The following is a 56,121-nucleotide window of genomic DNA, read 5'->3' on the forward strand; positions in this document are numbered from 1 at the left end:
GCCTGCCGCTGAAGACCGTGCTGGAACAGCTCGACCTGTTCGGCGAAGAGGTCYGGTCCTGCGCAGGGAGTACGCCGCGCTCACGCCCGCCCACGTCCCGGAACCGCCGACGCACGCCGGACGGGTCGCAGCACGGCTGGCAGCCCAGGTGCAGGAGGACTCCCTCAGCAAGCCCTCGGCGCAGGACGCCTGATGACTGCGCAGCCAGGAGAGTCGCCCGTGAGGCTCGCCGCCGAGACCTGGGAATCACTGTTCCGCGCCCAGGTGGCGGTGATGCGCAGGCTCCAGTCCGGCCCCGCTTTCAAGGCGCTGGCCGTCAACGAATACGATGTCCTGTTCACGCTCTCGCGCTGCCCGTCCGGCTGGCTGCGCCTGAACGAGCTCAATGACAACGTACTGCTCAGCCAGTCCAGCCTCAGCAGGCTTGTGGAGAGGCTGGAGAAGCGCGGCCTCGTGGAGCGCATGCCAGCGCCCCAGGACGGACGCGGTGTCCTCCTGAAGCTGACGGATGCCGGCCGGGACCTGCAGAAGCAGATCGGCCGTGAACACGTGCGCGACATCTCCGCGCTGATTACCCCGGCGCTGACTGCCAGCGAACAGCGCGAACTGCTGCGGCTCACCGAAAAGCTGCGCGGGTCGGTGTCAGGGCGCTAGGGTCGCCGGCGGCGGATCCTTCCGCCCGGCACAGATGCCGTCCGGCAGTCACCTGCCGGACGGCAGCGTCAGGTAATCGCGACGAGTTTCGAGGGATCTTCCACGGGCAGCTCGCCGTCCACCACGGCGGTGACGCGGAGCTCCCGCAGGGACAGGCTTCCGCCCACCGTGGACAGGAACGCTGTGTCGGAGGAGTCCCGGCCGGCGGTGATCCTCAGCATGCTCTCCCGGGGAGCTAGCCCGGTGGGATCAATGACGTACCACGCGCCGTTGATGTAGGCCTCTGCCACGGCGTGGAAATCCATCGGGCTGAGCCCGGGCGCATAGACGGCAACCAGCCTCGCCGGCACATCCTTGGAGCGCAGCATTGAAATGGCCAGGTGGGCGAAGTCGCGGCACACGCCGCGGCGGTGCAGGAGCGTCTCCACCGCGCCGTCGGTCCCGCGGGAGGAGCCGCTGACGTAGCGGAGCTCGCTAAACACCCAGTTGCGGACGGCATGCAGGAGCTCCTCGCCCTGGAGGCCGCCGAATTCCGCATAGGCCGTGGGCAGCAGCCGGTCCGACTCGGCGTAGCGGCTGGGCCGGACGTAGCGGATGAGTTCCATGAGGTTGGGCTGGTCCGGAACCGCCACCCCGGAAACCGTGGCCGTGTAGTCGACGGTCACCTCCGTGGGTTCCGCGAACTCCATGTAGTGGAAACGGCCGCCGTGGTGGTCGGACAGTTCCGTCACGGGAACCGTGTCCTCCCCGGAGGTCACCGACAGCGTTTCCACGAGCGACGAATAGCCCGTATTCCTTGCCACGGCTACCGCCAGTGCGACTTTGGTTTCAGCTGCTGTCTTGAAGACGAGCCGGGTGGCCACGCTGCGTTCCATGTATCTCCGGGGTGTGAGGTAGTTTCAGAACAGTACCCGGAGCCGGCCGGTTGGGTTTACGGGCGGGCGGCGGGACTAACTTTTGATCTTCAGAGACATTAGCATCCGCTGGACATTCGCGAATTCCGATCCCTCATTCACGTACTTGGCCGCCTGGTCCAAAGTATCGAAGGCCTTGGCGGGGGCCACTTTCTCATCTGTGGCGAAGGCCTTGATCACGGCCAGGTCACCGAACGAGACGTCCCCCTTGCCCTCCGGACCGCGCACGACGTTTTGCAGGGCGCAGGCCCTGCCGTCGCTTCCTCCCACCACATTGGTGATGCCGTAGGAGCCGAAGTACCTGTAACCCTGGATCACGCGGAACACCACGTGCGGCGCAATCAGTCCGTCTCCTTCGCGGTGCGGCAGGTCCAGCGGAACGCTGCTGACTACCACGTACGGCTTACGGGACGCTTCCGCGCAGGCGGGCGCCGACGGCGACGGCAGGCCCGTCTGCAGCGTCGCCAGGTATCCCCCCTTGGCGTCCTTGACTTCGATCTTGATGGCTCCCGGAAGAGTCCCCTGGTCGGGTGTGACCGACTGCGCAATCCAGTCCTGCGGCAGTTCAAAACTGACGTTCCTGGTGGAATCCGAGAAGACCTTCCACGCCGCCGCCGTCGCCCCGGCGGACGCTGATTCAGTGCCTGTTGCCGAAGGTTGCGCCCCGGTGGAATCGGCCCCCGCACTGGCCCCGGGCGACGACGCTGATGAGGTGCCCGGCGGCGTCGCGCTTTCCGTCGGACGGCCGCCCGCCGTCCAGGCGGGTTCCCCCTTGCCCCCGCCAGTGCAACCGGACATCACTACAGCCGCAACGATCAACGCAGCGCCCAGCCGGGCCCCGCGGGCCACTTCCTTCCCTGTCATGACGCAAGCGTAGCCGCGCCCGCCCCGCAGCCGCCGTGTTACGGCCGGAGTGTTGGCGGCCTGGCATTCCAGTGCGCAAAGAGGGCTACGCTGGGGACATGGCGGAACAGCACTTTGACACGGAGCAGGACAGCGTAGCGGACATCTCGGCCCTGGACATCGCCGACTGGAGGGTCCGGACCTTCGCCATGTACCAGGACGTCCGAAGAATTGCCGTGGACAGCCCTGCTGAGGCGCACTCGTACTGGCGCCAGGAACGCGACCGGATGTTCGGCACCCACCCGGCCTCCGCCCTCACCACCGAAGCCAAGGCCACCTTCAGCGGCCTCCGGACAGCTGATTATGACCCCATTTACCGGTTCCACGTGCCCCTGACCAAAGAGGGCGCCGGCCGGGAAATGAATGTTGAGACCGGGACCGACGGCGTTGTCAGGTTCGTGCGCCTGGGCACCTTCGACCTGCCCGAGATGGGCCAGCTGGCCGTCTGGAAGCTGCACGGTTACGGCGGCGGCATCTTCGTGCCTTTCCAGGACGCAACCGCGGGCCAGCCGGGCGGCAGCTACGGCGCCGGACGCTACCTGGTGGACACCATCAAGGGAGCCTTCCACGGAGTGCTGGGATCAGGCCCCGACGCCGAATTCATCCTCGACTTCAACTTCGCCTACAACCCCTCCTGCGCCTACAACGAAGCCTGGGCGTGCCCGCTGGCAGGTCCGTCCAACCGGCTGGCCGTGGAGATCCCGGTCGGCGAACTGTACTGACCCGTCCTTCCCGTGAAACGGTCCCGGCGACACGCTGCGACCCTGCGTCCGGCGGCACGTAGGATTTCCTGATGACCGCAACGCCGACCCGCCGTATCGCACGAGTCCGTCCGCACCCCGCCGCCTCCGGGCTTGAACAGTTCTTCGTGGCCAACGACGCCCCGGAGTTCGGCAGCGAAGCGGGAAGGCTCTGGACCGTCATCGACAGTCCGTTCCCGGGATCACGGGCAAACGCCGCTAGTGAACCCCGGGCCGGATGGCAGCCGGGTTCCGTGGTGGGCGAGGCCTCGTTCACTTTCCTCGCACCCAGCGTTCCGGCCAATGTCCTGGGCATGGCCCACAACACGGGCCAGGCCGGACGGGCCCTTCCTCCCCAGGCCTTCCACAAGGCAGCCACCAGCGTGGTGGGACCGGGTGAGGCCATAGAACTTGCACCGGGAGTGGGGCATGTGGACCCGGAAGCCGAGCTGACCGTCGTCGTCGGGCGCAAGGCACGCGCGCTGACGCTCGGGAATGCGCGGACGGCCGTTCTGGGCTTCACCATCGGCAACGACGTCACGGCCCGGGAGCTGCAGAAGACAGATGACCTGTGGATCAGCGCCAAGAGCCAGGACACGTTCACGCCGGCTGGGCCATGGATCGTGACGGGTCTGGAACCTGCTGCACTGTCCATCGGCATCGTGCACAACAGCCGTGAACTCCGTGCTGCCAGCTCGGCGGACCTCGGCTGGGGCGTTGACGAAATCCTGGTCTACCTGACCTCGTTCATGACGCTCCACCCCGGGGACCTGGTCCTCACGGGCTTTCCCGCCGAAAGCGCACAGCTGCACCCCGGGGACACCGTGACCTGCCGCGTGGAGGGAATCGGCGAACTGACGAACCCGGTCAGGGACTCCGCCTGACCGAATCCGCCGGCATGATGTGGCAGGCTTGAGCGATGGAATCACCAGCTGCGCCCGCCGCCCCGCTGACGCAACGGTCCGGTTCCGCTACTGCCGCACGGCGGCCGCCGGCCACAAAACATTACCGCGGCATCCTCCGCTTCCCCGCCGTCCGGCAGCTCCTCCGATTCACCGGGGTGGGCATCGTGTGCACGGTGACGTCTCTGGCCCTCTACGCCCTGCTCAGGCCCTGGCTGGGGTCCCAGCCGGCCAATGCCGCGGCGCTGATCATAACCTCGGTCATGAATACGGCCCTGAACCGGCGGCATACCTTCAAGATCGCCGGGCGCGGGAAGATCGGCAGGGATCATCTGAGCGGCCTGGTGGTCATCGTGATTGCGCTGGTGATCACCGGCGGCAGCCTCGGCGTGCTGCACTGGCTCAATCCGGATGCCACCATGTCGGATGAGCTGTGGACCACCACCCTGTCCGGGTTCCTGGCAACCGCCGTGCGTTTCACCCTCCTGCGGCACTGGATCTTCCGCCGCGCACGGCACCGCTGACCCGGCACCAGCCCGTCCGGCACAGCTGACGGCGCGGTGCCGGAGGGACGCTAACGGATACCGAGCGTCAGCACACTGCCTACGGCGTTCCTGACCGCTGCAGCCGCTTCGTGCAGTTCCGCCGCCGTCACCGAGGCGTCAAAGCTGAACCGGACGGCTGTCTGGGCGACTTCGGACGGAATGCCCATCGCCAGGAGCACCGGCGAGGCGGCATCGGAGCCGGCGGCGCAGGCAGATCCGCTGGAGCACACCACGCCTTGGCGTTCCAGTTCGAGGAGCACGGATTCGCCGCTGGTTCCGGGGAAGCAGAACGAAGCCACCGACGGGAGCCGCTCCGCGGGGTGTCCGGTCAGTTGCGCGCCGGGCACACCGGCCAGGACCTCCCGGATGAAATCGTCCCGCAAGGCGGCTACATGCTCCCGGCCGGGGCGGGCGAGTCCCAGCGCGGTTGCCAGGGCCACAGCGCCGGCAACGTTCTCGGTCCCGGAGCGGCGGCCGCGTTCCTGCCCGCCGCCATGGAGCAGGGGTTCAACGCGGGTGCGGCTCCTCACATACAGGGCCCCGTTTCCTTTCGGTGCCCCCAGCTTGTGACCGGAGATGCTCATGGCGTCCACGCCCAGCATCTTCGTGTCCAGGGGCAGCCAGCCCGCAGCCTGGACAGCATCGGTGTGGAACGGAATCCCGTGTTCCCGGGCAAGCCCGGCGAGCTGCCGGATTGGCTGGACGGATCCCACCTCGTTGTTCGCGTACATCACGCTGACCAGCGCGGTCTCCGGGCGGAGCACAGCCGCCAGGGCCTCGGGCGTGACTTGCCCGAAGCCGTCCACCGGAACGGTATCAACGGTGAAACCGTGGAACCGTTCGAGGTACCGCGCCGATTCCTCCACGGCAGGATGCTCGACGGCGCTGATCACCACCCGGTTAAGGGCCGGGTCCCCAGCCTGCCGTGCCAGGGCGATGCCCTTCACGGCGAGGTTGTCCGCTTCGGTGCCGCCGGACGTGAACGTGATCTCGGCCGGGCGGCAGTTCAGCGCCCTTGCAGTGGCCGTCCGGGCGCCTGCGAGCGCCGTGGCGGCGGACTCGCCGAGCGAGTGGTGGCTCGACGGATTTCCGAATTCACCGGTGAGGTAGGGCCACATGGCTTCCAGCACCTCGCGGCGGACCGGCGTGGTGGCCGCTGCGTCCAGGAAGATCATGGCCCGTTCAGCCCGCCGTCAGTTCAACGTCCAGCAGTTCAATGTCGAGGCCAAGGTCGAGGGCAGCGACGCTGTGGGTGAGGCCGCCGATGGAGATGACGTCCACACCGGTGGCCGCAATCGCTGCCACCGTTCCGAGGTTGACGTTGCCGCTGGCTTCCACCCGCGCCCGCCCGCCCACCAGGGCCACGCCGGCGGCCAGCTCCTCGACGGTGAAGTTATCCAGCATGATGGTGTCCACGCCGGCGGCCAGCACCGGCTCCACCTGCTCCATCCGGTCCACTTCAACTTCGAAGTGGGTGGTGTGGCCGAGCCGGGCCTTGGCAGCCCTGAGCACAGCCGTGAGTTTCGCCGGGTCCCCTCCGGTGATCACCGCGAGGTGGTTGTCCTTCGCCAGCACGGCGTCGGACAGGCTGAAGCGGTGGTTGGCGCCGCCGCCGCAGCGGACGGCGTAACGCTCCAGGACCCGCAGGCCCGGCGTCGTCTTCCGTGTGTCGGTGATCCGGGCATTGGTGCCCTGGACGAGGTCCACGAATTCGGCCGTCTTCGTGGCGATGGCACTCATCCTCTGGACCAGATTCAAGGCCACGCGCTCCGCCAGCAGGACCGCCCGGGCGTTGCCCGTCACCCTGGCCAGGTGCGTGCCCGCGGCGAACGGTTCGCCGTCCGCCACCAGCAGGTCGACGACGGCGTCCGGGTCCGTGAGTTTCATGGCGGCGGCGAACACGGCTCCCCCGCTCAGGACGCCCGGCACCCGGGCGTTCAGTACCGCCGTCGCGCGTGCTCCCGCGGGGATGAGGACCTGCGAGGTGATGTCGCCGTAGGGGGCGTCCTCGGCGAGCGCGGCGCGCAGCACTTCCAGCATGGCGGCCTCGGGAAGGCTGCCGGTGAGGTCAACGCCCGTCAGGGCTGTCATTTCCTGGGCGGTGGTTGTCATGAGGAAATCCTTTGCATGGAATGGGTGGGGGCTGACGCGTGGTCGTCGTCGGCCCGGTAGTGGGCGCCCACGGAGACCGTGCGGTTCCGGGCGGCCTCCACCAGCAGCCGCGCGGCCAGCAGCAGGTTGCGGTCTTCGTGCTCACGCGGGTCCGCGGGTTCAGTGGAGCTGATTGAGTCCGCCCATTGGGCCAGCTGCACTGCCGCGGCGTCGAGTTCCGCCCCCGTGCGCAGCACCCCGGCTGCACTAGTCATCAACCGCCCCAGAGCATCACGGGAAAACGGCCCGGGATCAGGCACAGTCATAACACCTTCGGGGGCTCTGACCGGATGAAGTTCCAGCTTGGCGTCCAAAGCCGCCTTCCCGCCGTCGTGCGACGGTTCAGCACTGAGGAAAGACTCAACGGCACGCCGCCCGAAAACCAAGCCTTCGAGCAACGAGTTGCTGGCCAGCCGGTTGGCGCCCTGGGCGCCGGTGCAGGCAACTTCGCCCGCCGCGAAGAGTCCCGGGACGGTAGTCCGTCCGCCCAGGTCGGTTGACACGCCGCCCATCCAGTAGTGGGCAGCCGGAGACACTGGCAGCGGTTCCGCGGTCCAGTCGTAGCCTGCTGCTGCCGTGGCAGCACTGATGGTGGGAAAGCGCCGCGCCAGGAAGCCGGAGCCTCGGGCGGCTTCAATGCCCCGGGCATCCAGGAACACCGGACTGTCCGACGGTGCGCCCGTCCGGGCCAGATGCAGCGCGATGCTGCGGGAGACCACGTCGCGGGGAGCGAGTTCGGCGTCGGGATGATAGTCCGGCATGAAGCGGTGGCCGTCGGCATCCAGGAGCACCGCGCCTTCGCCGCGGACGGCTTCGGAGATCAGCAGGGGCGGCGGTCCGCCTGCCGTTTCCGGCATTGCCATGGTGGTGGGGTGGAACTGGAAGAATTCGAGGTCGCCCACGGCAGCGCCTGCGCGCCAGGCCAGCGCCAGTCCGTCCGCCGTGGCCACCGATGGGTTGCTGGTGCGCGCGAAGATCCGCCCCGCACCGCCGGTGGCGAGAAGAACGCCCGCCGCCGGGAGGTTCTTCAGTTCGCCGTTCTGCAGGTAGTTCACGCCCGTCACCCGGCCGTCCGCCGTCGTCAGCTCCGTGACGAAGGCTCCGGTTTCCAGACGGAGCCGGCCGGAAACCGCCCGTTCCAGGACGGCGGCGATCAGTCCGCGGGCAATGCGGGCGCCGGTGGCGTCCCCGCCGGCGTGCAGGATGCGCGGCGCGGAATGGGCGGCTTCCAGTCCCAGTGCGGTGTCCCCCTGCGCGTCGGCGTCGAAGGTGACGCCATAGCGCCGCAGCCCGGCGATGTCCCGTACGGCCTCCGTGCACAGGATCCGCACGGCCTCGATGTTGTTCAGGCCCGCCCCGGCTGCCAGCGTATCGGCGACGTGGGCCTCCACCGTGTCGCCGGGGGCGGCCTCGCCGGGTTCCAGCACAGCCGACACGCCGCCCTGGGCGTAGAAGGTGTTGCTGTGCTCCAGCTGCCCCTTGCTCAGCAGGACCACCTCCGCAGAGCCCGCTTCGGCGTCGGCCGCGAGCAGCGCTGCGTAGAGTCCGGCGATTCCGCTGCCCACCACCACCAGGCGGCGGCGCTGCGTCACATTTTCGTGTGCGCCGTTGCGGGCCGCACCGGGCGTGGTCACGGCCGCGCCGCCAGCATCCGCTCAAGGGCCACCCGCGCCGGCGCTGCAACACCGTCATCCACGGTGATGCGGTTCAGGGTTTCGCCGTTGACCAGCGCCTCCAGCACCCAGGCGAGGTAGCCCGGGTGGATCCGGTACATGGTGGAACACGGGCAAATCACCGGGTCCAGGCAGAAGATGGTGTGCTGGGGGTACTCCGCGGCGAGCCGGTTGACCATGTTGATCTCGGTGCCGATGGCAAACGTGGTCGGTTCCGTGGCCGCGGCGATGGCCTTCCGGATGAAGTCGGTGGATCCGGCGGAATCGGCGGCGTCCACAACCTCCATGGGGCACTCGGGGTGCACGATCACCTGGACCCCCGGGAACTCGGCGCGGGCCTTCTCGATCTGGCCCACGTTGAAGCGCTTGTGGACCGAGCAGAAGCCGTGCCAGAGGATGACCCGGGAATCGAGCAGGGTCTGTTCGTCATTGCCGCCGAGGTCCTTGCGCGGGTTCCACATGGGCATCTGCTCCATCGGCACGCCCATGGCCTTGGCGGTGTTGCGGCCCAGGTGCTGGTCCGGGAAGAACAGGACCCGCTGGCCGCGCTGGAAGGCCCATTCGAGAACCGTGGCCGCGTTGGAGGATGTGCAGACGATGCCGCCGTGCTCGCCGCAGAAGCCTTTGAGCGCCGCGGAGGAGTTCATATAGGTGACCGGGATGACAGGAACGCGGCCGTCGGCGTCGGGCTCGGTGCCGTAGAGCTCTTCCAGCTGCTCCCAGCACTCGGTCACGGAGTCGATGTCCGCCATGTCCGCCATGGAGCAGCCGGCGGCGAGGTTCGGCAGGATGACCGCCTGGTCCGGCTTGGAGAGGATATCCGCCGTCTCGGCCATGAAGTGGACGCCGCAGAAGATGATGGCCTCGGCGTCCGGCCTGGTGAGCGCTGCGTTGGCCAGCTGGAAGGAGTCGCCCACGAAGTCGGCGTACTCAATAACCTCGTCCCGCTGGTAAAAGTGCCCCAGGATAACGGCTTTGTCGCCGAGGGCGGCTTTGGCCGCCCGGATCCGGACGTCCAGTTCGGCGTCGCTGGCCTTCTTGTATTCCTCCGGCAACTGACCCTGGCGCGGCGTGGCGGCAGGGGCCACGTCAGCGCTGGAGGCACCCGGACCGTAGGCGGGCACACCGGCGAGGGCTTCGGCTAGGTCGTAGTCCCACGGCCCGCGGGCCAATGCCGGGCTGCACGTCGCAGCGCCTGTTGCAGTGCCTGCGGACCGCTGTTCGGCCTGTTCGCGAGTGATCAACTGGATTGCCGTGTTGACGCTGCTCATGGTGTGCTCCTGTTATCTGGGTCAAGGCCGGGGCGGCCGGTAAAGCGGTAGAGGCGGGGAGGGCGGTGTTTTCCGCCCTGCAGGTATTCGCCGGTTTCTTCGATTTCCGGTGTGGACTTGAGCTGGCGGCGGAAATTCGCCGGATCCAGCTCACGGTCCAGGACGGCTTCGTAGACTTCCCGGACCTGGGCCAGGGTGAAGTACTCCCCCAGCAGGTGGTAGGCCACCGAACCGTAGGCCAGCTTGTTCCGCAGGCGCCCGAGGGCGTAGTCCACGATCGCATTGTGGTCGAACGCCAGGTCTCCCAACCGGTCCGCCCGGAACCACCTGACGTTTTCGGACTCGTCGGCGAGCGCGGCTTCCGTGGGCTGGACCAGCGCCCAGTACACGATGGATACCACGCGCTGGGTCGGAGAGCGGTAGAGGCCGCCGAAGGCGTAGAGCTGCTCCAAATAGTTCGGGGACAGCCCTGTGGTTTCCCGCAGGTTCCGCGATGCCGCGTCCTGGAGGGATTCAGCGTGGGTCAGAGGACCGCCGGGCAGCGCCCAGAGGTCCTTGAACGGCTCACGGATGCGGCGCACCAGCGGCAGCCACAGTGTGGGACGCCCGGACGTCTCGCTGGGGCGGAGGGCGAAGATGACCGTGGAAATGGCGAGCGACGGCGGCGCGGACTGCCGCTCGGCAACGTTGGCAGAGCTTGTGTACACGGCGGTTCACCCCGCTTTCCTCGCGCCTGGCGGCGCCTCTGGGCTTCGTCCGGCGTCCCGTCCCGGGGCGCTCCGGCTAGTTATAGTCAACATGACTAGAACTAATGGTACGACTGCCGGGCGCCCAGGCAAAATGCTTCAAGTCACATTGCGGCGGCGGCTTCGAGCAGCGGCAGCGTACGGCCTTGGAAGTGGGTGTTCAGCACGATCACGGACGAGGACCTCAGCACCGTCTTTGTGGCGATCATGGCATCCAGAACCCGTTGCAGGTCAGGGTTGGACCGTGCCACGATCCGTGCCATCAGGTCCGAGCTGCCGGAAACGGTATGGATCTCCGTGAGTTCAGGAATGCGGGCCAGCGCTTCGACCACCGCGTCATGGCCCAGGTCCTGGTTGATGGTGAGCGAACAGAACGCCACCACGGGGTAGCCGAAGTGGGACGGGTCCGGCTGGGGTACCCACGAGCCGATCACCCCGCCGGCGGTCATCCGGTCCAGCCGGGACTGGACCGTGGCGCGGGCAATCTTCAGGACCCGCGCGGCTTCGAGCACGGATGCCCTGGGCGAATCCGTGAAGAATCGGACAATTTTGGCATCCATGGCGTCCACATTCATCGATTTACCTCTCAGGTCCGGCGTCACAGCTTACAAATCGCCGGAAGAGACGGCAATAGGCCTGCAAACTGCCACCATGTTCTCATGAAACCCGCGCGAAGAGGCCTGTGCGGGGCGGTAAATTCGATATGTCCCAAAAGGACCAACCACCGAGCACAAGAAGGTTCGCAAGCATGACGATGAAGTCCACCGCCGAGCGCCCATCCACATCCCTCGGCCACAGCATGAAACCCCGCCAGCTCACCATGATGGGGCTGGGAAGCGCCATCGGGGCCGGACTGTTTCTCGGCTCGGGGGCGGGCGTCCAGGCCGCCGGGCCGGCCGTACTGATCTCGTACCTCGTAGCCGGCACGCTGATCATTTTGGTCATGTGGGCTCTCGGCGAGATGGCCGCAGCGAACCCTAACAGCGGTGCGTTCTCCGTGTATGCGGAGAAAGCCATGGGCCGGACGGCCGGGGCAACCGTGGGCTGGCTCTGGTGGCTGCAGCTGGTGGTGGTCATTGCCGCCGAGGCACTTGGCGCGGCGGCCCTGCTGTTCACGGTGTGGCCGGCGGTTCCCGTCTGGGCGCTGTCCCTGGTGTTCATGGCCCTTTTCACTGCCGTCAACCTGGCGGGCGTGAACAACTTCGGGGAATTCGAGTTCTGGTTCGCGATCCTCAAGGTGGCCGCAATCCTGATCTTCCTTGGCATCGGGACAGCCCTGCTGCTGGGCCTGCTGCCCGACGCGCCCAGCCCGGGAATGAGCAACATCACCGGCAACTTCGCCCCGGCAGGCCTCGGTGGAATTGCCACCGCTCTCTTCGTGGTGATCTTCGCCTTCGGCGGCACCGAAATCGTGAGCGTCGCCGCCGCCGAGACCGAGAACCCGCGCCACAGCGTGGGCCTGGCCATCCGCACGGTGCTGTGGCGGATCCTCGTGTTCTACGTCGGATCCGTCTTTGTCATTGCTGCCGTCCTGCCCGCGACCTCCGAATCCCTGGCCTCGCCGTTCGCCGGCGTCCTCGACGCCGCACGCATCCCGGGAGCCGGCACGGCCATCACCCTCGTAGCGGTTGTCGCGCTGCTGTCAGCACTCAACGCCAACCTCTACGGCGCCTCCCGGATGATCTATTCCCTGGCCGGACGCGGCGAGGCCCCCAGGTTCCTGTCGAAGCTGAATAAGGCCAGGGTGCCGATGGTCGCCGTCGGTGTATCAGTGGCTTTCGGCTTCATTGCGGCGGTCCTGGAACTGCTTTTCCCGGACCAGATCCTGCCGGCGCTTTTCCAGCTGGTCGGCTCAACCTGCCTGATGGTCTGGGGCTCCGCCCTTGTCTCCCAGCTGATCCTGCGCCGCAGGGCGGACCGCGAAGGCATCGAGCTCCCGCTGCGGATGAAGGGCTTCCCGGGCCTGACGATCTTCGGACTGGTCCTGCTGGCACTGATCTTTGCCGTAGGCTTCAGCAGCGCGGAGAGCAGCCGCCAGCTCTTCAGCACCATCGCCCTGGTGGCCGGGATTGCCGCCGCCTGTTGGATCGGCGCCAAAGTGGCAGCGTCGCGCCAAGCCGGCGTAGCCAAGTAGGGAACCCGCCAAGCAGCCACAACTAGGTCGCAGTTAATGTCGCTATGAGCGCTCGTAGCGACATTAACTGCTACCCAGTTGGGCGGGTCGGCTGACGGACCCTAGTCTGCGCTGCTGTACAAATTGCCAGGCAGGGCGGCGGAACGCGTGGCAGCTTTCGGCAATCTGGCTAGCGAGTCATGAACTGATTGCCCAGAGTTTTGCGGGTGACTAGGGTCACAGCTATGGATACCATGCCTTCCCCGGCCACCGGCAGCGGCGCCGGTCAACTGCCGGGACCACTTTCCCGCCAGCTGTCCGGCGCGCCGGCCGAACCGCTGACCGATGACCAGCTCCGTGAACTCTATTCCCTGATGGTGGCGGTCCGGCACCTGGACACCTCGGCGATCGCCTGGCAGCGGCAGGGACTCATCCCCGGCTACGCCCCCGAGTTGGGCCAGGAGGCCGCCCAGGTGGGCAGCGGCTACGCCGTGGACACCACCCGGGACTTCGTCTTCCCCACCTACCGCGAAATGGGCGTTGCCCGCGCCATGGGAGTGGACATGGTGGCCTATATGTCCACGCACAAGGCAACGTGGCACGGCGGACTCTATAACCCCCTGGAATCCCGGCTGGCACCGATCCAGGCCGTTGTGGGCGGATCCGTGCTCCACGCCGTGGGCTGGGCCCACGGTCAGACCCTGTCCGGCATCGCCGGGACAAACACTGACGGCACCGCCGGCGTCGCGATGACGTATTTTGGCGACGGCGCCTCCTCGCAGGGTGACGTCCACGAAGCCATGAATTTCGCGGCCGTCATGAGGGCGCCTGTGGTCTTCTTTGTGCAGAACAACGGCTGGGCCATCTCGGTTCCCACCGAACGCCAGGTGGCAGGCGGCTCCGTGGCGGCCCGCGCCGCCGGGTACGGCATGCCGGCGCTGCAGATCGACGGGAACGACGTCGTAGCGGTGGTCGAAGCGACCCGGCGCGCCTTCGCGCACGCCCGGGCGGGCAACGGCCCCGTCCTCATCGAGGCAATGACCTACCGCCGCGGCCCGCACTCCACCTCCGATGATCCCGGCCGGTACCGTTCGCTCAACGACGAGCGCGACGACGCCGGCGAAGACCCGGTGGAACGGTTCCGGAAGAGGCTGCTCGCCGACGGGGTTGCGGACGAGTCGTTCTTCGCCGAAGCCCTGGCAGCCGCCAAAACCGAAGAAGAACACATCCGGGCCGGCATCCAGGCCCTCGGCCCCCGGCCCGGCATGGAAATGTTCGATCTGGTCTTCCAGGAAACCACGCCTGCACTGCAGGCCCAGGCCGCCAGCTGGCGCGAGGAGTCCGAGCATGTCTAACGCCATCCTAGAAAGCGGGGCCGCCATGGCCGACCGGGCTCCACGCCACGGAGTTGAAGAGCTTTCCATGCAGCAGGCCTTGAACCTGGCCCTTGACGAGGTGCTGGCCGAGAACCCGAAAACGCTGGTCTTCGGTGAGGACTGCGGCCGGCTGGGCGGCGTGTTCCGCATTACGGACGGCCTCCAGGCGAAATACGGCACCGGCCGGGTGTTTGACACCCCGCTTGCCGAGTCCGGCATCCTGGGCATGTCCGCGGGCCTGGCAATGGCCGGCTTCCACCCGATCCCCGAGGTCCAGTTCGACGGCTTCGCCTATCCTGCCATCAACCAGATCGTCTGCCAGATCGCACGGATGAACTACCGCAGCCGCGGCACCATGCCGATGCCCGTCACGCTGCGTGTTCCCAGCTTCGGGGGCATCCGCGCCCCCGAGCACCATGGCGAAAGCCTCGAGGCGCTCTTCGCCCACGTACCGGGCCTGAAGGTGGTTTCGCCGTCAAACCCGCACGAGGCCTACCACCTGCTCAAGTACGCGGCTACGCGGCCGGACCCGGTGATCTTCATGGAGCCGAAGTCCCGCTACTGGCAGAAGGGCGAGGTCACGTTCGACTCCGCCGACCCTGCCGGCTCCGCCGCCGGCGGGCCGCCCACCGGCGCGAAGGTCATGCGCGAAGGCCGGCACGTCACCCTCATCGCCTGGGGCGCCATGGTGGCCCGCTGCCTGCAGGTGGCCGGCCTCGCCGCCGAGGACGGAATCGACGTCGAGGTCCTGGACCTGCGCTGGCTCAAGCCGATCGACGCAGCCGCCCTGGCTGCGTCCGTGCGGAAGACGCGGCGCGCCGTCGTCGTCCATGAGGCACCGCTGACCTCCGGCTTGGGCGCCGAAGTGGCCCAATTGATCACGCAGAGCTGCTTCGACACCCTCAAGGCCCCGGTGGAGCGGATCACTGGCTTCGATGTCCCCTATCCCTCCGGGGACCTCGAAGACGAATACATCCCGAACATTGACCGGATCCTCTTTGGCATCCAGCGAGTATTGGAGTACCGCCGTGGCTGAAATTTCCTTCCCGCTTCCCGATCTCGGCGAGGGCCTGATCGAGGCGACCGTGCTGGAATGGCTGGTTTCACCCGGTGACCAGGTGGAGCGGAACCAGCCGCTCGTTGAGGTGGAGACCACCAAATCAGCTGTTGAACTGCCCAGTCCGCAGGCAGGTAAAGTGGTGCGTATCCACGGCGGGCCCGGTGACAAGATCAATGTCGGCGAGCCCCTGATTGTGTTTGAGGTGCCGGACAACACTGCCGGCATCGTGGGCACGGTCCCGAAGGAAGAGGCACCGAAGCGCCGGGTCCGCCTGAGCGCCGTACTTGATGAGGACTGACACCATGAGCGGCAGGCACACCGGCGAGCAGCACCACCACACCGTGGAAGGTACCGACCCCCAGCTTTACGTGGAGGTGCACGAGCCGGAAACCGACGCCGGGCTGCGGCCCGTCCTGCTGCTGCACGGATTTTCCTCCTCCACCAAGCTCAACTGGCAGGACACCGGCTGGCTGGCCGCGCTGCTGGAAGCCGGCCGGCGCGTCATCACCGTGGACCTCCCCGGCCACGGCCGCAGCGGCGCCCCGGAAGACATGGACTCGTACAGCCCCAGCAGGATCCGCGCGGACCTCCTGCAGGTGGCGTTCGACGCCGGCGTTCGTCCTTTGCGGGACGGCGATCCCGCCAGCGGGCTCGATGTGATCGGCTATTCCCTGGGGTCCCGCCTCGCCTGGGAATTCGGCGCTACCCAGCCGGAGCTGGTTCACCGGCTGGTGCTTGGCGGACCCAACATCGCGGACCCGTTGGCGGCCTTTGACCTGGTGGCTGCCCAGCGATACCTGGCAGACGGCACACCCATCGCGGACGAGTCCACGTCCGGCCTGCTGAAGATGGCCCTGGGGCTGCCCAGCAACAATGTCTTTGCGCTGTTGTCGCTGGTGGAAGCGATCAAGGGCGAGCCCTTCGATCCGGCCGAAGCCGTCCCGCACATGCCCATGCTGCTTGTGGCCGGAGAGAAGGACGACCGCGCCGCAACCATGCCCGAGCTCGCTGAAATGGGGGCCAAAACAGGGGCGCTCGTGGAGCAACTGCTGATTCCGGGCCGCAACCACAGCAACGTGATCACCAGCAGGGCGTTCAAGCAGGCAGCAACGGAGTTTCTGGGGGTTTAGCAGTCCCGGGGCTTTTAGTAGTCTTCGCCCGGTTCGGGCGTTCCCGCCATCTGGAAGCATGCGGACGAGGACAGGACATTGAGCGCGTTCCGGTCCGGGCTGAACTCGATGGAGTGCCGGAAACCTTCCTCGCTCAGCACGATGAGTTCCGGGTTGCCGTTGACGCTGGTCTTGTCTTGCACGGTCCAGCCGCTCTTTGCGGACCAGCCGGTCCTGATCTGCTCGAGAAGTGCCTGGCCGTCCGTGCCGTCACTCAGCACAACGTCCATATTGCCCGGCCAGTAGTAGCCTCCGGTCTCGCATTCGAACAGGGCACCCGACGTCTCGGACTGCACAGTGGACGACACGCCACCCGAGGGAACGACGGACATGAGCTCCTGCTGCTGGCTTCGCGTCGACTCTTTGGCAGTGGAAAGATCCATGGCGGGCCCCATTTTTTCCGGAACGATTGCGCAGGCGGCGAGCGCCGCGGCCAGGCTAATGATTGAAAAAGTTGCCAGCAACCCGGAGGCCGCCTTCGAAAACTCATTCTTTGCTCCCAAAGATAACTCGGGCGATGTCGTTGCGTGCCGTACGGTTCCTTGCGTCGTCCGCAGCCGCAATCAGCCCGTGATTTTCGGCCTTGGCTGCCGGATTGGCGGTGAACTTCCAGGACCCCACCTGGGCGTTGTCCGCCGGATCATCGTAGACGTGTTTGCGGAATGCAGGCTCTTCCATGGGATGGCTGTCGCCAGCGAGCCCCAGTTGCTGGGCCGTAGTCAGTGCGTCGAAGTCGTAGATGAAGTGGTGATACTCGGTGGCAGGATCCGCCGTCCAGCCGTCAGGCATCCGGGCCCCCGAAAGCGATATTTGGCGGTCGTAGTGGACGCCATAAACCTCGGAGGATGCCACTGCGGCTTCACCCCAGCTGTGTGAAACGGCCACCGTCATAGCCGCGGGCGGGGTCTGGGCGGCGAGTCCTTGCTCGAATGCAGCAAGCTTGCGGCCAGCGCTCGCGCCAAACTCCTTGTCCGCGGAGAGTCGGAACGTCGGATCCTGCGGGAACTGGCGGTTCTTGTACACAAGTGCTGCGGTACTGCGCCGGGGATCCGACCCTTGCAGGAACCTGGCCATGTTCTGCGCGCTTCCGTCGTAGAAATCCTCCGCCTTGGCACCGTCCATGGTGCGGGCCGTCCATCTGTTGGAGCAGCTCCAGGGGGAGCTCACGGCCAATGCGGACCAGCAGAGGCTCCGCTGGATTCCGCCGAGCTTCGCCGCGTACCTGCCGGCCTGGCTTGCCACGCTTCGCAACTGCGCAACATCCGCTCCAACAAAAGTTTCGGCCACCATATCCCCCAATGTCTGACCTGTGAGGCCTCGCCTGCCCCCGGCCTGCCCCCGGAAGCAACCGTAACTTTATTTATCCGCTCGTTGGATGGATTGGTCTGCCCATCGGGCTCCCTCCCGCGGCCGGCGGCCTGCCGGAAAACGCAAAGCGGGCGCGGACCATGGTGGTCCGCGCCCGCCGTCGTGCTTGCAAGGTCGCCTGGTTCAGCCAGCCGCTAGTGGTGGCTGCTGACGCCCAGCGGGCGGCCCTTGGTTTCCCCGGCCAGGAGTACACCGACTGCGGAAATGACGCACAGGATCATGATGTAGATGCCGATGGAGCCGGTCCACTTGGTGGCCTGCATCAGCGACTCCGCAATGGTGGCCGCGAACGCACCGCCCAGGATCGCACCGAAGGCGTAACCGATGGAAATGCCCGAGTAGCGGACGTTGGCCGGGAACATCTCGGCGTACATGGCGGACATCGGGCCGTAGGACAGCCCCAGGCCGACGGTCAGCACGAAGAGTGCCACGCCGTAAAGCATGATGTTCTTGGTGTCGATCAGGGCGAACATCGGGATCATCCAGGCGAACACGATGCCGTAGCCGATGAGGAACGTCTTGACCCGGCCGATCTTGTCGGAGAGCCAGCCGCCCACGAGCGTGAAGATCAACCAGCCGAAGGACGCGAGGGTGGTGGCCAGCAGGATCTCGGCGACCGGCATCTTCAGCGTCTTGGTGGCGTAGGAGATGAAGAACGCGATCAGCAGGTAGCCGGCCGCGTTATTGCCGATGAAGATCATGGTGGAGTAGAGCACGGATTTCTTGTGGAACTTGATCAGCTGTCCGAGCGGGGCCTTGGCCTTCTCCTTGCGCTCGATCATCTCCTTGAAGACCGGGCTTTCGGCCACCGCACGGCGGATGAGGTAGCCCACCACGATCAGCACGATGGACAGCAGGAACGGCACGCGCCAGCCCCACGCGCCGAAGGCTTCCTTGGACATGCTGGTGTTGAGGAAGTACAGGAGGCCCGTTGCCAGGATCATGCCGACGGGAACGCCGATCTGCGGGTAGGCTCCGAAGAGGCCCCGCTTGCTCTTGGGAGCGTGCTCCACAGCCATCAGGGCCGCACCGCCCCATTCACCGCCGGCGGAGAACCCCTGGATGATGCGGAGCAGGATCAGCAGGATCGGAGCCCAGACACCGATGTCCTTGTAGGTCGGCAGCATGCCGATCAGTGCCGTGGCGGCACCCATCATGATGAGGGTGAAGACCAGCATGGCCTTGCGGCCCAGGCGGTCGCCCAGGTGGCCGGCGATGACGGCGCCGAGCGGGCGGAACAGGAAACTGATGCCGATCAGGGCGAAGGACAGGATCTGCGCAAGGCCGGGATTCGAGGCCTGCAGCGGGGTGAGGAACAGCGGTGACAGCAGCGTCGCTGTCAGCTGGGCGAAGATGAAGAAGTCGTACCACTCGATGGTGGTGCCGACCAGCGTGCCTGCGAGGACCTTGCGTTCCTCGTGCTTGCTGCTGGGGCCCGCCTCTGAATCGACGTGTGAAGTTGCGGTCATTGGAACTCCGTGGCTGTGGGCAGTACCGAACGTGCTACTACCGAATGTGGAATGACGTCGAGCGAATTACCGATCGAACGGTCAGTTGGTATGAGGATACTCGAATGTGTGACAAAGCGCACTAATTCTTTTGGTTCCCCCTGTCGCCGGACTCTTGGACGGCGGCAGCGGGACCCCGGCAGGCGGCACGGTCAGTCCTGCCTGTTGAGGAATTCGCGGACCCTGGCCCGGACCGGCTCCCGGTCGTAGCTGTTGACGAGGGCACCGGCCATCCGGACGGGATCACCGAAGAAGAAGTACTCATAAAGGGACTGCCGGCCCGAAAAGCCGGAGATGGAGGCATCAAAGGCAAGCTTGAACAGGCGGACGCGCTCCGGGCCGGTGAGCGTTTTGCCTTGCAGGTACATGTCGATGTCCGCCCGGGCCGCGCTGTTGACGTCGGCCTCGCCGGGGAGCGCCATCAGCCCGGACGCCGAGAACTTCCGGATGATCTGCGGGAAGCGCTGGGCAATCTTGGGGTACCAGTTCCTGGCGGCGTTCAGCGTGGTCCACTTGGGCAGCATCACGCCGGCGTCGTTGAGGGCCGCGTCCGCTTCCGACGCACGGATCAGCGCCTTGCCGATCTCGACGTCGATGATCAGTTCCGCGATGTCCTCCTGGATGTGCTGGAAGCCGTCGATTCCGATGGATTCTGCCAACTCTGACGCCAGGCCGAGGAAGAACTCGCTCTTGGCGATGGTCCGGGTGACCACCTGGTGCGTCATGAGGGCGCCCGCGCCGGTTTCCGTGTAGAAGGCGTTGCAGAGCTGCGGGTGGCCGAGCATGAATATCCGCTCGCTCGGCACGAAAACGTTGTCGAAGATGGCCACGGCGTCCATTTCCTCGTAGCGCGAGGCAAGGGGTTCGTCGTGGGTGCTCCCGCCGTTGTACAGCGAGGCGCGGCAGAGGTAGCGCAGGCCCGGAGCATCATTGGGGATGGCGAAGGCGTACGAATACGGGGCGTCCTCCGGGGTGCCACGCAGCACGGTTGAGGGAAACACCAGGAGCTCGTCGGCAATGGGGGCGATCGTGGCCAGCATGCGCGCGCCGCTGATCACAATGCCGTCGTCCCGCTCCTCGACGATGCGTGCCGACAACTGGCCGCCCATCTGTTCGGAGCCAGAAACGGAGCGGTTGACCTGCGGCGGGATGAGCGTGTGCGTCGCCAGTACGTCGTTCTCCCGGGCCCATTCGTAGTAGTTGCGGATGTTCTCGCCGAACGTGGGGTCGGCCTGGGAGAACCACTTTTCAGCGGTACCCAGCGCGGTCAGGGAGGAATTCATGTAATCGCCCGAGCGGCCCAGAAAGCCGTTGGACGATTCGGCCCAGGTGGAAATGGCCCTGCGCCGGCGCTGGAGGTCTTCAATGGTCCTGGGAACCAGGAAGGAAGCGTTCACGAGGTCGCCCGTGGAGGGCGACGTGTATGTCAGCGCCTCCTGGAACGCGGGGTCGTGCTGCATATCGAAGAGTTTTGCGTAGGATCTGGCCACGTTGCGGAACGCCGGGTGCTCAGCGATTTTTTCACTGACCACTTCCCCGTCGATCACCACGTGGGGCGTCATGGAGTTCAGTTTGTCCAGGTACTGCCGGCCGGTACGGATGCCCATTGTTCTTTTCTCCAGTCGTCGTTGAGCTGCAGGTGCTTCTGCTGAGGAGGCGTGGGGCTAGAGCAGGTCCTCCATCCCCAGCTGGCTTTCCGGGATGGTGGTGTAGGTGCCGTTCGCGAACGCCAGGGCGTCGCCGCTGCGGTAGTCGAAGTTCACCACTTTCCCGAGATACAGGGTGTGGTCGCCGCCGTCGTATTCAGCCCAGGGGGTGCACTCGAAGTACGCGAGGACACCGGCCAGGCGGGGCGCCGTGCCGCCTTCCACCCACCGGGGTTCCGGCCCGGGCCAGCCGGCGAAATGCGTGGCAAGGTACCGCTGTTCGGCGCCCAGGATGTTCACCGCAAACGGACGGCCCGAGAGTTCGTCGTGCGCCCTGGCCGTCCGGGCAATGCTGACCAGGACCAGTGGCGGCTCCATGGACACGGACGTGAATGAATTGACGGTGATGCCGTGCCGCCTGGTGGCGCCGTCGAAGGTCACGATCGCGACGCCGGTGGCGAACCTCCCGAGGCTCCCGCGGAAATGATGGGCCCGCGGGGCCGACGTACTGCCGGCTCCGTGGGCCTCCCCCGGGCGCGGCTTGGCAATCATCATTGATCCCTTGGATGGTCTGCTGTGTAGTCGATCACTGGGAGGGTTATTCTTAGATGTTCTATAGTTGAACATATAGTTCCCATATGGAACGCTAGCCCAAAGTGAGTTGCAACACAAGACCCCCGGGGCGGAGCGCCCCTGATCCCGGCCTAGGATGGACAGCATGACTCAGACCGCCGGCGCCGGCACGCAGGCCGCGACCGCCCAGGCTTCACCATCGCAGACCCTGTCACGCGGAATCCGCGCGCTGGAAATCCTGGCGGAAGCCGGGCAGCCCCTCACTATCGCCGAACTTGCCGATGCTATGGGTGTCCACCGCTCCGTGGCCTACCGGATCCTGCGCACGCTGGAGGATCATTCACTCCTCGTCCGGGACGACGCCGGCAAGGTCCAGCCCGGCCCGGGCCTGGCAGTCCTGGCCCGCGGGGTTTCACGCAACCTGCAATCCGCGGCCCTGCCTGAGCTCACCCAGCTTGCCAACACCCTGAACATGACTGCCTTCGTTGCGGTGTGGGACCATCAGGACTGCATCACGCTGGTGACGGTGGAGCCCAGGCACTCGGCGGCCACAGTGGTTCAGCACCCCGGCTCACGGCACCCGATCAGCGCCGGCGCCCCGGGCATCGCCATCCAGTCTGCCCTCACGGAACAGGAGTGGAACCGGCTGGCGCCGGACATCCCCTACCGGCCCGAGGCAGCCGAAGCGCGTAAACGCGGCTACGCGGCGAGCCACGATGAAGTCATTGCCGGGGTGTCATCATTGGCTGCCCCCATCAACGTGCCGGGCGGCCGTCCGGCGTCGGTCGCGGTCGTCTACATCCGCTCAACGCAGGACGCGGCTGAAGTGGCAGCGGCCCTGACGTCGAGCGCCGCACGTATCGAGAAGCAACTGCTGTAGGGCACTGGCCCTGCGACCTTCTCTAGGGGCTGACGGCGGCGTCGCCCTGGCGGCGCGCCTTGCCGTGTCGGAGGACGACGGCGGCAACCGCCCCCAGCAGGAACAGCGCCGCTGCGGCGCAGACCGGCACAAGGAACGCTGCGGAATACCCGTGGTGCTGCGCCAGCTGGCCGGCGACCGAGGACCCCAGGGCCGTACCGGCGACGATGCCGCTGGCCAGGGCAGTCATGACGGTTCCCAGCCGCCCGGCGGGAGCCACCTGCCCGCCGATGGCGAACACGGTGACCATCAGCGGGCCCACCGGCAGTCCCAGCACGAGCAGAACGAGCACCATGGAGAGCGCCGATTCCGGCAGCAACAGGAGCACCGCAAGGCCGGCCATCAGCACGGCGCTGAGCATCCAGCGTGCCAGAAACGTGAATCGCTTGGGCCAGTAGGCGACGCTGAGGGCCGCAGCGGCGGAGCTCAGTCCCATGACGGCGTAAAGCAGTCCGGCAATTTCAGCCGTGGCAAAGCCCGCCGAGAATGAGCTCAGGCCCGTCTGGGTGGCACCGAAGAAGGTTCCCATGCACAGCATGGCCAGGAAGGGCAGTGCAACGGATGCCACGCCGCGGACGCGGGCGCCTGTCCTGGAACCTGCGGCGAAGTCCGCGTGGGCGGTGCCCGGGATGGCGCCACGCGGGTCCGCGGATTGAGCGCCCGGGGCGCCCCGGCGCCTGCGCTCGCTCAGCGGTACGGCGAGGTGGGTGCGGTGAACGGCGAACGCGGGAACCAGCGTGAGCGTCAGGATTGCCGCGACGGCAAGCGGCAGCCACGGGGCGACCAGGCTTGCCAGGATGCCCACGAGTGCGGGGCCGAGGACGAAGGTCACTTCATCCGCGGTGCTTTCGTAGGACAGGGCTGCGTCCAGGTCCTGCGCGTTTCCGTCCTTGCTGCCCCGGGCGGTCAGGGCCATCCAGCGGACGCGGGCGAGCGGGCCGACCTGCGGGCAGCTGGCTCCGGCGACGAACGCTGCTGCGAGGACGGGCAACGCCGCCGAAAAATCCTGGGCGGCGGGAACGAGATACGCCGCGAGGATCAGGGCCACCACCGCGGCAGTGTTGAGTACTGCGGCGAACAGCAGCACGGGGCGCTGCCCAAGGCGGTCCGCCCATGCCCCAAGGACCGGCGCTCCCAGTGCTGAACCGATGCCCACGGCACCGGCTGCTGCTCCGCCCACGGCGTAGGAGCCGGTGACGGCCGTAACCAGGGTGAGGGCGCCGACAGTCAGCATGGCCAGGGGGAGCCGGGCGAAGAGGCCAAGCGGGATAAAGCCCTTGCCCGCCAGCAGCGGCAGGCGGGCGTAACGGCCTCCCCTGCCTGCAGGAGGGCCGGAGCAATCCTGCCCGGCCCGGCGTGCGGGGTGCGCGGTGTCCGTCACTCCCGCTACGGAAGATACTCCCGTTACGGAAGAGGACGGTGTGGCGGACGAAGTTGCGGCGGTTGCCGGCGAAGAGAGTGAAGGGGTCATGATTCCGGGTTCGCTCAAAGGTGCGCATCGTCCCTCCTCCCGATGCGCGCGACCCGGTAACTCCTCAAGTGTAGCCGAGGCCCCGGTTCGCAGGGCGGGGCGCAGGGTGGAGTGTGCCGGGCAGGGACGCGCTCGGGGCCCCTTGCGCGTCCCGCGGAAATCAGGCGACGGCGTCGTCCGAGATATGGAGGGTGGACCCGTTACGGCCCTTGACCACCTGGAGCTGGGTGCTGATGCGTTGCTTCATCTCCGGTACGTGGCTCACCAGGCCCACCACGCGGCCGCCGTCCCGGAGACCTTCGAGGGCATCCATCACCTGTTCCAGCGCCTGCTCGTCGAGGCTGCCGAAGCCCTCGTCCACGAAGAGTGTCTCGATGTCGACGCCGCCGGACTCCTGCTGCACGACGTCCGCGAGGCCCAGTGCCAGGGCCAGCGAGGCCATGAACGATTCGCCGCCGGACAGCGTCGCGGTGTCCCTGCGGTGCCCGGTCCACTGGTCAACGACTTCCAGGCCGAGACCGGATTTGGCACCCCGGGCGGCCTTGGCGTCCGTATGCTGCAGGGTGTACCGTCCGTCGCTCATGCCGACCAGCCGCTCCGAGGCGGCGATGGCCACCTGCTCGAGCCTGGCCGCGAGCACGTAGCTGTTCAGGCTCATGCGGTAGGTGTTGTCACCGGCGCCGCGGGCGGCTTCGGCCACCGCGGTGAGCAGTGCGGCGCGTTCCCGGGGACCTTGGCCTGACGCCGCGAGCCGGGCATAATCCGCTGCGATCCGGCGAAGGGTCAGGACGGACTTGTCCGCGAGCCCCGCGGCCACCACCGCCTGCCTGGCGGTGCGTTCAGCGGCGGCATCCTCCGTTCGGAGCTGTTCCAGCACCCCGGCTTCCACCGGGCCGTCCTCCTCAAGCTCGCGCGCGGCGAGGGTCAGTTCCTCGCTGGCGAAAAGTTCCCCGACACGGGCTTCTTCGTCCTGGCCGGACCGGATAGCGGCTTCGAACATGGCTTCGTCCGGGGCCGGGAGCAGGACGGACCTGGCTGCCGCGGCCGATTCGAACCCGGACCCCGGAAGGGCCTGGTCCAGCTGCTGTCGGGCATCCCTGGTCCGCAGCCCCGCCTGTTCGAGGGCGGTCCGCGCAGCATCTGTTCTTTCCAGGAGCGCCGTGGATTCGATGAGGGAGATCAGCCGGTCGCCGAGGGTCGGGTAGCCCGCACGCAGTTTGCCCAGCGCGCCTTCCAAGTCATCCGCCTGGTCAACGACTTCCCCAAGGGTGGATTCCGTCTTTGCCACGCCGGATTCGGCGGCTGCCTGCGCTGATTCGGCAGTTGAGATGAGTTCCTCCAGGTCCGCCTGGCGCTCACGGCTGGCAGCGAGCTCCGCGGCCGCGCCGGCTGCCTCGTCCGCGCGTCCCTTCGCCAGGGCAGCATCCGCACGGGCTTCTTCCGGCGGGAGGTCGCCGCCCTGGGCCGCCAGTACGGCGACCTGCTGCCGGGATTCGGCCAGTTCCTTGTCCAGGGCTGCCAGCACCGCTTCCGCAGCTTCGCAGGCTTCCTGGGCCGCATGTTCTGCTTCAGCAACAGCCAACGCAGCAGTGGCCGACGGCGCCGGAGAAGGATGGTCAGGGCTGCCGCAGACCGGGCAGGGCTCGTCATGGCGAAGCTGGGAGGCAAGCTCCGCGGCAGCGTTGGCGAGCCGCTCTTCCCGCAGGTCCAGCCACCGCTGGCGGTGGTTCTGGTGGTCGTCCCGGGCAACGCGGTGCCTGTCGGCAACGCCGGAACCGACCCGGACGGCTGCGGCGTAACGGCCGACGACGGAGACGAGTTCCTCCGCGGCTGCGGCCTCTTTGATCCGCAGCTGGGCTTCGGAAGCGAGTTCCTCGAGGGGCTTCATGCCCGCGAGAAGCCCGGCATACTCTGCGCGCAGGGCATCAAGGGCGGCAGCACCCGCACGCCTACCCTCACGCAACTGCTCGAGGTTCTTCCGGAGCTCAGCGCTGCGTGCCACCATCGCCGACAGCCTGGCCTCGTCCGGCAGGCGTTCCTCGAGCACGGCGCGGAGGGAGCGCAGCCGGCTGAGCTCGCTCCGCACGATCGCAGCGTCGAAGAACTGTTCGCCTGCGATGCCGCTGCCCGTGCGGCCGTTGGCGGACAGGGCAGCGAGCTCGGAATCAACAAGGACTGCAGCGTGCAATTCGTTGGCCGCCGTCGCCATGGCCCGGGCTGCCCGCTCCTCGGCGTCCACGGCCCTGTCCACGGCCTGCAATTGGCCGCCGAGCACCTCGGCCTTGCGGTGCAGGCCAAGCTTCCGGGCCTTCTCCCGGAGTTCAGGCGCAGCGGCGTCCGCAGCCGCTCTCCGGCGTTCCGCTGCCGCGAGCTTTGCCTGCCGGTCAGCACGCGCCGCAGCGGACTCGAGGCGGTGTGCGGCCTCGGCGCGAGCTGCTGCCGCCTGGTCCGCTTCGGCCTGCAGTGCGCCAGCCTTGGCCGCGGCGGTGTCCTGCAGCCAATCCAGAAGAAGATCGGAGTCCTCGGGCCGTGGCTGGGCGTCCGGCAGTTCCTGGTCCGGCGTCACTTCGGACCCGGCCTGCGCCAGCAGGAGGTCCAGCTGGTTATTGAGGCTGGCCACCTGCGTCCGGGCATCCGCGGCCCGCCGGGCGAGTTCCTGTTCAACGGCTTCAAAGCGCTGGGTGCCGAAGAGGCTTTGGAGCAGTTCCAGCCGGTCGGCGGGCTTCGAGCGGAGGAAGGCAGCGAAGCCTCCCTGCGGCAGCATCACTACCCGGGTGAACTGCTCCCGGTCCATGCCCAGCACTGAGCTGATTTCCGCCCCGGCTTCATCGTTCCGGCCGGATTTTTCGATCCACTGCCCGTCAACGCGCTCCCGCAGCAGGGTGTTGGCCTTCTGCTCGGTAAATCCGTTCCTGCCCCTGGCGCTGGGCCGGTTCCACGCGGGCATCCTGGAGACTTCAAAGTGCCGCCCTTTGGCGGAGAACTCACAGGTGACGCGGGGTTCGGCGGAGGCGTCGGCGTGGTCGCTTCGGAGTCGTTTGCCCTCCTGGCGTGCCCCCGGCACAGAGCCGTACAGGGCGAAGCAGATGGCGTCCAGCACGCTGGTCTTCCCGGCGCCGGTTGCCCCGTTCAGCAGGAAGAGTCCATGCGCGCTGAGCCGGTCAAAGTCGATGTGCTCCGTGCCGGCAAAGGGGCCGAACGCGGAAATCTCGAGCCGGTGGATCCTCATTGTGACACCTCTTCCAGGCGTACGGCTTCAAGGGCATCCGCCAGGACAGCCGCTTCGGCGTCATCGGTGCTGCGGCCGCGGACGTGCTCCAGGAAGCCGCAGCAGATGGACAGATCATCGTCCGCCGCAGCGAGCCTGGTGCTGTAAGTCGTGGTGGCGTCTGCCGTGGCGCCCTCGGGCTGGAAACCGAGCACCAGGGTGTCCGGAAAGCGGGCGCGCAGTTTGTCCATGGCCTGGGCGGGGCGCTGGGAGTCAGTCAGGGTGATCTGGCAATAAGCCGTCTCGGCCCACGCATGCTCCCCGGCCGAGAGGAGGTGGTCCAGCGTGCCGCGCAGCACGGCGAGCGCCCGAGGCGCCTCCCACTGCACTTCGCGGACAGCCGTAATGCCGGTGGCGTCCGCTTCGATCAGCCAGCCGCCCTTCCGGTGCTTCGCCTCGGAGAACGAGTAGGCAAGGGGTGATCCCGAGTAGCGCACGGTCCGTGACAGCGACTGCCTGCCGTGCAGGTGGCCCAGCGCGGTGTAGCCGAAGCCGTCGAAGAGGTCCAGCGGAACGGCACCGACTCCGCCAATGCTCAGGTCCCGTTCGCTATCCGAGCTGATCCCGCCGCTGGCGAATGTATGGGCCAGCACCACTGAATGAACCGCCCCGGCCTTGGCCCGCGCGGTCACATCGGCCCGGATCTTTTCCGTGGCAGCCCGCGTCACTTCGAAGTGGCTGGCGGCTTCAACGCCCAATTGCTCGGCAACCAGCCTGGGCTCGAGCCACGGAATGCCGTAGATGGCCAGCACCGGACCGTCCGCTGCGGCGTCCAGCGGGAACAGCACCGGCACGTCCAGTTCGGTGAGCCGCGTACGCAGGTGCACTCCCCCGCGTTCCAGCAGCTTTGAGGCAAACCCGAGGCGGATGGCTGAATCGTGGTTTCCGCTGGTGAGAACCACCTGCGCTCCCGCGTCCGTCAGCCGCACCAGGGCGTCGTCCAGCAGGCGGACCACGTCAACGCCGGGCAGGGCGCGATCGTAGACATCACCGGCGATCAGGACTACGTCCACGTTCTCGTCGCCGACGAATTCGACCAGCTGGTCGATGAAGCCCTGCTGGGCGTCCAGCATGCCGACGCCGTGGAACGACCTGCCCAGGTGCCAGTCGGAAGTGTGCAATAACCGCATGTTCTTAAGCTATCCGCGGGTACCGACAGTTTTGCGGTACAGACACGGCATGGCCGCGCAACTACTGTCCGCGCTTGCCGTCAAAGAAGTCGCGGGCGTCATCATCAGCCGGGTTGCCGGCAGTCCCCGTGACGGAGCCGCGGCCTGCATGACCTACGAGATTGTTGTCGATGTCCTCGTCGTCGGGCTCGTGCGCAGCGTCGTCGAGATCAGCGTCGTCGGCTGCGCCGTGTCCGCCTGCCGGAACAGCAGCCGGGGTCTCGGCGAACCCGCGGAACACGAGTCCCGCGATGGCGGCGCCCACCAGCGGCGCCACCCAGAAGAGCCACAGCTGTTCCAGGGACCAGGAGTTGCTGAAGATGGCCGACGCAGTGGCGCGCGCCGGGTTGAACGGCGTGTTGCCCACGGCCTGGCCCAGCTGCAGCAGGACGGCAAGCGTGAGTCCAACGGCGAAGGGCGCGGCAGCTTTGCTGGTGTTGCGTGCAGCAGTGGTGCCCAGGAAGACGGCCACCAGGATTGCTGTGCCAAGTACCTCGACGAGGAGGACTCCTGCCAGGGGCGCCTGGATGATGGAATGCTCGCCAAAGCCGGCCGTTACGGTGTCAAAGGCTGCGCGGGTGTCTTCGATTTTGGGGACCGTCCGCAGGATCCCGAACAGTGCCAAAGTACCGGCGACAGCCCCGACAAGCTGCGCTCCGAGATACGCGGCAGCCTCCGGCAGCCTGATGCGGCCGGCAATGGCGTTGCCCAGGGTCACCGCCGGGTTGAAGTGGCCGCCGGAGATGTAGGCGAATGCGAGCATGGCGGCGGTGACGGCAAGGCCGGCGGCCAGTGAGGCGGACAACGGGTTGGACTGGGGAATCGTGAACAGCGGCACTCCCAGCCCGGCGATCACCAGGAACAGGGTTCCAAAGGCCTCCGCTGACAAACGTGCCACAAGCCCGGGTTTGGAAGCCTCCGGAGCGGCGTGCAAGTCGGGACTTGGGGTCGGGCGTGCAGGCACGGGGGAGGTCATGTTTTTGGAAATCCTTTGCTTCGTTGCCCGCCCGGTGATTCCGGCGGGCGTGCGGACGGCGGTGCGCCCGGCAATGTACTGTCCGACGTATTCTGCCAACTGAGTCTGGACGCTTGCTGGATTCGAGCTTAGCCCGCGGCACGCCGTCGCAGCGACCGGGGGCCGGCGCCCGGCGACTCCACAGCCCTGCCCGGGGTAAATTTACAGTCATGAGCACTGAACCTTCCCGCCCGCCGGCACCGACGCCCCAGTCCCGGATCCATGGCTGCCTGCTGGGCGGCGCTTTGGGCGATTCCCTCGGCTACGCCGTGGAATTCGATGATATTTCCACCATCCGGAGCCGCTTCGGCCCCGCGGGCCTTCAGGATTTTTCAGCGCTCGACGCCGGCAGCCACTTTTCGGACGACACCCAAATGACGCTGTACACAGTCGACGGCCTCGTGGAGGCGCTGGAGTGGGCCAACGCCGGCACGGCCGCCGATGCCAACGCGTGTGTGTGGCTGGCCTACCTGCGCTGGCTGGCGACGCAAGGGGTGCCGGTCCCGGCGTCGGCTCCGGTTCCGCAACCGCGGTGGATTGACGGCCAGGCGGCCCTGAAGCACCGGCGTGCGCCGGGAAATGCCTGCCTCAGCGGCCTGGCCACAGGTGAAATGGGAACCGTGTACCGTCCGGTCAATCCCGAGTCGAAGGGCTGCGGAACGGTGATGCGCTCTGCGCCGTTCGGCCTCATTCCGCATATTCCTGCCGATGCGGTGTACAAGCTGAGCACTGACGCGGCTTCATTGACCCACGGCCACCGTTCAGCGCGGCAGAGCGCAGGAACATTCAGCCTCCTGATCCACGCGCTTGTGAGTGGCCAAAGTCTCCCCGAAGCGGCCCAATATGCCTTCGCCCATGCACGCGGCCGGGACGACGCCGAGCCGGCGCTCATCGACCGGCTGGAGCGGGCCTTTCAGCTCGCGGACGTCTCCGGACCGGCGGCGGGTGCCCGCCTCGGTCCCGAAGAACTGGTCCGTGAACTCGGGGAGGGCTGGGTGGCAGAGGAAGCCCTCGCCGTCGCGCTTTACGCGGTGCTGGCCACAGCACCGGCACGGGATATGGCTGGCGACGCCGCGCCGGAAACCGCCGGCATCGACCCCCAGTCGCACTTCCGCGAAGCCATTGTGCTGGCCGTGAACCACAGCGGGGACAGCGACTCCACCGCTTCCATTGCCGGAAACATCCTGGGAGCGCTTTACGGCGAGGAAGGCATTCCCGCGGAGTGGCTGGAGTTCCTGGAAGCACCGGAGATTATCCGGGGCATGGCCGGTCAACTGGTCAAGGTTACGATCGCCTGAGGGTGATGTTGTTGCACGCCTCGCAGACGTCCTCCGGAATGAGTCCGCGGCGCTGAAGGAAGCCGAAGATCGCGCAGCCCAGGCAGAACCCTGCGAACGCCTCCAGCGAGGCTGCGAGGACCAGGACCGTGAGGAGCGTCCAGGCGGCGGGTGCGAGCCCTGCCGCGAGCAGCAGCGCCGCAGCAGTCGACATGGCCGCACCGATGCCCTGCGCGAAGCGCTTGGGCGGCCCGGGGACAAGCTTCGACCGGCCCAGGCGCGGCGCCAGCACCTTGACGGAGAGCTGGGCCAACGGCGAAATCCGGGGGCCGAACAGCACGCGCAGCCAGAAGCCGCCGGCGATGACTGCCACTCCCCAGTCCCAGCCCGTCAAGAGCGTGACGGCGGCCAGCACCACGACCAGGGCCGCCGTGATCCTGGCGGCATACTCGTTGACGGGGTTGGGGAATTCGAACACCTTGCCCCAGTCCACCCCGGCGCGCCGGTTTACCGCCGCAGTGGCAGCGCCGGTGGCGGGAGCGGCATCAGCCGCGGTGACAGTGGTGGAATCGGTGACCAGCAGTTTGCCCATGCTGCAAGGCTAGGAGGCCGCCGGCAGCACCGGAAGGATTGTTGCGCCATGTGACCGTCCTGCCCACCCGGGGACGGCCGGGGAACCGGCGCTAGATCAGGGCCGCGGCTGCGGGCACCTGCCCGCCCACCATCTGCAGGAACTCCCCTTCGGACAGCACCTCGATGCGCTGGCCGCGCTCGTGGAGTTCCAGGACCCGCCGGGCCTTGCCCGTCAGGCGGCCGGAGCGGAGGTCCGAAGCCACGAAGCCGTCGCCGACCACCAGCACCGTGGTCCGGCCGGTCACCCGGCTCTCGGGCTGGGCGCCGAACTCCGCGGACAGGACCTTGGCTTCGGGCCGGAGCATGGCCAGCTCGCCCGTGAAAACCACAGTCTGCCCGAACAGCGGATGCCCGGGTTCGGCGTCGGGACTGGGAGCGGGGTTGGCCCCTTCCTCGGGCCAGCCCGGCTTGAACGGCCTCGCCGCAGCGGTTCCGGTGCCGCCGACCGCGCCCAAGGCCGTCAGGGTCGCCTTCGACAGGCCGTCGCGCGCGGGATCAAACGCCGGCTGGTGCGGCAGCGAGAGTCCCAGGGACATGTAGAGCTCGGCGATGCTGCCGGCGCCGTTCCGCTGCGCAATGTCGATCAGGATTCCGGCGCACGCCCTGGCATCCTCAGCCGCGTCGTGGTGGTTGACCAGCGGGACACCGGCTTCCTCGGCAGCGTAGGGCAGCGAATTGGAGACCAAGGAGTAGCACCGGCGCGACAGCATCACCGTGCACACGTAGTCGTAGGCGGGACCCGGCAGCCCGGACACTTCCAGCCCGGACCGGATCACGCCCAGGTCGAAGGCGGCGTTGTGCGCGGCCAGGACGTCACCGCCAACGAATGCGCCGATCTCGGGGAAGAGCTCTCCGAAGCGCGGCAGGCCGGCCACGTCCTCGGGCCGGATGCCGTGGATCCGCACGTTGTGATAGTCGAACCGGTCGTGGTTTTCGGGCGGGCGCATCAGCCAGGAGGCTTCCTCCACCACTACGCCGCCGCGGACCTTGCTCAGGCCAACGGCGCACGGCGAACCGCGGAAGCCGTTGGCTGTCTCGAAGTCGATCGCCGTAAAGTCCAAACCCACGGCTCAACTTTACCGCCGGCCGGCCCGAGCCCCGGCACCGTGGGCCCGCCTGTCGCGGGTGTCGGTGGTCACGCAACGGCCGTGCGGGACGGGCCCGGTACCGGCGGTCCAGTAACCTTGAGTGGTGAACCTACATGCGATGAGTGACTTTGCCGTGTCCACCCTGGGTGGTGCGGGACCGGTGCAGCCGCACCTGGCCTCGTTCCTTCCCGACTGGCTCAACCCCCAGATCTTCCTGGCCGACCCGGCACTTGCACCCTGGGTTGTGCTGCTGGTCTGCGGCATCATATTCGCGGAGACGGGTCTGCTGATCGGCTTCTTCCTCCCCGGCGACTCCATGCTGTTCACGGCAGGCCTCCTCGTCGCCACGGACACCATCAAGTTCAACATCTGGCTGTTCTCCGCCCTGATCATCGTTGCGGCAATCATCGGCAACCAGACCGGCTACCTCATCGGCTCCAAAGCCGGCCCCGCCATCTTCAACAAGCCGGACTCCAAGCTGTTCAAGCGTGAAAACGTCGAAAGCGCACACGCCTTCTTCGAAAAGCACGGCGGCAAGGCGCTGATCCTGGCCCGCTTCGTTCCCATCATCCGCACCTTCGTTCCGGTCATCGTCGGCGTCGCGCAGATGAGCAAGCGCAAGTTCTTCCTCTTTAACGTCATCGGCGCCGTGCTCTGGGGCGGCGGCGTCACGCTGCTCGGCTACCTGCTGGGCGACCGGGTGCCGTGGGTCCGCGACAACCTGGACATCATCTTCATCGTGATCGTGCTGCTCTCCGTCATTCCCATCGGCATAGAGGTACTCCGTGGCCTCTCCGCCAAGCGCCAGGCCGCTCACTTCGGCACGGACGCCGTGGACGAGTTCATCGAGGAGCACGAACCGGAAGAAGAACGCAAGACGAACATGTAGCTGCGGCTGACGAACCCGGCCCTGAATATGGCTGAAGGCGCCCCCGTGCGGGGGCGCCTTCAGTTTTGTCCGGGCAGCTAGGCCTGGTTCCGCAGGCTATGTTCCGCCAGCGCCTCCACGATGGACGGCAACAGCGCCCTGAACGCCTGGCCCCGGTGGCTGATGGCGTTCTTTTCCTCCGGGCTCAACTCTGCGCAGCTGCGGTCAAGGCCGCTCGGCTGGAGCACCGGGTCATAGCCAAAACCTCCCTCGCCCCGCGGCTCGCGCAGCAGCGATCCTTCGAGCTGGCCGTACTCCACCACTTCACGGCCGCCGTCCGTTGCGTGGCCCGGCACGGCGAGCGCCGCGGCGCAGACGAAGGCAGCGCCGCGGTACTCATCCGGAACATCGGCCAGTTGCGCCAGCAGAAGCTGCAGGTTGGCGGCGTCGTCGCCGTGCCGGCCGCTCCACCGTGCTGAAAAGATTCCCGGTGCGCCGCCAAGGACATCAACCGAGAGGCCCGAATCGTCGGCAATGGCCACCAGACCGGTAGCCTCCGCCACTGCCCGGGCCTTCAACAGTGAGTTCTCTGCAAACGTCACGCCCGTTTCTGCGACATCCGGCGCGCCGACGGCGCCGGCGTCCACCACCTGGGTGTCGACGTCGAGCCCTGGCACCTGTCCGCGCAGCAGCTCCCGCAGTTCCCGGAGCTTGCCCTTGTTGTGCGTTGCCAGGACCAGCACGGGAGCCGAAGCATCGGGGCCGGGAACGCAGTCCCGGCCGGTGGTGTAGTTCATGTCGAACCCGTCGGGCTGGGTCACGGGGCTTCCGCCAGGGTTTCGCGCTGGATGGCCGCGAGCTGCTCGGTGCCCAGCAGGGCCAGGTCCAGCAGCTGGTTCAGCTCGTCGCGGTCGAAGGGGGCGCCTTCGGCTGTGCCCTGCACCTCCACGAACTTGCCGGATCCGGTGACCACAACGTTCATGTCGGTCTCGGCGCGGACGTCCTCGACGTAGGGCAGGTCCAGCATGGGAACACCGTCGATGATGCCTACGGACACGGCAGCGATCGTGTCGATCAGGGGCTGCGCGTTCTTGGAGATGATCTTGTTTTCACGGGCGAAGCGGATGGCTTCCGCCAGTGCCACGTAGGCTCCGGTGATGGCCGCGGTGCGGGTGCCGCCGTCGGCCTGCAGGACATCGCAGTCCAGCACGATCGTGTTCTCGCCGAGGGCCTTGGTGTCGATGATGGAACGGAGCGAACGGCCGATCAGCCGGGAGATCTCGTGCGTGCGGCCGCCGATCTTGCCCTTCACGGACTCACGCGCGGAACGGGTGTTGGTGGCGCGGGGCAGCATGGCGTATTCGGCCGTGACCCAGCCGCGGCCCTCCCCCTTGAGCCAGCGCGGCACGCCTTCGGTCAGGGAAGCCGTGCACAGCACCCGGGTGTTGCCGAATTCGATCAGGGCCGAACCTTCGGCCTGCTTGGACCAGCCGCGGGTGATGCTGATCGGGCGGAGCTGATCAGGGGTACGGCCGTCGGCTCGAATGACGGGGGTGGCAATTGCTTCAGAAGTCATGCCTTTAGCTTATCGACCCGCCCCGGCCTGCCCGGACCACACCAAACCGGACCGTGCGGCCGGCACCTCAGATGGTGTAGTGCACGCCCGCGACGGCCACAGCAACGTGCTGGCCGAAGACCTTCTTGGCCTCCGCCATTACGGTTGTCTGCGAAGTCCATACCGGAATGTGGGTCAGCAGCAACCGGCGGGCACCGGCGGCCACAGCGGCCTCGCCGGCGCGCTTGCCGGTCAGGTGGACGTCCTTGATGTCGTCGTCGCGGCCTTCCTCGAAGGCTGCCTCGCACAGGAACAGGTCGGCGTCCTTGGCGGCTTCCTCGAGCCCGGAGCACGAGTCAGTATCGCCCGAGTACGTGAGGACGCGGGTGACGGGGACGCCGTCCGCGGACGGTTCGGTGACTTCCACGCGGAGGGCATAGGCCTCCTCCACGGGGTGGTTCACTGCGAACGGCGTCACGGTGTACGGCCCGACGGTGACGGACTGCCGTTCCGTCCAGTTGGTGAAGTCGAATTCCTCATGCATGCCCGGGTCCAGTTCCAAACCGTAGGCCGTGGCCATCCGGTCAGCCGTGGCAGCAGGTCCCCAGACCGGTATCCGGTCACGGCCCCAGCCGCCCGGCTTCCAGCGCACAGCCACGTGAAGCCCGCACAGGTCCATGCAGTGGTCCGGATGGAGGTGGGTGAGGAAGATCGCGTCGATGTCCTCCAGGTCCGTGTACCGCTGGATGGCGCCCAGCGCCCCGCTGCCAAGGTCCATGACGATCTTCCAGGTCCGCTCGCCGTCGTGGGCAGTCAGCAGGTAGCACGACGCCGGGGAGCCCGGTCCGGGGAATGACCCGGTGCAGCCAACAATGGTCAATTTCACCGGCGGGACCCCCCGGCCGCGGATCCGCCGACGAAGTTGGAAATCCGTGGCCGGGAAGCGCCGGCCTGCGCGGCCGCGATCATTTCCGGCGTAATTTTCGCCAGGCTGCCCGTGGGGTACTGCGCGGCGACGTGATCCACGTGCCGCACGCTGAGCACCTCGGGCCCCAGGAAACGCCTGGCCAGGGTTTCGAACTGGCCTGCTTCACCGGTGGCAATGAAGTGGTGCTCGGGCGGTGCTTCGAGGGTCCGCTGCAGGTCGTGCGAGACGAGCGCCCGGTACACGTCCTTGGCGGTTTCCTCGGCGCTGGATACGAGGGTGACGTCCTCGCCCATGACATAGGAGATCACGCCAGTAAGCAGCGGATAGTGCGTGCAGCCAAGCACGACGGTGTCCACGCCTGCGGCGCGCAGCGGCTCCAGGTACTCCCGGGCCACGGCCAGGAGTTCCGGCCCGGTCGTGATGCCGGCCTCTACGTAGCTGACGAACGCAGGGCAGGCCACGGAGGTGATGTGCAGGTCGGGCGCCGCGGCGAAGGTGTCCTCGTAAGCGCGGGAGCCTATGGTGGCGGAGGTGCCGATGACGCCCACCCGGCCGCTCCGGGTGGCGGCCACCGCCCGCCGCACGGCAGGCTGTATGACCTCGATGACGGGGATCCCGTAGCGGGCCGTGTACCGTTCACGCGCGTCCCGCAACACGGCGGCGGAGGCCGAGTTGCAGGCGATGGTCAGCAGCTTGACGCCGGAGTCCACCAGCTCATCCATGACGCCGAGGGCGTTGGCGCGGACCTCGGCGATGGGCAGGGGGCCATAGGGGCCGTTGGCCGTATCCCCCACGTACAGGATCGATTCGTTGGGCAGCTGGTCGATGATGGACCGCGCCACGGTCAGTCCTCCGACGCCGGAGTCGAAGATGCCGATGGGCCGCGAGCCCATGGGGCTGTCGTCCGGGCTGCTCGCTGGGGAATCCGCCACAGCTGCCGCTGCCGGATCCATACTCGATGCTGAAGTCATGATTATTCGAGGATAGGGCTTCCCTGATGGTGCGGCCATTACATTGTGTCGCCCGACTCATGTCGGATGGGTCACACTTGGCCGGCCAGCCGGCCAGCCGGCCGCACCGGGCCGGTACGGTCAGCCGCGGGGCTCCATGGACTGCAGCATGGCCTGCACCAGCGATTCCTGCAGCCAGGTGGTGAAGTTGTACACCAGTGCCAGGTAGCTTTCCACGTCTTCAGCCTGGGACCAGTCCTGCATGGTGTGGACATGTTCGGCATCAGCATCGTCCCGGATGTCGAGCCGCTCGGCGAGGACAAGCCGGACGTCGTTGAGCGCCTGGGACCAGTGCCTGGCATCGGCGGGAGAGAGAACCAGCTCGTTGGTATCCAGTCCCAGGGCGGCTGCCCGCAAGGCGCCGATCTTGTTTTCCCGCAGTGAGCGTTCGGTGAGCTGCCGGAACTCCAGGGAGGCTGCGTCGTCGTTCTTTGTCACGTTGGGCAGGAGCCGGCGCAGGGCGCGGTCCGACGGTTCCCGGACATTCATGTCCAGCCCAATCAGGGCGGTCAGCGGATCTTCGCTGGCGCTTTCGGCCGGCTGGAGCATGGAGATGACGTCGTCGATCAGGCTGCGCAGCAGTTCCCGTTCCGCCGGTTCCAGGTAACCGGTAATGCCTTTGATCCCGTATTTGAATGCCTTAGCCACGTTTGCCTTTGCCCTTGCCGGATCCGCCGTCTTTTCCGCCGCCGGCGGCCTTCTCCACCGTGGCCCACAGGCCGAAGCCATGCATGGCGACGGCGTGCTGCTCCACCTGCTCCTTGCTGCCGTGCGCCACGATGGAGCGTCCCTTCTTGTGGACTTCCATCATGAGCTTGTTGGCTTTGGGTTCCGAATAGCCGAAGTAGCTTTGGAAGACGTAGCTCACGTAGCTCATCAGGTTGACGGGATCGTTCCAGATCACCAGGTTCCAGGGAATGTCCGGAGCCGTGAGGGCGTCGGTGGACGTCACAGTTCCGGTCTGGGTGCTCTCCCGGGTGTCAGGGCCGAGCGCAACGCTTAGGGTCATCTGTCCATTCTAGGGCGATGCGCACTAGAGTGAATTCGTGAGTACCTCTGCTGGCTGGGACCATCCCCGCACGTCCTTGTACACCGACCATTACGAGCTGACCATGCTCCAGGCGGCGCTGCACTCCGGTGCCGCGCACCGGAAGTCGGTGTTTGAGGCGTTCGCCCGCAGGCTTCCCGACGGCCGCCGCTACGGGATCGTGGCCGGCACGGGCCGGCTGCTGGAGGGCATCGCGGATTTCCGGTTCGGCGGTCCCGAGCTGGATTTCCTCCGGAACACCCACGTGGTCAACGACGAAACCCTGGACTACCTGGCCGGGTTCCGGTTCACCGGGGACATCTGGGGCTATGCCGAGGGCGAGGCCTATTTCCCCAACTCCCCCATCCTGATTGTGGAGTCCACGTTCGCGGAGGCCTGCATCCTGGAGACCTACATTCTTTCCGTGCTCAACCACGACAGCGCGATCGCCTCCGCGGCGTCCCGGATGATCACCGCGGCAGGCAACCGGCCGTGCATTGAAATGGGCTCCCGGCGGACCCAGGAGGAGTCCGCGGCCGCGGCAGCCCGCGCAGCCGTCATCGCCGGCTTCGACAGCACCTCCAACCTCGAGGCCGGGCGGCGATACGGCATCAAGACGGTGGGCACCGCCGCCCACTCCTTCACCCTCCTGCACGACACTGAACGGGAAGCCTTTGAGGCGCAGATCGCCTCGCTCGGCAGCGGAACCTCGCTGCTGGTGGACACGTACGACGTCGAAGCAGCCGTCCGCACGGCCGTTGACCTTGCGGGTCCGAAGCTGGGGGCCGTCAGGCTGGACTCCGGCGACCTCGTCGCCCAGGCCCAGTGGGTCCGGCAGCTGCTGGACGAACTCGGCAACGAGAACACCAAGATCGTAGTCACCTCGGACCTGGATGAATACGCCATCGCCGCATTGCAGTCGGCGCCGGTTGACTCCTACGGGGTGGGCACATCGCTGGTCACCGGCTCCGGCGCCCCCACCGCGAGCATGGTGTACAAACTGGTCAGCCGCACGGACGGGTCCGGGGACTTCGTGTCCGTGGCCAAAGCCGCCAAGAACAAGACGAGCAAGGGCGGCAGGAAGTACGCACTGCGCCGGCTGAATGAACGGGGCGTCGCCACCCACGAGATCGTGGGAGTAGGCCACCGGCCCGAAGACGACGGCAACGACCGCCAGTTACTGCAGCAGTTCATCAAGAACGGCGAGCTCCTCCCCGGCTGGACCGGACCCGAGGGCGTTTTCCGCGCCCGCCAGCGCCACATGGACTCGATGGCGGAACTGCCGGCCGTCGTCAACCGCCTGCAGCGCGGCGAAGCGGCCATTCCCACCGTCTACGAGGAGAACTGATGTCACGCGCCCTGATCATTGTTGATGTGCAGAACGACTTCTGCGAGGGCGGTACCCTGGCCGTCAAAGGCGGGGCCGACGTCGCCGGCGCCATCAGCGAGTACGTGGACGCCCATCACGGCCAGTTCGACCACATCGTGGCTACGCAGGACTGGCACATCGAGCCCGGCGCCCACTTCTCGGAGACTCCCGACTTCATTGACAGCTGGCCTCCGCACTGCGTTGCCGGCACCCCCGGCGCGGAGCTGCATCCGGACCTGGACACGGAGTACATCCAGGCCTATTTCCGGAAGGGCCAGTTCACCGCCGCCTACTCCGGCTTCGAAGGCATCCTGGCCCCCGAGGACGAGGTGCCTACGGGTGACCGGAAGCCCGGGGCCCTGACGGTGCCCGACGACGACGAGGCGCCCACCGCCGGTTCATTCGCCGACGACGACGCGATCGGACTGGATGACTGGCTGCAGAGCCATGACGTGGAGGACGTTGTTGTCGTGGGCATCGCCACCGATTACTGCGTCATGGCCACGGCCCTGGATGCCGTCCAGGCCGGTTATTCCGTGACGGTGGTCCGGAACCTGACGGCCGGGATCGCCGCCGATCTTGACGACGCCTACGCCGAGATGGAACTCGGCGGCGTGGACCTCGCCTGAACCGGCACTACTTCCGGCCGATAAACCAGTCCTGAAGCTTCCTCAGCCTGGCCTGCAGCTGTTCCTCGTTGGCTTGCGCCACCGGCGGGCCGCCGCACACGGTACGGAGCTTGGTGTGCACCACACCGTGCGGAGTTCCGGTCCGCGCGGACCACGCAGCCACGTTCTTGGCCAGTTCGTTGCGCAGGTCCATCAGCATCCGGTGGTCCGGCACGGTGGGCGCCGGGGCACTCTCGGGAGCCCTCAGCTTCTTGCGGCTCTGCTGCTCGTGCTGGCGTTGGCGCAGCAGCGTTCCCACTTGCTCGGCGTCCAGCAGTCCCGGAATCCCCAGGAAGTCCAGTTCATCGTCGGATCCGATGTCGCCGCCGGTGCCGAACTCGCCGCCGTCGAACAGCACGCGGTCGAATGATGCCTGCGAGTCCAGCGCCTCGAACTTGCCCTTGGTGAGGCTGTCGGAAGCCTTGTCCTCCCGGTTCGCCTCGTCCATGAGCGAGTCTTCCGGGTTGAACAGGCCGTCCGGGTCCTCTTTCTCCGGCCGGTCCAGGGCGTGGTCGCGCTCAGCTTCCATGGAGTTCGCCAGCGCAGTCAGCTGGGGCACTGACGGAAGGAACACGGAGGCGGTTTCGCCGCGCTTGCGGGCGCGCACAAAACGGCCCACGGCCTGGGCGAAGAACAGCGGCGTGGACGTCGAGGTGGCATAGACGCCCACCGAAAGCCTAGGCACGTCAACGCCTTCGGACACCATGCGGACGGCCACCATCCAGCGTTTCTCGCTGGCGGTGAATTCCTCGATCTTGCTGGATGCCTTGGCGTCATCGGAAAGGATCACTGTGGGAGATTCTCCGGTGATCTTCTTCAGCTGGCCGGCATAGGCGCGGGCGGTGTCGTGGTCTGTGGCGATCACCAGGCCGCCGGCGTCCGGCACGGTGCGGCGGACCTCGCTCAGGCGCTTGTCCGCCCCGGCCAGGACAGCCGGGATCCATTCGCCGGCCGGGTTAAGGGCTGTCCGCCAGGCGTGCGCAATGATGTCCTTGGTGACTGCCGACTCGCCCAGGGAAGCCGCCATCTCCTCACCGCCGCTAGTACGCCAGCGCATCTGTCCCGAGTACGCCATGAACATCACCGGGCGGACCACATGGTCGCGGAGGGCGTTGCCGTAACCGTACGTGTAGTCGGCCTTGGAGCGGCGGATGCCGTCCCGGTCCTCGGCGTACTCCACGAACGGAATGGGCGACGTGTCGGAGCGGAAGGGGGTTCCGGTCAGCGACAGCCGCCGCACGGCCGGGTCAAAAGCCTCGCGGAGGCCGTCACCCCACGAGAGGGCTTCGCCGCCGTGGTGGATCTCGTCGAGGATCACCAATGTCCGCGCCGCTTCCGTCTTCGCGCGGTGCAGCATGGGCTTGCTGGCCACCTGGGCATAGGTCACCGCCACGCCGATGAAGCCGCGGCCGTGCTGCCCGTCGGAGTTCTTGAAGTTGGGGTCGATCGCAATGCCGACCCGTGCCGCCGCGTCAGCCCACTGGCGTTTGAGGTGGTCGGTGGGCGCCACGATGGTCACCCGGTTCACGGTGCCGGCCTCGATCAGCATCGATGCCACGCGCAGGGCGAACGTGGTCTTGCCTGCCCCTGGCGTTGCCACCGCCAGGAAGTCCCTGGGGCCGGTGGCGAAATAGCGGTCGAGCGCTTCCTGCTGCCACGCACGGAGCTTCGGCGCGGTCCCCCACGCTGCCCGCTCGGGGTATGCCGGTGGCAGCGTTGGCCCGCCAAAGAGTGTCTCCGTCACGCAGAGCCCTCAATTCCCCGCATTGCGGCAGCCGTGAGCGAAAGACACATAAACATAAACACCAATCTGTTCCGGAGGAGCCGCACTGGTCCGGTCATCAAAATCATCGTGGGCACGGGACGCGCGCAGCAGCGGTCAGCGCCCCGTGGTTGAACTGCCCGCCTCAGCGGGCCGGTCACCCCAATCAGCAGGGTGACCGGTAAACGGCGCTATTTACCGGAGTCGCCGTCGGAACCTTTGCCGCCGTCGGACCCCGGACGCAGGCCTTCGTAGACCTCTTTGCACTCGGGGCACACGGGGAACTTCTGGGGATCGCGGCCCGGGGTCCAGACTTTTCCGCACAGTGCGATGACCGGCTCGCCCGTCATGGCTGATTCCATGATCTTCTCTTTGCGCACGTAGTGGGCGAACCGTTCCCGGTCACCGGGTTCCACTTCCTGGCGCAGTTCCTCGCGCTCGATAGTGGCTGTGGACGTTCCTGCTCCGGAAAGCTCACGCATCGGGTCGTTTTCGAGGGGGTCCGTCATGCTAGTCATGGCATCCATCTTAGCCGGTGGGCAGGACAAAAAACCGGACCAAACCCGGACCTCCGGCCTACAGGCCCTGCCAGGCGGGTTTGTTGTCATAGGTGTGGCGGTAGTAGTCCGCCAGCCGCAGGGATGACGCGGCGGCCTCATCCACCAGCACCGTGACATGAGGGTGCATCTGCAGCACGGACGCGGCGCAGATGGCGGCCACCGGACCTTCCACCAGGTCCCGGACAGCCTGCGCCTTCTGGGCACCGGTGGCGATCAGGACAACGTGGCGGGCTTCCATGATGGTGCCCAGCCCCTGGGTGATCACATGGTGGGGAACATCATGGATGTTTTTGAAGAACCGGGCGTTGTCCCGGCGTGTCTGCTCAATGAGGCTCTTGATCCGGGTCCTTGACGCCAGTGAGGAGCCGGGCTCATTGAATCCGATGTGGCCGTCGGTGCCTACGCCCAGCAACTGGAGGTCCACCCCTCCGGCGGCCGTGATGGCGTCCTCGTAGGCTTGGCAGGCCGAGGGGATGTCCGCCGCTGAGCCGTCGGGACTGTGCACGTTCTCGGGAGCGATGTTCACCCGGTCCGTGAACTCGCGGCGGATGACCTCGCGGTAGGACTGGGGATGCCCGTGCTCCAGGCCCACGTACTCGTCGAGGGCAAACCCCTGTGCCCGGCTGAAGTCGAGCCCGGCCTGCTCATGCCGGCGGGCGAGTTCGTCATAGACCGGCAGCGGCGAAGACCCGGTTGCCAGGCCGAGCACCGCGTCCGGTTTCCGGCGCAGCAGCGCCTCGATGGCATCCGCGGCGAGCGCCCCGATCTGTTTGCTCCCCGGAAGAATAACCACTTCCATGGCCTACCGCCTTTCGCGTCCTGTAGTACCCATCATGCCCCCCTGGGGCCTAGCGGTTGACTGAGAGCTGGGCCAGGAGTTCAGGACCGCGGGCGTCGAGCCACTTCCCGCCCAGGCGGACCCCTATGGCAAAGAGCAGCAGGCCCAGGGCCGGGCCCAGCACCAGGTTGATCCATCCGGGCACCATGCTGCCCGTGACGGACTGTGCGACCACCAGTGCAGCCTCCGGCAGCACCAGCACCAGCAACACGCCCATCCCGCCGAACTGGACCGCCATGGTCTGGGCGACATTGCCCGGCGGCTTCTTGAACGGACTGTCGCCCGGGAGCGGCACCGCCACCGTGTACCGTGCCGAGATGACCGATGCCAGGCCCAGCCCGGTGAACAGGACGCCCAGGGACAGTCCGAGCAGTGCCGGCAGCCATTCCCACTCCCCCGTGACGAAGAACGGGCCGACACTGAAGACCAGCACGATGGGGAAGGCGAACGACAGGCAGGCGAGGGCCCGCCCCAGCCTGTCCTGGATGCCGCGGACACCGCTGGCCAGATGCAGGGCGAAGGCAGTGTTGTCATAGGACACATCGGCGGAAATCGACCACGCCAGCAGGAACGCCGCCAGCGGACCGATGACCGCCAGTACCCCGTAGTCCCCCGTCTGGCTCGCCTGGAAGAACAGCAGGACGGGCAGCAACGGAATGACCACCAAGGATCCCGAGTACCGGGGATCCCTGATCCAGTACGTGAGGGCCCTGGCCGTAATGGCGCCGGTGGGCGTGGCCGGCAGCACCCCGAAGAGGCCCATCCGTCCGGCACGCTTCCTGCCGCCCGCAGTGAACGGCGGCGTGACCAGGGCATGCTCAAGGAGCATCTTCCAGCACCAGGCCAAGCCGGCCAGCGAAGCCGTTGCGATCAGGAGCTTCAGCACGGCCGGTCCGTACTGACCCGCCGCGGTGTCTGCGCCGATCGACCATGCGGCACCGGCCGGTGTCCACGCCAGGATCCCGGCGAGCTCTGTCAGGAACCCTGCGGAGCCCGCGGCGCCCTGTGCCACGAACGCCACGATCGGGCCCATCAGCATCAGCGGCACCATAAAGGCGAGCGCACTGACGTCCTTGAACCGCCGGGAGGACGCCAGGCCGGCGGTCGCCGTCGTCACCACCTTGGACAGGACAATGCACATCAGCACGCCCAGGCCGGCACCCGCAACGGCCGCCGCAGCAGCAGGCGCTCCCCTGCTCCAGGTGACCACCGTGGCCAGCGCAACGAGGGTGGTGGCGATGCCGGGGATGCCGATCAGTCCACCGAGGGCAAGCCCGGTGAGCAACTGGGGCGTGGGGACCGCCGCGGTGGTGAAGCGGGCCGGGTCCAGGGTCATGTCCGCAGAGGAGGCAATGACGGGCACTGTTCCCCAGCCCAGGAGCGCCGCGGAACCGCCCAGCACCACCACGGTCCGGGCAAGCTCCAGGTCTGCTGTCCGGAGCAGCACCAGTGCCACGCAGAAGAAACCGGCGATACCGAGGGCGTAAAGTCCTCCGATGATGAGCCCCAGCAGCTGCCAGGGGCTGCGCCGGAGGCTGTTGCGCAGGAGTGTCCATTTGAGCCTTAGAAGGTGCGCAACCATTCCAGGCCCTCCGTCCGGCTTCGGCCGCCCACCAGCTGGACGAAGCGGTCCTCCAGCGAGGCTCCGGCCCTGACTTCCTCCACCGTGCCGGCCGCCAGCAGTCTGCCCCCGGCAACCACGGCCACGTGGTCACACATCCGCTGCACCAGGTCCATGACGTGGCTCGAGACGATCACGGTCCCGCCCGATTCGACGTAGCGGTCCAGGATGTCCCGGATATTTGCCGCGGAAACCGGGTCCACCGATTCAAAGGGTTCATCCAGCACCAGCAGCCTGGGGGCGTGGATGAGGGCGGAGGCCAGTGCGATCTTCTTGGTCATGCCGGCGGAATAGTCCACCACCAGGGTTCCGGCGTCGGCGCTGAGATCCAGCGCGGCGAGGAGTTCCGCCACCCTGGCGGACACCACGTCCTTGTCCATCCCCCGCAGCAGGCCCGCGTAGCTCACCAGCTGTTCACCCGTCAGCCGGTCGAACAGCCGCACGCCGTCGGTCAGGATGCCCATGAGCTTCGTGGCTTCCAGGGGCCGGGCCCAGACATCGACGCCGTGCACCAGCGCCGTCCCGAAGTCCGGGCGGAGCAGTCCCGTCGCCATGGATAGCGTAGTGGTCTTTCCGGCGCCGTTGGGACCCACAATCCCGTAGAAGGACCCAGCGGGCACATCCAGGCTGATCCCGTCCACCGCGATCTTGCCGCCGAAGCGTTTTGCCAGGCCGCGGATGGCCAGGGCCGGAACAGGGTGCGGCCGGGGGCCGGCGGGTGGACGTATCCCGGGTTGCGGTTCAGTCATGGTGCCAGCGTAGCCTCCCGGGCGGGCGGGGAGGGTCGTCCCAAAGGGTGACTTCCGCAGCGACCTAGTCACCAACAAAGCATGGCTTCCTAGAACGAGTGGCGGGGAACGGCCCGTTCGTATTGCGGGACCCAAGGCAGCTCATGGCCGAGCTCGAACGCGGCGCGCAGCCACCAGTGCGGGTCGCGGAGGGCGGCGCGGGCAATGAAGACGCCGTCCGCTTGTCCGGTGGCCACAGCGTGTTCTGCCTGCCCGGAGGAGGTCAGCAGCCCCACGGTGCCGGTACGGACGCCCGCCTCGCGCCGGATCCGGGCCGCGAATCCGGTCTGGTAGCCGGGGCCGGCGGGAATCTGCTGATGCGCCACGGCGCCACCGCTGGACACGTCCACCAGGTCCACTCCGCGTTCGGCGGCGGCGCGGGCCAGCCGGACCGAGGAGGCTGCATCGATTCCGCCCTCGGCCCAGTCCGAGGCGGAGATCCGCAGCAGCAGCGGCATCGAATCGGGAATGACGTTGCGCACCGCGTCCACCACTGCCAGGGTGAGCCGGTTCCGTCCGGGCTCGTCGCCGCCCCAGGCGTCCGTCCTGTCGTTGATGAGCGGGCTCTGGAACTGGTGCAGCAGGTAACCGTGGGCGCCGTGGATTTCGATCGTGTCGAACCCTGCCTCGACTGCCCTCACGGCGGCGGCTGCGAAGTCGGCAATGACGCCGTCGATCTCCCCTGCCGTCATGGCCGCGGGTGCCGCATAGCCGTCGAACGCGCCGGTGCCGGGCCCCACGGTGTCCCAGCCGCCGTCGGACGCCGGTACAGTGCCGCGCTTCCCCGAGAACGGCCAGTAGGTCGAGGCCTTGCGGCCCGCGTGCGCCAGCTGCGTGCCGATCTTGGCGTCAGCCGCGCTGTAGCGGTGCACGAATGCGGTGATCCGCTCCCACGCTGCGGCCTGTTCGTCGTTGTAGAGCCCCGCATCCCTCGGGCTGATACGGCCCGCCGCGTTCACTGCGGCTGCCTCGGTGAGGATCAGGGCAGCTCCCCCGGCCGCGAAGGAACCCAGGTGCATGAGGTGCCAGTCATGCGGCACCCCTTCGCCGGTGTCGGGGCCGCAGCTGTACTGGCACATGGGCGAAACCCAGCCGCGGTGGCTCAGCGTCAGCGAGCGCAGCTCCAGGGGGGAAAAGAGCGCCGAGTGCATTAGAACAGCACCCGTGCCAGCCCCTGCCGCGCCTTGGCCACCCTTTCATCGGACGGCCCCACCACTTCGAAGAGCTCCAGCAGCCGCACCCGGGCAGTCTCGCGCTCCGGCCCGAAGTTCCGGCCAATGAAGCTGACGATCCGGCCCAGGGCGTCATCGATGTGTCCGCCGGCGAGATCCAGGTCAGCCACGCCCAGCTGGGCGTCGAGGTTGTCGGGCTGTTCGGCCGCGAGCTGGCGCATCGCCTCGCCGTCCGGACCGGTCAGGGACTGCAGCCGCTCCATCAGCTCCACCTGGGCGAGCCCGGCCTTGGCTTCGGCATCCGCAGGCATTTCCAGCAGGGCCTGGCGGTAGGCCGCGGCCGCTGCCGCGAAGTCTCCTGCCTCGATGGCGTCGTAGGCGGCCTGGTGCAGCGGGGGCAACGGGGCCGGTTCGGCCTCGGCAGCAGCAGCTCCGGCGCCGCCCAGGCTGCCGGTGACGCCGTTGGCGGCTGCCACCTTGAGCAGTTCATCCAGCAGGCTCCGCACTTGCTGCTCGTCGGCTCCGCCCTGGAACAGGGGCACAGGCTGTCCCTTTACCACTGCTACCGCCGTGGGGACAGCCTGGACCTGGAATGCCTGGGCAAGCTGCGGGAACGCGTCGATGTCCGCGGCGCCAAGGACCAGCCGGCCGCCATAGCTGTTGATGATGCCTTCAAGGACGTCGATCAGTTCGGCCGAGGCGGGTGAGTAGCTTGCCCACAGGCCGAAGACCACCGGCACCTGCGCAGACAGTTCAACGAGCTGCTGGAAGTTTGCTTCGGTGACGTCGACGCGAAGCGGCTGACCGCCGGCATCGGGCGCCGCCCCTTGGGCGGGCGTCCCGGGCTGGCCGGGGCCGGGCTGGCCCGCACCCGGCTGGCCGCCGGCAGGCGACTGCCCGGCCGGTGGCGCCGTGCGCTGTTTCAGGCTGGAAAGGTCGACGGCGCCGCGCAGGTTGAGCTGGCTGGCAGCGGCTGGAGGGACTGGACGGGAGGCTGGCGAACTCATAGCCTCCACTCTAGCCACTCCGGCCGCTGCCGGTCATACCCGGAGCGCAGGCTACTTGAAGCTGGCTCCCACGAGTCCGCGGGTGGCAGCCACGAGCTTCATCGGGTCCTTGGAACCGGTCGGCGGGATGTAGACGGCCATGGACTCGGCGAAGTTGAGCACCATGCCGGAGCTGGTCTCCTTGCCGCCGGCCAGCACGGCCGCGTCGTCACCGATCGCCAGCTTGTCGCCCTCGGCTTTGGGTGTGCCGTCGAAGGCGAAGTTCAAGCGGCCCAGGACCAGGGCGCCGCCGTCCGCGGTGCGGAACACTACCGTGTCCTCGGGGACCACCTTGTGCGTGAAGCTGAAGTTGCCGTTGACGCCGGTCTTGGCCACGTCGGCCTGGTATGCCAGGGTGTCGGCAATGTACGGCGATGACTGGCCCTCAACGAGCTTGTCCTTGAAGGTCGAATCGGCCTTGGTCAGGCGGTCGCCCAGCCCGGCAAGGGCTTCCTGGCCGCTGTAGAGCAGGCCCGACTTGTCGTCAGCGGCAAGGGTTTCCGTGCCGGCGCGTCCGATGGACGGGAACGTGGTGCCCGGCTGCAGCGGGGTGGTTTGCACGAGCTTGTAGTTCTCGCGCGGGGATTTCTGCACGAGCGTCAGCAGCTGGGGCACAACGTTGCCTTCGCCCTGCGTGACGGCCATGACGGAGCGGGGCCAGGCGCGCTTGCTGGTGACAACAGTGGTCAGCAGCTTGGTGGCGCGCACCGGCATGCGTGCCTCGTAGGCGCCCACCTGTGAGCGGATCTTGTAGTTCTGCGTGCGGACCTCGAGCTCGGTGCTGTCTACGCGGGACTTGAGCTTGGCAGCATCCTTGGCGGCGTCGCCGGCGTCCACTGTGCTGGAAACCTGCTCCAGGATGCGGCGGAACTGGGCATCCAGCAGCACCGGCGCATCCGCGGCGGTGTCCGCACCTGCGGCCTCACTGGATGTCGGAGACGGCGCGGGGCTCGTGGCTGCCTGGGAAGCAACTCCCGTGCCGGCCACGATGGTGGCGGCAAGGGCGGCCATGGCCACGCCGGCGCGCGTCGCACTGAAGGTCGCGGTGCTATTTGCGGTGCCCTGGCCCTGCTGCTTGTCAACGGGCGGCTCTACGGGCGCGGGAGCGGCGGGCGCCGTTTTGCCGGCCGGGCGGGCCGCGCGTGCTCGGCGGACCAGCTTGTCCTTCATGGATTCGCCGGTGTCGTCCCCGCCAACGCCTGCGGGCTTGCCGCCCTTGGGCTTGATCACCAGCAGGGCCAGACCGGCCAGCATCAGGAGGCCGCCAAGCACCATCAGCGGCACGGCCCACGGAGTGGACGTGTCATTAGGGAACGTCATAGAGATGGACGACGGCGCCGGCTTGGTGCCGTCCGCGGCCAGCAGGAGCGACCACTCGCCGTCCGCCGGGGCGCTCCAGGTGTAGTTCAACTCACCGCTGGCGTTCTCGGTGGTAACCCAAAGATCGGAGCCGGCGGGAGAGGGCGCGGCAGCTTCACCGTCCGTGTGCGTGAGCTGGAGCGATTTGTTGTCTTCGGAGACTCCGGAAACCGTGTTGTGGGCTGTCTTGCCAACCCAGGCGTCGACGTCATCGGGACGGCCTGCTGCCAGCATGAAGCTGCCTTCGCCCTTGACATTGATCTTGACCGTACCCCCGTGAAGGGTCCGCAACTTTTGGTCGATAACGGTCAGTGGTGCGGCGGTGCCGTCGGAAGGCGCCGAGGCTGTAACGGTCTCGGCCGGAGCCCAGATGGTCTTCTGTCCTACGCCGGCCAGCAGTGTCAGGAGGCCGAGCAGCACTAGTGCAACTGCAGTCTTGAAACGCAAAGGGATACCTATCATCAGCGGGGGTTTACTTTCAATAGTAACCGTTTTGTTACCAAAGAGTCAGATCGGGGCTTGGTTCACAGCCTAGGGCAACCGGCCGCGCCGACGGGAAAACAGGGCGCTGACAGGCCTGCTGATAGTGTTTGCGATGATCATCACACGGTCCCGCAGCAGCGGCGCCACAGACGGTAAAGGGCCTCAAAACGCAGTGACTGAACACACGGATTCGTCCACCCCAGGACAGGAAGCCATGCCCGGATCCGGTGTCCAGGAAAACGTAGCGGGCGGATCGCAGCACGAGCACAAACCGTTGTTGCCGGGTTTGGCTGCGGCAGTGGTGCGCAGGCTCCGGACGCCCCTTCCCGGCGCACAGCCCCGGCTGCGCTTCGAAATGCCGCCCGACTTCGTCGAGGACTCCACCACTCCCGAAACCGAGACCAGCACCCGCTTCGGACATCCGGGCCCGCGCATGTCCTCGCAGCATCCCTTATATATGGGTTTCATGGGTACCGTGGGCGTCGGCCTGGCGCTGCTCGTCTATTGGATCGGGTCCAACACCACGCAGCTCCTGCTCTGGATTGTGACCGCGCTCTTCATTGCGCTGGGCCTGGATCCGGTGGTGCGCTGGCTGGAAGAACGCAAGCTCCCCCGGCCCATCGGCATCCTGGTGTCGGTCACGGTCCTTGTCTCGGCCGTCGCCGGATTCTTCGCCACCCTGATCCCCACGATCGTCCAGCAGGTGACCCAGGTTGTGCAGGAGGCACCCCGCTGGATCCAGGACTTCATCGACTCGGATTTCTTCCGCAGCGTTGATGACCAGTTCGGCGTGCGGGAGCGGATTACGCAGGAGCTGGAAAAGTTCGTCAACAATCCGGATGCCATGGGGGGCATTTTCGGCGGGGTCGTCGGCTTCGGATCCACCGTGGCCAACGGGCTCTTCGGCACCCTCATCGTGCTGGTTCTGAGCCTCTACTTCCTCGCGGCCCTCCCGGCCATGAAGAAGTGGGGCTACCGCCTGGCCCCCCGCTCCCGCCGGACCCGGGTGGAAGCGCTTTCGGAAGAAATCACCGGGTCAGTGGGCAACTACGTCATCGGGCAGGCCTGCGTGGCCCTGCTTAACGCAACGTTTGCGTTCATCGTGATGTCCATTGTCGGCGTCCCCTTTGCCGTGCTGCTGGCGTTCGTCGTGGCGCTGCTGGCTTTCATCCCCCTGGTGGGCGGAATGATTGCGGGCGTTGTGGTCACGCTGATCGCCCTGACCGCGGGCTGGCAGACCGCAGTCGTCTACGCCATTTGCTACTTCGCCTACCTACAGTTCGAGGCGTACTTCATCTCGCCGCGCATCATGCAGAAGGCAGTGGCCGTGCCGGGCGCCGTGGCTGTCATCTCGGTGATCGCCGGAGGCAGCCTGCTGGGAGTTCTCGGCGCCCTGATCGCCATTCCTACCGCTGCGGCCATCATGCTCCTCGTGAAGGAAATCTTCATCGTCCGCCAGGACAAGCACTAGGGAGCGACCCCGCGGCCTCCGGCGCGCCGGAGGCCGCGGCGGACCTACGGTGCGGCCGAGGCCACGGGTCCGTCCCATTCCTCCGGCAGGCCCTCGGGACCTGCGCCGCGCTCGGTGACCTCGTCGACGATTTCGTTGAGCACCCGGGCAGCGTACTTCTCCCCCACCCACAGGTGCTTGGCGCCGTCGACCCCCACCACTTCGGCCTGCGGCACCAGGCCGAAGCGGTCAGCGGCGGCGGCCGGCTGCAGGTAATCGTCATGTTCGGGAACCAGGACCTTGAGCGGCTTTCCGGCGGCTGCCCATTCCAGCAGGTGCGCATCGGTGGCACGGTGCAGCGGGGGTGACAGCAGCACGGCACCTTCCACCAGTGATGCCACCGGCTCCGTCGCGCCGTACATGAGGGCCAGCTCCGTTCCGAACGACCAGCCCACCAGCCAGCGGTTGGGCAGGTTCCTCGATGCTGCGAACCGGACGGCCGCCTCGACGTCGAGCCGTTCACCGATGCCCTCCTCGAAGCGGCCATCGCTGGTGCCGCGGGGCGAGCTGGTCCCCCTGGTGTTGAACCTGAGGACGGCGACGCCGGCGAGTGCCGGCAGCCGGTAGGAGGCCTTGCGGTACACGTGCGAGTCCATGAACCCGCCGTGGGTGGGCAGCGGATGCAGCGTGATGAGCGTGGCGGTGATATCGCCCGATTCCGGGACGGCCAGTTCACCGACGAGGACGTGGCCATCCTCCGTGTGTATTTCCACATTTTCCCGGCGGGCCGGCAGAACTGTTGAAGCCCGGATGGCGGTTGCTTCGGAAGGCTGGCTGAATACGAACGACGCCGGGTCAAAAGTCATGACTAACAGCTTAGCGATAGCGGTACGTGCGTGACGTCCAGCAGTTGGAGTGCCAGTGACGGCGCTCGGCAAGGCCCGCCGCCGCGCCGAACAGGTGGTCCTCGGCCCAGACCACGAGGTGCTCCACACCGGGCAGGACCGCAGTTGAGCAGCCCGGGCAGATGTAGGCCTTTTCGGCACGTTTGGCCGTCATGGTGCGGACCATCCACTCGCCGTCGGGAGCGCTTTCACGCCGCGCTATCCCCGAGCGGGCGCGCTCCAGGTCGAGCTCCGGCACGGGGCCCGCGGCGTGCTTGCGGCTGGCCTGTCCCAGCTTTCCGGAGGCGGCACGGCGGGGGCGGTTGGAACGGGGCATGCCTCCATTCTGCCCCAGCCCACGGTGCCCTGCTGCTCCTGAACTGTCGCTGCGCTGTTCCCGCCGCCGGCCCAGACGGTAGTGTTTACCGGGTGCGTTTAGTCATAGCCCGTTGTTCTGTTGATTATGTCGGCCGCCTCAAGGCCCATCTCCCCCTCGCCACCAGGCTGCTGCTGGTCAAGGCGGACGGGTCCGTGCTGGTCCACTCCGACGGCGGTTCCTACAAGCCGCTGAACTGGATGAGCCCGCCGGCCACCCTCCGCGTCTCCACTCCGGACGAAGTGGACCTGGAGCTGGGCGTCACCGAGCAGTGGACTGTCCAGTCCGCCAAGACCGACGACCGGCTCATCATCAACATCCACGAGCAGCTGCACGATACCTCCCATGAACTGGGCCAGGATCCGGGCCTCATCAAGGACGGCGTCGAGGCTGACCTGCAGCGGCTGCTGGCGGATCAGATCGAGCGGCTCGGCACCGGGTTTTCCCTGATCCGGCGCGAGTATTTCACCGCCATCGGTCCGGTGGACATCCTGGCCAGGGACGCCGACGGCGCCACGGTGGCGATTGAGCTTAAAAGGCGCGGCGACATCGACGGCGTCGAGCAGCTGACCCGCTACCTTGAGCTGCTCAACCGGGACCCGCTGCTTGCCCCCGTCCGCGGCATCTTCGCCGCGCAGCAGATCAAGCCGCAGGCCAAAGTCCTGGCGAATGATCGAGGCATTGACTGCGTCACCCTCGACTACGACGCCATGCGCGGCGTTGACGACAGCGAATCCCGGCTCTTCTAACGCGCCCTCCTCAATGGGCGGTCTGTCAATAGCCGTGCGCAGTGCCATAGCGAAGGGGTTCATGAGGGCTTTACGCAAAATTTATCGAATTCCCCCTTTTGCCCGTTGACCTGAAGCAGACCACGTGAAATTCTTATATGAGTCTTTGTGTAGGTGTTTTTCATGCTCGCAAGACATGTTGCGAGCGCGAAGCTTCGTCAGCTAGTGTCCGGTTCCACCGGGCGGCAAGCCAGGATTCTTCTCGCGGAGTGACCAAGTGCGGCACGAAGTGTGCCGAACTTAAGCAAGTTCCATAATGAGGAGAAATAAATGGCACAGGGAACCGTCAAGTGGTTCAACGCTGAAAAGGGCTTCGGCTTCATTACCCCGGACGACTCCGATGGTGATGTCTTCGTTCACTACTCGGAGATCCAGACCGGCGGATTCAAGACCCTCGACGAGAACCAGCGCGTTCAGTTCGAGATCGGTCAGGGCGCCAAGGGCCCCCAGGCTACCGGTGTAACGCTGGTCTAATCCCCCGTCGGATTGCCGCCAGCCGGTGGCGTCCTGCGAATCAATGATCCTCGGCATTCGTGCCGAGGATCATTTTTTTAAGCATTTTCCGTCGGCTAATTGACGCTTTGTTGCTTGTCACAAATATTTTCGGAATCTAAAATCATCGGACCGATAAACTTCACGCCGCTTTACGGAATTAACGGACCATCGTCCTGAGCAGCCGGGCGCTTTGTCGGACGGAAAGGCCGGGCAGGTAGGCGCGGCTCAGGGCCCGGCCAATGGCAGGCAGCTGCAGGGGATCCTGGTAGTAGAGGTAGAGCGTGCGGTAATCAGGCTTGAACCGTGATTTGAAGGTGGCCAGCGAGCGGAAGCCATACACCGGCTCAAGTGCCCGCCCCACCACATCAAGGATCGCAGTGAGGGCCTCCGGCTCCCGCCCCGGCTCCGGCCCGGACTCCTGGTCCTGTGGCGCGTCGGCCGTCTCCTCCGGTTCCTTGGCCAGGGGTGAGCCGGAGAGGGAAATTACTTCAACGGAATTTCGCAGCTCAAGCACCGCGGAGGCAATGAGGAACTCCATGACTCCGGGTAACCCGTCTTCCCGCCGGCGCATGAAATCGAGCGTCCAGCTCACCACGCGTCCCTGCTCGAAGACCGGCAGCCAGCTGGTGACGCCATGCACCAGGCCGTCGGTGTCAACGGCGAGGCAGCATAGGACGTCATCGTCCATCAGTTCGTCCATGCCGCCAAGCGTAAATCCCATCTCCGGAACGGATTTCTGCGCAGCCCACTCTTCGGATACCTCCAGGAGTTGGGCGCGCAGCGCCGCAGGAAACCCGCTGTAGCGTCCCCAGACGGCCGTCACGCCGGTCTTTCGCGCACGGTTCAGCGCAGTGCGGACGTTTTGCCACTCCTTGCCTTTGAATTCGAGCTCCCTGACGGCCAATCGCGTCTCCTGCGCCACGGCCACCCTGCTGAATCCCCGGGATTGCAGCATGGGCCACAGTTGCTCGGTGCAGGAATAGAAGCACGGAACCAGCGCGTGCTCGGCGCAGTACTGAATGAATCCGGCAGCGGCTTCCTCACGCAGCGCCGGGTCACCGAAGGGACCGCCCAGCGTCAGGGCAACGCTGCCATGCTGCTGATAGGCCACACCAGCGTCCCCGGAGGCTGTGAACCAGTATTTGTTCGGTTCCCAGAGCGCCATCCAGGACAGCGAGTCGCCGCCACGGCGCACCAGCCGGCGCGCCACATCCCGCTCCTCAACACCCGCGCCGGCACCGTGGTTCCGCCCCAGCAACACCACCCACACGCCGGCCAGGGCGACCGCCCAGAACGCGATGCCGGAATAGGCAAACAGGAAAGCCTCCACCGACTGCCGGTCCTGGAAAACCCGGCTGTAGAGGCTGGGGATGGGAACCGGCAGATATTGGCGTGCCAGCTCGGCCGCAAGCCCGGACAGGCCGCCGTCCCGCTCCATTCCGCCGGCTCCCAGCCACGCGATGGTGTAGGTTCCGGCGAGGGCAAGCCAGGTTCCGGCCAGCACGCGGGTCAGGGTGCGCCGTCCCCTTGCCGACGTTTCCACGCGGAACTGGCGCCGGTTGGCCCACAGCAGCACCATAAGGAGCAGCGGAACGGCCACGAGCGGGAGCACGTGGACGAATCCTGAGCCCATGACAGCTGTGTGGGGCCGTGACGGGTAGTGGGGTATCCGGGCAAACAGCGTGAGGTACACGGCAGACAACGCCGTGACGGCCAGCTGGACTCCGATGGTGATCCGCCAGGCGAGCCTGCGGCCGCGCCGCAGGCCGTCCGCACAGATCAGCAGGAGCAGGACGGGCACCACGGCAAGCGCAAGGCCCAGCGGCCCGGCAAACCCCGTCCGGCCGATTTCCAGGCAGCTCACGTCCACGGTGCCGCCGCAGTTCTGCTCCAGCTGGCTCAGGGTGGGCAACGGGTTAAGGACTACGTCCCGCAGCAGCGCGAGCGGCCCCGTGGGGCTGCGAACCGCGGCGGTCAGGATGGGGCCGACGGCGAAAATTCCCACGATCAGGGCCAGCAGGTTACGGGTCTCGCGGCCGGTGGAGCGGTGCCGGTGGAGGGTTCCGTGGTCGCTCTGGATCCACCACCCGGCAGCGAGCCCAGCCAGGGCACCCAGGAACCCGACGACCGTCTCCGGATGCCCAACATAGAGGACAAGGAGCAGCGACGCTGACACAATGCCCGTGCGAAGGCGCCGTTGCCACAGGGTAGGCGCGAGGCCGCTGGCCCCCAGCACCGCAGCCAGCACGGCGGCGTAGGGGCCAATGAGCCGGGCGTCCACCATGAGGCCCATCCATCCGTCCCCGGCGAAGCGGGCGAGCTGGGTGAACAGCAGGAACAGCGAGACGGCCGCGAACTGTCCGCCGAAGAAAAACGCCGCTGTGCGCAGCGAGCCCAGCCTGCGCTCGGCCAGGCCCAGGAACAGCAGGATCATTGCTGAGGCCGTGAGGTACGCCGCCGGGTTCGTGGCGAAGAAGAGCGAGGTAAACATGGACCACCAGCGCCCGTCCTTCAGGGCGGCCGCGTGCACCGAGGCAACGTCAAGGAGTGCTTCCGGAGGCCCGGAGAGGAAGCTGCTGGTTGCCGCACCCGTGCCAAGGAACAGGCCAAGCACAACCAAGGTAAACGGCACGGCCTTGAAATGTTCCTGCGTGCGGCGCCATAGCCGAAGCGCAACGCCAGCCCACCTGACGCCTCCGTCGGGCACGGAGCCCCTCCTGTCGATCACTTGAAGATCGTCCCGTTGTTTGTTCATGGCACGATCCCCCACCGTGATGCCATGAAATCCAGGGCGGCTGGAAGGCCCTTGGACGCGGCCTCCCAGGAATGGCCGGTGTTGGCCACCGGCTGGGCCTGAACGGCGAAGCCTGCCCGCCGGGCCGCTGCGGAAAGCTCATCCATATAGGCAAGGAATTCCGGGTC

General features: G+C 66.9%; 54 protein-coding genes and 1 pseudogene (1 of these 55 only partly in view). 18 read left to right on the plus strand and 37 right to left on the minus strand.

Annotated features, from left to right (window positions below; genetic code table 11):
* Both TV39_RS22565 and TV39_RS13255 read left to right on the plus strand, forming a co-directional pair.
* A pseudogene (locus TV39_RS22565) lies at positions 1-193 on the plus strand (5,10-methylene tetrahydromethanopterin reductase); the annotation flags it as partial.
* On the plus strand, positions 193-654 hold the full coding sequence (locus TV39_RS13255; RefSeq protein ID WP_043482490.1) for a MarR family winged helix-turn-helix transcriptional regulator: 462 nt from the start codon (positions 193-195) through the stop codon (positions 652-654). The pseudogene TV39_RS22565 and the gene TV39_RS13255, both read left to right, overlap by 1 nt.
* A 68-nt stretch (positions 655-722) precedes the next feature.
* On the opposite strand, the gene TV39_RS13260 is transcribed toward TV39_RS13255, so the two are convergent.
* Both TV39_RS13260 and TV39_RS13265 read right to left on the minus strand, forming a co-directional pair.
* Complete coding sequence (locus TV39_RS13260; RefSeq protein WP_043482491.1) at positions 723-1,529, minus strand: transglutaminase-like domain-containing protein; 807 nt, start codon at positions 1,527-1,529, stop codon at positions 723-725.
* Between the two features lie 75 nt (positions 1,530-1,604).
* Complete coding sequence (locus TV39_RS13265) at positions 1,605-2,432, minus strand: hypothetical protein (RefSeq protein WP_043482493.1); 828 nt, start codon at positions 2,430-2,432, stop codon at positions 1,605-1,607.
* Positions 2,433-2,530: 98 nt separating this feature from the next.
* On the opposite strand from TV39_RS13265, the gene TV39_RS13270 reads away from it, so the two are divergent.
* The 3 genes from TV39_RS13270 to TV39_RS13280 all read left to right on the plus strand — a co-directional run bounded on the left by TV39_RS13270 (position 2,531) and on the right by TV39_RS13280 (position 4,637).
* Entirely contained in the window at positions 2,531-3,193 is a 663-nt protein-coding gene (locus TV39_RS13270) for a DUF1684 domain-containing protein (protein WP_043482669.1), read from the plus strand.
* A 71-nt stretch (positions 3,194-3,264) separates the two neighbouring features.
* Positions 3,265-4,095: a fumarylacetoacetate hydrolase family protein gene (locus tag TV39_RS13275; protein ID WP_043482495.1), complete on the plus strand. Its 831-nt coding sequence runs from the start codon at positions 3,265-3,267 to the stop codon at positions 4,093-4,095.
* A gap of 35 nt (positions 4,096-4,130) precedes the next feature.
* Positions 4,131-4,637, plus strand: a complete 507-nt coding sequence (locus TV39_RS13280) for a GtrA family protein (protein ID WP_043482497.1) — start codon at positions 4,131-4,133, stop codon at positions 4,635-4,637.
* Positions 4,638-4,687: 50 nt separating this feature from the next.
* Here TV39_RS13280 and TV39_RS13285 read toward each other — a convergent pair whose 3' ends face one another.
* The 6 genes from TV39_RS13285 to TV39_RS13310 form a co-directional block, all read right to left on the minus strand.
* A complete protein-coding gene (locus TV39_RS13285; RefSeq protein WP_043482499.1) occupies positions 4,688-5,833 on the minus strand; it encodes a cysteine desulfurase family protein in 1,146 nt (381 codons plus the stop codon).
* Positions 5,834-5,840: 7 nt separating this feature from the next.
* Complete coding sequence (gene nadC, locus TV39_RS13290; protein WP_043482670.1) at positions 5,841-6,749, minus strand: carboxylating nicotinate-nucleotide diphosphorylase; 909 nt, start codon at positions 6,747-6,749, stop codon at positions 5,841-5,843.
* 17 nt (positions 6,750-6,766) lie between these two features.
* Positions 6,767-8,443: an L-aspartate oxidase gene (gene nadB / locus TV39_RS13295; RefSeq protein WP_043482501.1), complete on the minus strand. Its 1,677-nt coding sequence runs from the start codon at positions 8,441-8,443 to the stop codon at positions 6,767-6,769.
* Positions 8,440-9,753, minus strand: coding sequence for a quinolinate synthase NadA (gene nadA, locus TV39_RS13300; RefSeq protein ID WP_043482503.1), 1,314 nt, complete (start codon positions 9,751-9,753; stop codon positions 8,440-8,442). Before nadA ends, nadB begins: the two co-directional genes overlap by 4 nt.
* Positions 9,750-10,460 carry an NUDIX hydrolase gene (locus TV39_RS13305; protein ID WP_043482505.1) on the minus strand — a complete coding sequence of 237 codons (711 nt, stop codon included), beginning with the start codon at positions 10,458-10,460 and terminating at the stop codon, positions 9,750-9,752. Before TV39_RS13305 ends, nadA begins: the two co-directional genes overlap by 4 nt.
* A 143-nt stretch (positions 10,461-10,603) precedes the next feature.
* Positions 10,604-11,074, minus strand: coding sequence for an Lrp/AsnC family transcriptional regulator (locus TV39_RS13310; protein ID WP_043482507.1), 471 nt, complete (start codon positions 11,072-11,074; stop codon positions 10,604-10,606).
* Between the two features lie 173 nt (positions 11,075-11,247).
* Here TV39_RS13310 and TV39_RS13315 point away from each other — a divergent pair, with 173 nt between their 5' ends.
* The 5 genes from TV39_RS13315 to TV39_RS13335 all read left to right on the plus strand — a co-directional run bounded on the left by TV39_RS13315 (position 11,248) and on the right by TV39_RS13335 (position 16,178).
* A complete protein-coding gene (locus tag TV39_RS13315; RefSeq protein WP_043482509.1) occupies positions 11,248-12,633 on the plus strand; it encodes an amino acid permease in 1,386 nt (461 codons plus the stop codon).
* A gap of 353 nt (positions 12,634-12,986) precedes the next feature.
* Positions 12,987-13,967 carry a thiamine pyrophosphate-dependent enzyme gene (locus TV39_RS13320; protein ID WP_235347395.1) on the plus strand — a complete coding sequence of 327 codons (981 nt, stop codon included), beginning with the start codon at positions 12,987-12,989 and terminating at the stop codon, positions 13,965-13,967.
* Positions 13,960-15,024, plus strand: a complete 1,065-nt coding sequence (locus tag TV39_RS13325; RefSeq protein ID WP_043482511.1) for an alpha-ketoacid dehydrogenase subunit beta — start codon at positions 13,960-13,962, stop codon at positions 15,022-15,024. Before TV39_RS13320 ends, TV39_RS13325 begins: the two co-directional genes overlap by 8 nt.
* On the plus strand, positions 15,017-15,346 hold the full coding sequence (locus TV39_RS13330; protein ID WP_043482513.1) for a biotin/lipoyl-containing protein: 330 nt from the start codon (positions 15,017-15,019) through the stop codon (positions 15,344-15,346). The genes TV39_RS13325 and TV39_RS13330 overlap by 8 nt, the downstream gene beginning before the upstream one ends.
* Before the next feature lie 4 nt (positions 15,347-15,350).
* On the plus strand, positions 15,351-16,178 hold the full coding sequence (locus TV39_RS13335; protein WP_043482515.1) for an alpha/beta fold hydrolase: 828 nt from the start codon (positions 15,351-15,353) through the stop codon (positions 16,176-16,178).
* A 14-nt stretch (positions 16,179-16,192) separates the two neighbouring features.
* Here TV39_RS13335 and TV39_RS13340 read toward each other — a convergent pair whose 3' ends face one another.
* The 5 genes from TV39_RS13340 to TV39_RS13365 form a co-directional block, all read right to left on the minus strand.
* A complete protein-coding gene (locus tag TV39_RS13340) occupies positions 16,193-16,600 on the minus strand; it encodes a hypothetical protein (RefSeq protein ID WP_144406416.1) in 408 nt (135 codons plus the stop codon).
* A 103-nt stretch (positions 16,601-16,703) separates the two neighbouring features.
* Entirely contained in the window at positions 16,704-17,507 is an 804-nt protein-coding gene (locus TV39_RS13345) for a hypothetical protein (RefSeq protein WP_144406417.1), read from the minus strand.
* Between the two features lie 212 nt (positions 17,508-17,719).
* Positions 17,720-19,054 carry an MFS transporter gene (locus TV39_RS13355; RefSeq protein WP_043482523.1) on the minus strand — a complete coding sequence of 445 codons (1,335 nt, stop codon included), beginning with the start codon at positions 19,052-19,054 and terminating at the stop codon, positions 17,720-17,722.
* 191 nt (positions 19,055-19,245) lie between these two features.
* Positions 19,246-20,700: a 4-hydroxyphenylacetate 3-monooxygenase, oxygenase component gene (gene hpaB / locus TV39_RS13360; protein ID WP_082049725.1), complete on the minus strand. Its 1,455-nt coding sequence runs from the start codon at positions 20,698-20,700 to the stop codon at positions 19,246-19,248.
* A gap of 57 nt (positions 20,701-20,757) precedes the next feature.
* Positions 20,758-21,291 carry a flavin reductase family protein gene (locus tag TV39_RS13365; protein ID WP_052500578.1) on the minus strand — a complete coding sequence of 178 codons (534 nt, stop codon included), beginning with the start codon at positions 21,289-21,291 and terminating at the stop codon, positions 20,758-20,760.
* Positions 21,292-21,457: 166 nt separating this feature from the next.
* On the opposite strand from TV39_RS13365, the gene TV39_RS13370 reads away from it, so the two are divergent.
* Positions 21,458-22,192, plus strand: coding sequence for an IclR family transcriptional regulator (locus TV39_RS13370; RefSeq protein ID WP_043482525.1), 735 nt, complete (start codon positions 21,458-21,460; stop codon positions 22,190-22,192).
* A 22-nt stretch (positions 22,193-22,214) separates the two neighbouring features.
* Here TV39_RS13370 and TV39_RS13375 read toward each other — a convergent pair whose 3' ends face one another.
* The 4 genes from TV39_RS13375 to TV39_RS13390 all read right to left on the minus strand — a co-directional run bounded on the left by TV39_RS13375 (position 22,215) and on the right by TV39_RS13390 (position 29,115).
* On the minus strand, positions 22,215-23,702 hold the full coding sequence (locus tag TV39_RS13375) for an MFS transporter (RefSeq protein WP_082049727.1): 1,488 nt from the start codon (positions 23,700-23,702) through the stop codon (positions 22,215-22,217).
* A 160-nt stretch (positions 23,703-23,862) separates the two neighbouring features.
* On the minus strand, positions 23,863-26,931 hold the full coding sequence (locus TV39_RS13380) for an AAA family ATPase (RefSeq protein ID WP_043482530.1): 3,069 nt from the start codon (positions 26,929-26,931) through the stop codon (positions 23,863-23,865).
* Positions 26,928-28,100 carry an exonuclease SbcCD subunit D gene (locus tag TV39_RS13385; RefSeq protein ID WP_043482534.1) on the minus strand — a complete coding sequence of 391 codons (1,173 nt, stop codon included), beginning with the start codon at positions 28,098-28,100 and terminating at the stop codon, positions 26,928-26,930. Before TV39_RS13385 ends, TV39_RS13380 begins: the two co-directional genes overlap by 4 nt.
* A gap of 61 nt (positions 28,101-28,161) precedes the next feature.
* Complete coding sequence (locus TV39_RS13390) at positions 28,162-29,115, minus strand: MIP/aquaporin family protein (protein ID WP_043482674.1); 954 nt, start codon at positions 29,113-29,115, stop codon at positions 28,162-28,164.
* 209 nt (positions 29,116-29,324) lie between these two features.
* On the opposite strand from TV39_RS13390, the gene TV39_RS13395 reads away from it, so the two are divergent.
* On the plus strand, positions 29,325-30,452 hold the full coding sequence (locus TV39_RS13395; protein ID WP_043482535.1) for an ADP-ribosylglycohydrolase family protein: 1,128 nt from the start codon (positions 29,325-29,327) through the stop codon (positions 30,450-30,452).
* Here the strand turns inward: TV39_RS13395 and TV39_RS13400 are convergent.
* Both TV39_RS13400 and TV39_RS13405 read right to left on the minus strand, forming a co-directional pair.
* On the minus strand, positions 30,439-31,023 hold the full coding sequence (locus TV39_RS13400) for a DUF4395 domain-containing protein (protein ID WP_235347386.1): 585 nt from the start codon (positions 31,021-31,023) through the stop codon (positions 30,439-30,441). The genes TV39_RS13395 and TV39_RS13400 overlap by 14 nt on opposite strands.
* A gap of 91 nt (positions 31,024-31,114) precedes the next feature.
* Positions 31,115-32,131, minus strand: coding sequence for an exonuclease domain-containing protein (locus TV39_RS13405; protein WP_043482536.1), 1,017 nt, complete (start codon positions 32,129-32,131; stop codon positions 31,115-31,117).
* 139 nt (positions 32,132-32,270) lie between these two features.
* On the opposite strand from TV39_RS13405, the gene TV39_RS13410 reads away from it, so the two are divergent.
* The gene (locus TV39_RS13410; RefSeq protein ID WP_043482537.1) at positions 32,271-33,041 is read left to right on the plus strand and encodes a VTT domain-containing protein; all 771 of its coding nucleotides are present in this window, start codon (positions 32,271-32,273) and stop codon (positions 33,039-33,041) included.
* Between the two features lie 77 nt (positions 33,042-33,118).
* Here TV39_RS13410 and rdgB read toward each other — a convergent pair whose 3' ends face one another.
* The 6 genes from rdgB to clpS form a co-directional block, all read right to left on the minus strand.
* On the minus strand, positions 33,119-33,817 hold the full coding sequence (gene rdgB / locus TV39_RS13415) for an RdgB/HAM1 family non-canonical purine NTP pyrophosphatase (protein ID WP_043482676.1): 699 nt from the start codon (positions 33,815-33,817) through the stop codon (positions 33,119-33,121).
* 20 nt (positions 33,818-33,837) lie between these two features.
* A complete protein-coding gene (gene rph / locus TV39_RS13420; RefSeq protein ID WP_011692422.1) occupies positions 33,838-34,596 on the minus strand; it encodes a ribonuclease PH in 759 nt (252 codons plus the stop codon).
* Positions 34,597-34,663: 67 nt separating this feature from the next.
* Entirely contained in the window at positions 34,664-35,461 is a 798-nt protein-coding gene (locus tag TV39_RS13425; protein ID WP_043482538.1) for an MBL fold metallo-hydrolase, read from the minus strand.
* Positions 35,458-36,474, minus strand: a complete 1,017-nt coding sequence (murI, locus tag TV39_RS13430; RefSeq protein ID WP_235347387.1) for a glutamate racemase — start codon at positions 36,472-36,474, stop codon at positions 35,458-35,460. Before murI ends, TV39_RS13425 begins: the two co-directional genes overlap by 4 nt.
* 120 nt (positions 36,475-36,594) lie before the next feature.
* The gene (locus TV39_RS13435; RefSeq protein ID WP_043482540.1) at positions 36,595-37,161 is read right to left on the minus strand and encodes a DUF2017 domain-containing protein; all 567 of its coding nucleotides are present in this window, start codon (positions 37,159-37,161) and stop codon (positions 36,595-36,597) included.
* Complete coding sequence (gene clpS / locus TV39_RS13440; RefSeq protein WP_011692426.1) at positions 37,154-37,522, minus strand: ATP-dependent Clp protease adapter ClpS; 369 nt, start codon at positions 37,520-37,522, stop codon at positions 37,154-37,156. Before clpS ends, TV39_RS13435 begins: the two co-directional genes overlap by 8 nt.
* A 37-nt stretch (positions 37,523-37,559) precedes the next feature.
* Between clpS and TV39_RS13445 the strand changes: the two genes are divergently transcribed.
* A complete protein-coding gene (locus TV39_RS13445; RefSeq protein WP_235347388.1) occupies positions 37,560-38,888 on the plus strand; it encodes a nicotinate phosphoribosyltransferase in 1,329 nt (442 codons plus the stop codon).
* The gene (locus tag TV39_RS13450; RefSeq protein ID WP_043482542.1) at positions 38,888-39,538 is read left to right on the plus strand and encodes an isochorismatase family protein; all 651 of its coding nucleotides are present in this window, start codon (positions 38,888-38,890) and stop codon (positions 39,536-39,538) included. The genes TV39_RS13445 and TV39_RS13450 overlap by 1 nt, the downstream gene beginning before the upstream one ends.
* A gap of 7 nt (positions 39,539-39,545) precedes the next feature.
* Here TV39_RS13450 and TV39_RS13455 read toward each other — a convergent pair whose 3' ends face one another.
* From TV39_RS13455 to TV39_RS13490, 8 genes are all read right to left on the minus strand, one after another.
* The gene (locus tag TV39_RS13455; RefSeq protein ID WP_043482543.1) at positions 39,546-41,321 is read right to left on the minus strand and encodes a DEAD/DEAH box helicase; all 1,776 of its coding nucleotides are present in this window, start codon (positions 41,319-41,321) and stop codon (positions 39,546-39,548) included.
* A gap of 209 nt (positions 41,322-41,530) precedes the next feature.
* Positions 41,531-41,866 (minus strand): DUF3039 domain-containing protein, encoded by a 336-nt coding sequence (locus TV39_RS13460; protein ID WP_043482544.1) that lies wholly within the window; start codon positions 41,864-41,866, stop codon positions 41,531-41,533.
* 49 nt (positions 41,867-41,915) lie between these two features.
* Positions 41,916-42,698, minus strand: coding sequence for a glucosamine-6-phosphate deaminase (nagB, locus tag TV39_RS13465; RefSeq protein WP_043482545.1), 783 nt, complete (start codon positions 42,696-42,698; stop codon positions 41,916-41,918).
* A gap of 49 nt (positions 42,699-42,747) precedes the next feature.
* Positions 42,748-44,319: a hypothetical protein gene (locus TV39_RS13470; RefSeq protein WP_043482546.1), complete on the minus strand. Its 1,572-nt coding sequence runs from the start codon at positions 44,317-44,319 to the stop codon at positions 42,748-42,750.
* Positions 44,301-45,107, minus strand: coding sequence for an ABC transporter ATP-binding protein (locus TV39_RS13475; RefSeq protein WP_043482547.1), 807 nt, complete (start codon positions 45,105-45,107; stop codon positions 44,301-44,303). Before TV39_RS13475 ends, TV39_RS13470 begins: the two co-directional genes overlap by 19 nt.
* An 89-nt stretch (positions 45,108-45,196) precedes the next feature.
* Entirely contained in the window at positions 45,197-46,297 is a 1,101-nt protein-coding gene (locus tag TV39_RS13480) for an NADH:flavin oxidoreductase/NADH oxidase (RefSeq protein WP_043482548.1), read from the minus strand.
* A complete protein-coding gene (locus tag TV39_RS13485) occupies positions 46,297-47,325 on the minus strand; it encodes a tetratricopeptide repeat protein (protein WP_043482549.1) in 1,029 nt (342 codons plus the stop codon). The genes TV39_RS13480 and TV39_RS13485 overlap by 1 nt, the downstream gene beginning before the upstream one ends.
* A 51-nt stretch (positions 47,326-47,376) precedes the next feature.
* Positions 47,377-49,185: a hypothetical protein gene (locus TV39_RS13490; protein ID WP_043482550.1), complete on the minus strand. Its 1,809-nt coding sequence runs from the start codon at positions 49,183-49,185 to the stop codon at positions 47,377-47,379.
* 193 nt (positions 49,186-49,378) lie between these two features.
* Between TV39_RS13490 and TV39_RS13495 the strand changes: the two genes are divergently transcribed.
* Positions 49,379-50,677 carry an AI-2E family transporter gene (locus tag TV39_RS13495; protein ID WP_235347389.1) on the plus strand — a complete coding sequence of 433 codons (1,299 nt, stop codon included), beginning with the start codon at positions 49,379-49,381 and terminating at the stop codon, positions 50,675-50,677.
* Between the two features lie 44 nt (positions 50,678-50,721).
* Here the strand turns inward: TV39_RS13495 and TV39_RS13500 are convergent, their stop codons facing one another.
* Positions 50,722-51,522: an alpha/beta hydrolase gene (locus tag TV39_RS13500; protein ID WP_043482552.1), complete on the minus strand. Its 801-nt coding sequence runs from the start codon at positions 51,520-51,522 to the stop codon at positions 50,722-50,724.
* A gap of 10 nt (positions 51,523-51,532) precedes the next feature.
* Complete coding sequence (locus TV39_RS13505; protein ID WP_043482553.1) at positions 51,533-51,877, minus strand: hypothetical protein; 345 nt, start codon at positions 51,875-51,877, stop codon at positions 51,533-51,535.
* Positions 51,878-51,969: 92 nt separating this feature from the next.
* On the opposite strand from TV39_RS13505, the gene nucS reads away from it, so the two are divergent.
* Both nucS and TV39_RS13515 read left to right on the plus strand, forming a co-directional pair.
* Positions 51,970-52,665 carry an endonuclease NucS gene (nucS, locus tag TV39_RS13510; protein ID WP_043482554.1) on the plus strand — a complete coding sequence of 232 codons (696 nt, stop codon included), beginning with the start codon at positions 51,970-51,972 and terminating at the stop codon, positions 52,663-52,665.
* A 309-nt stretch (positions 52,666-52,974) separates the two neighbouring features.
* Entirely contained in the window at positions 52,975-53,178 is a 204-nt protein-coding gene (locus TV39_RS13515; protein WP_011692441.1) for a cold-shock protein, read from the plus strand.
* 178 nt (positions 53,179-53,356) lie between these two features.
* Here TV39_RS13515 and TV39_RS13520 read toward each other — a convergent pair whose 3' ends face one another.
* Both TV39_RS13520 and TV39_RS13525 read right to left on the minus strand, forming a co-directional pair.
* Positions 53,357-55,954 (minus strand): DUF2156 domain-containing protein, encoded by a 2,598-nt coding sequence (locus TV39_RS13520; RefSeq protein WP_144406419.1) that lies wholly within the window; start codon positions 55,952-55,954, stop codon positions 53,357-53,359.
* Positions 55,951-56,121: the end of an alpha/beta hydrolase gene (locus TV39_RS13525; RefSeq protein ID WP_043482556.1), read on the minus strand. 1,176 nt of this gene lie beyond the right edge of the window; 171 of the gene's 1,347 nt are visible here — the last part of the coding sequence; its start codon lies off the right edge, out of view; the stop codon is at positions 55,951-55,953. The genes TV39_RS13520 and TV39_RS13525 overlap by 4 nt, the downstream gene beginning before the upstream one ends.

The organism is Arthrobacter sp. SPG23, from assembly GCF_000876655.1.
In the GTDB taxonomy this organism is placed as follows: Bacteria; Actinomycetota; Actinomycetes; order Actinomycetales; family Micrococcaceae; genus Arthrobacter.

Coding starts and splice junctions, on each gene's coding strand:
- TV39_RS13280 (WP_043482497.1), top strand. CDS start 4,131: ATGGAATCACCAGCTGCGCCCGCCGCCCCGCTGACGCAACGGTCCGGT.
- nadA (WP_043482503.1), bottom strand. CDS start 9,753: ATGAGCAGCGTCAACACGGCAATCCAGTTGATCACTCGCGAACAGGCC.
- TV39_RS13335 (WP_043482515.1), top strand. CDS start 15,351: ATGAGCGGCAGGCACACCGGCGAGCAGCACCACCACACCGTGGAAGGT.
- TV39_RS13340 (WP_144406416.1), bottom strand. CDS start 16,600: ATGGATCTTTCCACTGCCAAAGAGTCGACGCGAAGCCAGCAGCAGGAG.
- TV39_RS13505 (WP_043482553.1), bottom strand. CDS start 51,877: ATGCCCCGTTCCAACCGCCCCCGCCGTGCCGCCTCCGGAAAGCTGGGA.
- TV39_RS13315 (WP_043482509.1), top strand. CDS start 11,248: ATGACGATGAAGTCCACCGCCGAGCGCCCATCCACATCCCTCGGCCAC.
- TV39_RS13480 (WP_043482548.1), bottom strand. CDS start 46,297: ATGCACTCGGCGCTCTTTTCCCCCCTGGAGCTGCGCTCGCTGACGCTG.
- TV39_RS13400 (WP_235347386.1), bottom strand. CDS start 31,023: ATGGGCAAACTGCTGGTCACCGATTCCACCACTGTCACCGCGGCTGAT.
- clpS (WP_011692426.1), bottom strand. CDS start 37,522: ATGACCCTAAGCGTTGCGCTCGGCCCTGACACCCGGGAGAGCACCCAG.
- murI (WP_235347387.1), bottom strand. CDS start 36,474: ATGACTTCAGCATCGAGTATGGATCCGGCAGCGGCAGCTGTGGCGGAT.
- TV39_RS13325 (WP_043482511.1), top strand. CDS start 13,960: ATGTCTAACGCCATCCTAGAAAGCGGGGCCGCCATGGCCGACCGGGCT.
- TV39_RS13520 (WP_144406419.1), bottom strand. CDS start 55,954: ATGAACAAACAACGGGACGATCTTCAAGTGATCGACAGGAGGGGCTCC.
- TV39_RS13355 (WP_043482523.1), bottom strand. CDS start 19,054: ATGACCGCAACTTCACACGTCGATTCAGAGGCGGGCCCCAGCAGCAAG.
- TV39_RS13390 (WP_043482674.1), bottom strand. CDS start 29,115: ATGACCTCCCCCGTGCCTGCACGCCCGACCCCAAGTCCCGACTTGCAC.
- TV39_RS13485 (WP_043482549.1), bottom strand. CDS start 47,325: ATGAGTTCGCCAGCCTCCCGTCCAGTCCCTCCAGCCGCTGCCAGCCAG.
- TV39_RS13265 (WP_043482493.1), bottom strand. CDS start 2,432: ATGACAGGGAAGGAAGTGGCCCGCGGGGCCCGGCTGGGCGCTGCGTTG.
- TV39_RS13370 (WP_043482525.1), top strand. CDS start 21,458: ATGACTCAGACCGCCGGCGCCGGCACGCAGGCCGCGACCGCCCAGGCT.
- TV39_RS13320 (WP_235347395.1), top strand. CDS start 12,987: ATGGTGGCGGTCCGGCACCTGGACACCTCGGCGATCGCCTGGCAGCGG.
- TV39_RS13490 (WP_043482550.1), bottom strand. CDS start 49,185: ATGATAGGTATCCCTTTGCGTTTCAAGACTGCAGTTGCACTAGTGCTG.
- TV39_RS13470 (WP_043482546.1), bottom strand. CDS start 44,319: ATGGTTGCGCACCTTCTAAGGCTCAAATGGACACTCCTGCGCAACAGC.
- TV39_RS13380 (WP_043482530.1), bottom strand. CDS start 26,931: ATGAGGATCCACCGGCTCGAGATTTCCGCGTTCGGCCCCTTTGCCGGC.
- TV39_RS13500 (WP_043482552.1), bottom strand. CDS start 51,522: ATGACTTTTGACCCGGCGTCGTTCGTATTCAGCCAGCCTTCCGAAGCA.
- TV39_RS13475 (WP_043482547.1), bottom strand. CDS start 45,107: ATGACTGAACCGCAACCCGGGATACGTCCACCCGCCGGCCCCCGGCCG.
- rph (WP_011692422.1), bottom strand. CDS start 34,596: ATGACTTCTGAAGCAATTGCCACCCCCGTCATTCGAGCCGACGGCCGT.
- TV39_RS13410 (WP_043482537.1), top strand. CDS start 32,271: ATGAGTGACTTTGCCGTGTCCACCCTGGGTGGTGCGGGACCGGTGCAG.
- TV39_RS13385 (WP_043482534.1), bottom strand. CDS start 28,100: ATGCGGTTATTGCACACTTCCGACTGGCACCTGGGCAGGTCGTTCCAC.
- nagB (WP_043482545.1), bottom strand. CDS start 42,698: ATGGAAGTGGTTATTCTTCCGGGGAGCAAACAGATCGGGGCGCTCGCC.
- TV39_RS13270 (WP_043482669.1), top strand. CDS start 2,531: ATGGCGGAACAGCACTTTGACACGGAGCAGGACAGCGTAGCGGACATC.
- TV39_RS13365 (WP_052500578.1), bottom strand. CDS start 21,291: ATGATTGCCAAGCCGCGCCCGGGGGAGGCCCACGGAGCCGGCAGTACG.
- rdgB (WP_043482676.1), bottom strand. CDS start 33,817: ATGAACTACACCACCGGCCGGGACTGCGTTCCCGGCCCCGATGCTTCG.
- TV39_RS13460 (WP_043482544.1), bottom strand. CDS start 41,866: ATGGATGCCATGACTAGCATGACGGACCCCCTCGAAAACGACCCGATG.
- TV39_RS13275 (WP_043482495.1), top strand. CDS start 3,265: ATGACCGCAACGCCGACCCGCCGTATCGCACGAGTCCGTCCGCACCCC.
- TV39_RS13285 (WP_043482499.1), bottom strand. CDS start 5,833: ATGATCTTCCTGGACGCAGCGGCCACCACGCCGGTCCGCCGCGAGGTG.
- TV39_RS13345 (WP_144406417.1), bottom strand. CDS start 17,507: ATGGTGGCCGAAACTTTTGTTGGAGCGGATGTTGCGCAGTTGCGAAGC.
- TV39_RS13310 (WP_043482507.1), bottom strand. CDS start 11,074: ATGAATGTGGACGCCATGGATGCCAAAATTGTCCGATTCTTCACGGAT.
- TV39_RS13260 (WP_043482491.1), bottom strand. CDS start 1,529: ATGGAACGCAGCGTGGCCACCCGGCTCGTCTTCAAGACAGCAGCTGAA.
- TV39_RS13375 (WP_082049727.1), bottom strand. CDS start 23,702: ATGACCCCTTCACTCTCTTCGCCGGCAACCGCCGCAACTTCGTCCGCC.
- TV39_RS13450 (WP_043482542.1), top strand. CDS start 38,888: ATGTCACGCGCCCTGATCATTGTTGATGTGCAGAACGACTTCTGCGAG.
- nadC (WP_043482670.1), bottom strand. CDS start 6,749: ATGACAGCCCTGACGGGCGTTGACCTCACCGGCAGCCTTCCCGAGGCC.
- TV39_RS13255 (WP_043482490.1), top strand. CDS start 193: ATGACTGCGCAGCCAGGAGAGTCGCCCGTGAGGCTCGCCGCCGAGACC.
- TV39_RS13395 (WP_043482535.1), top strand. CDS start 29,325: ATGAGCACTGAACCTTCCCGCCCGCCGGCACCGACGCCCCAGTCCCGG.
- TV39_RS13515 (WP_011692441.1), top strand. CDS start 52,975: ATGGCACAGGGAACCGTCAAGTGGTTCAACGCTGAAAAGGGCTTCGGC.
- hpaB (WP_082049725.1), bottom strand. CDS start 20,700: ATGGGCATCCGTACCGGCCGGCAGTACCTGGACAAACTGAACTCCATG.